Consider the following 57,671-nt stretch of genomic DNA (forward strand, 5'->3'; position numbering starts at 1 on the left):
GTGGCGCGTCCGAAAGGCGCGGCGCGCCGAGGAGAGCGAGCGCCGCGCCTTTCGGACGCGGTGGAGGGCGTGACGGGCGCGATCGCGCACCGCGGCCGCACCTGAGCCGGCTCAGAGCCCGAGCCGCCGCAGCGCGACGCGCGCCGGCTCGGGCAGGCTGGCGCCAACGACGATCTTCCACAGCGTACGGCTGCGCCAGAGCCCCCTCCGCATCGCGGATCGCGCGAGCTCCACGGCGCGCGCCGTGTCGCCCGCCGCGTAGCTCGCCATCGCGGATCGCTTCTCGCCGTGGGCCAGGAACAGCGCCCGCCGCCTCGGATCCGCGAAGAACCGGGGATGCCGCGCGACGATGATCTCGTGCGTCTCGTGGTAACGAAGCGCGTAGCTGCTCGATACGTTTGTCTCGTGACCCATCCGGTAGAGGATGGCGACGCCGCCGAAGTGCACGCCGCGCACCCCTAGCTCGGCGAGCCCAATGTGGAAATCGTAGTCGCCGTTGCCGCGCGCGAGCTCCGGCGCGAACCCGCCGAGCTGCTCCCAGAGCGCCTTCTTGTAGACGCTGCCGCCGCCGGGGAGCGTCTGCTTCGACACGAAGTCCTCCGGCTCGACCACCGCGGGGTAGCGCCACAGCCGGCGCCGCGCGCCGAAGAGCTGGAGATCGCCGTAGACGAGCCCCACCCCCGGGTGCTCTGCGATGGTCCGGTTCGCCCTCTCGATGGCGTCGGGGGGGAGCTTGTCGTCTCCGTCGAGGTAGAAGTGGTAGGGCGTCTCGGTCAGCTCGAAGGCGCGGTTGCGCGTCGGGTAAGGGCCCATGTTCACGGGCATGCGGGCCTTGCGCAGCCTCGGGTGCTCGATCGACGCGAAGACCTCCTGGGTGCGCCGGTGCTCGGTCCCGTCCATGACGAGCACCGCCTCCCAGCGATCATCGGTCTGGGCCAGCAGGCTCTCCCAGCACTCGAGCAGCCAATCGCCCTCTGCGTAGCAGGTGATGCCGACCGTGATGAGGGGCCTTGTCATGGGCGGTCACAGGGTGGCGCGGCCGGGCGCGCCCAGCGAGCAGGCCATCTCCCGAGCTCGCGCCGTAAGCGCACCGCCCCGTCGAGCGACCTTTGCCGCTCGAACGTCGCGAGGTCCACGCCCCAGAGCACGATCTCGCAAGGGACGGCGCGGGCGCGCTCGCCCATGCGCGCCCGCGCCCTCGCCAGCAGGGGCACGCTGTCAGCGCTGACGGCCGAGGCGTGGGACAGCACGTGGTCGACCCTGCGGACCGTTCGCCGCGACTTGCGGATCACCGCGGGGTTGATGTCAGAGCCCCACGCCGTGGCGACGATCGGCGGGCCCCCGCGCATCCTCGACCAGAGGTCGTGCCACGGGCGCAGGAAGTTCGGGTGCACCACGTCGACGCCGAGCTCGCGCACACGCTGTCGCGCCCAGAGGCGCGGGAGCGCCTGGGGGATCAGGGAGGAGACGGGCCTCAGCTCCTCGCAGTAATGCCGGTTGATCGCCTCGAGATCCCGCTCGAAGCCGCTGTCGTCGGCCATCCGCCCGCCTCCCTCTCCCGCGCGCGCCCCGCCGGCCTGCGCCGTCACGGCTGCCCCACCGCCCACGCCGGCAAGCGCAGGATCCCCCAGCGCACCGCCTTGAGCAGCCCGAGCGCCACCGTCTGCTCCGCCGTGCGCGGGCGCTGCGGCTTCCGCCGCGCGAGGTAGGCGTCGAGGTAGCGCAGGAACTCCGGATCCGGCTCCAAGGCGCCCACCTCGCGCCGGATGCCCCGGTACTTGCGCGTCTTCCTGATGAAGTTTTCCCAGCTGTCGAAGTAGTCGTGCCGCATCAGGAGCTCCGGCACGTAGACGACCCGCATGTCGGGGAGCGCCCTGGCGATCCGGTAGACTAGGTAGACGCCCTCGGCGCCGTAGAACTGGTCCGGAAAGCCCCCGGTCTCCAGGTAGATGCCGCGCCGGATCGCCATGTGGCCCTCGGTCGCGAGGACGTCGTCGATCATGTCGTCGCCGCGGTCGTAGTGCCCCGCAAGCGTGCAGAAGTAGGGGTGCTCCTTGGGGATGATCCGGCCGCGCATCGCGGCGATGCGCGGGTCCTGGAAGACGCGGCAGACGACCTCGACGAACGTCGGCGCGATCAGGCCGTCGTCGTCGATGAAGGCGACGTACTCGCCCCGCGCCCAGGCGATGGCCGCGTTGCGCGCGGCGTTCAGCGGGATGCCGTCGGTCAGGCGGAGCTCGACGTCGACGAGCGGGGCGGAGCGCGGCCGCAGGTGCTCGATGCCGCCGCTGTCGGCGAGCAGGATCTCGAACGGCACGTCGAGCGCAGCCGTCTGGCCGCGCGCGTGCTGGAGGCACTCGATCAGGTAGTCCTTCGCCTTGTAGGAGATGATGATCAGCGTGAGCTTCGGCGACGGGACCTCGCGCCGCACGATGAGCTCCTTCACCTCGGGCGCGTATTTCGCGCGCCACGCCTCCTGAAGGGCGCGCTCGCCCTCGGGGAGCCCCGCTCGATCCTTGGGAAGATGGTCAGGCATCGCGGGCTCGCATGCCACGGGGGCCGCCGCGCAGGCAAGGATGTTGAGCGCGTGTCGATCGGGATGAGGACGGCGCCGCGCGCCGCGTGCGCGGCGTCGCTCGAGAAAGGACGGCGCCGCGTGCGCTGGGTCAACCGCCGCCGCGCGCCGTGACGTCCTCGAAGAGGCGCGCGAGCGCGCCAGCGCGCCCGTCGTGGCGCGCTCGCTCAGGCCGGAGAGCGCTTCGTCGTCGGGCTCGACGAGCGGATGCCCGGCCGCGCGCGCGCGAGGAGGTAATCGTAGAGCTTGCCTGGCAGCAGGTACGGCTCGTCGCCGAAGCCGGTCAGCAGCGCGAGGCGAGCGTGCGCTCGCCGTAGCAATTGCCGAAGTGCACGAGCGTCACTGCCCCGTCGCGCCGCGGCGCGACCGCGCTGGTGTCCCGGAGTGGGGCAAAATTCCCCACCGGGGTGAAAGGCCCCCCGCGATTCCAGGGTGCGAGATAGCCGGAATGCTGAACAGCCCGGGGATGCGCTGGCATGGGACGTGCCGACAACGCCGCAGTCGCGTGCGAACCACGTGACACGAAGCTGCCATCGCCGGTGAGCGCAGCGCGCACAGCGCGGCTGCCACCGCAGGAGATGACTCCATGTCCCAACGCGTCCTCCCCCCGTCGGCCGCGATCGCCTGGCACAGCCTGCCTGTCCCCGATGTGCTCTCCAAAATCGAGAGCGCCGAGGCTGGCCTCGCGGGCGACGAGGCCGCTCGGCGGCTCAAGGACGTCGGGCCCAACGTGATCCAGCGCGCGAAGGGCGACGGTCCGCTCAAGCTGCTCTTCCGTCAGATCAACGACCCGCTCATCTACGTGCTGCTCGCGTCGGCGGCCCTCGCGATGGCCATGGGCGAGGCGATCGACGGCGCGGTCGTGCTGGCGGTCGTGGTGCTCAACACGGCGATCGGCTTCGTCCAGGAGCTCCGCGCGGGCAAGGCGATCGAGGCGCTCGTCGACATGGTGCCGCAGACGGCCACGGTCGTGCGCGGCGGCCAGCGGAGCGTGATCCCCGCCGCCGAGGTGGTCCCCGGCGACGTGGTGGTGCTCGACGCCGGCGACAAGGTCCCCGCTGACGCCCGGCTGCTCTCGGTGAAGAACCTCCACGTGGACGAGTCGGCGCTCACCGGGGAGTCGGTGCCGTCGGACAAACACGTCGCGGCGGTCCCCGAGGACGCCGGCGTCGGCGATCGCAAGAACCTCGCCTTCGGCGGGACGCTCGTGACCAGCGGCGCGGCCACCGCGGTGGTCGTCGCCACGGGCGCCGCGACCGAGCTCGGCCGCATCTCCTCGATGCTCCACGAGGCGACCGAGATCGAGACGCCGCTCACGCGCTCGATGGCCAAGGTCGGCCGCGTGCTGACCGTCGCGATCGTCGCGGTCGCGCTGCTCATCGTCGGGGTCGCGCTGCTCCGGGGCTACCCGCCGGTCGACGCGATGCTCGCGGGCATCTCGCTCGCGGTCGCCGCGATCCCGGAGGGGCTGCCCGCGATCATCACCATCTCGCTCGCCATCGGCGTGCAGCGGATGGCGCGGCGCCGCGCGGTGATCCGGAAGCTGCCCGCGGTCGAGACGCTGGGCAGCACGGGCGTCATCTGCTCGGACAAGACCGGGACGCTGACGCGGAACGAGATGACGGTCCGGGCCCTGTGGACGCCCGCCGCCGGCGCGCAAGGGGAGGCGGCGCTCGAGCAGGCCGGAGCCGCGCTCGAGGTGACCGGCGTCGGCTACGCGCCCGAAGGCGAGCTCCGCCGCGACGGCGCGCCGGTCGGCGAGGTGCCCGAGGCGGTGCGCGCGCTGCTCCGCGCGGGGCTGCTCTGCAACGACGCCCGCATGACGCGCGAGGGGGACGCCTGCGGCATCCAGGGCGATCCGACCGAGGGCGCGCTCGTCGTCGCGGCCCAGAAGCTCGGCGTGGACGTCGAGGGGACGCGGCGGGAGCACCGCCGCGTGGATGTCGTCCCGTTCTCGTCGGAGCGGCAGCTCATGGCGACGCTCCACGAGGCCCCCGGCGGAGACCGGGTGATCTTCATGAAGGGGGCGCCCGAGGCGGTGCTCGGCCGCGCCGCGATCGGCGAGGCGGGGCGGGCCCAGGTGATGGCGCAGGTCGAGCAGATGGCGGCGCAGGGCATGCGTGTGCTCGCCGTGGCCTCGCGGCCGGCGGGCCGCGACGTGGCCTCGCTCGATGAGGAGCACCTCCCGGAGGGGTTCGAGCTCCTCGGCCTGGAGGGGATGATCGACCCGCCGCGGCCCGAGGCGATCGACGCGATCAAGGCGTGCCACGCGGCCGGGATCACCGTGAAGATGATCACGGGCGACCACCTGGCGACCGCGCGGGCGATCGGCGGGCAGCTCGGGCTCGTGCCGGACGGGGCGCGCGCGATGAACGGCACGGAGCTCTCGCGGCTCTCGGAGGGCGAGCTGCGCGCGGCGGCGACGTCCACGCACGTGTTCGCGCGCGTCGCGCCGGAGCACAAGCTCCGCCTGGTGAAGGCGCTGCAGGCCGAGGGGAAGGTCGTCGCGATGACCGGCGACGGCGTGAACGACGCGCCGGCGCTCAAGCAGGCGGACATCGGCGTGGCCATGGGGATCACGGGGACCGCGGTGTCGAAGGAGTCCGCCGACGTCGTGCTGACGGACGACAACTTCGCGAGCATCCGGGCGGCGGTCGAGGAGGGGCGCCGCGTCTATGACAACCTGGTCAAGGCGCTCGCGTTCGTGCTGCCGACGAACCTGGGCGAGGCGCTGATCCTGCTCGTGGCGGTGATGAGCTTCCCGATCGTCGGGGGCGCGCCGCTCATGCCGATCACGGCCGTCCAGATCCTCTGGGTCAACCTGGTCGCCACGGTGGCGCTCTCCCTGCCGCTCGCGTTCGAGGCGATGGAGAAGGACGTGATGAGCCGCCCGCCCCGGGATCCGGGCGAGCCGATCCTGAGCCGGTTCGTGCTCGTGCGCACGGCGATCGTCGCGGTCCTCATGACGGCCGGGGCGATCGGGCTGTTCTTTTACGAGTACTTCACGGAGCTGCGCGGCGGCGTCGTCTCGGAGATCGCCTACCGCGAGGCCCAGACCGCGGCGGTCACGACGGTCGTGCTGTTCCAGATCTTCTACGTGCTCAACTGCCGGTCGCTGCGCGATTCGATGCTGAAGATCGGGCTGTTCTCGAATCCCTGGGTCTACGTCGGGATCGGCGCGCTGCTCGCGCTGCAGCTCTGCTTCGTCTATGCGCCGTTCATGCACACGCTGTTCGGCTCGGCGCCGCTGTCGCTCGACGCGTGGGTGAAGTCGACGCTGGTGGCGATGTCGATCTTGCCCGTGATGAGCGCCGAGCGGTGGTGGCGCACACGCCGGGCGCGGCGCTCGGCGGAGCGCGAGCGCAGGTCCGACCCGTCCGACGTGGGCGGCGTCGCGAGCGCGATGGCGAACCGCGGCGCGTAGGTGTCGTGGAATCGCAGGTGACAGCGACGATATCGAGCGCCGGCCGCGCCCGCGGCTCCGTCAAAACGCTGGTGCTGCGCCGGGTACCACGGCATCATCCTCGGTCGAGATGATCTACCTCGTCGCCGCGACGCGCCCGAACTTCATGAAGCTCGCCCCCATCTGCCGCGCCCTCAAGGCGCGCCGCCTACCGATGCGGCTGCTCCACACGGGGCAGCACTTCGACACGACGATGAGCGATGTGTTCTTCCGGGATCTCGGCCTGCCGACGCCGGATCACACGCTCAAGGCGGGCGGCGGCTCGCACGCCCAGCAGACGGCGGCGGTCCTCGTCGGCGCCGAGGCCGACATGATCGAGCACCGGCCCAAGGTGGTTGTCGTCGTCGGGGACGTCACGAGCACGCTCGCGGGCGCGCTCGCGGCGTCCAAGCTCGGAATTCCCGTCGTCCACGTGGAGTCCGGGCTGCGCTCGCGCGACTGGACGATGCCCGAGGAGATCAACCGCGTCCTCACCGACCAGCTCTCCGATCTCCTGCTCACCCCCTCTCACGACGCCCACCCCAACCTGCTCGCGGAGGGCATCCCGCCCGAGCGAATCCGGTTCGTCGGCAACGTGATGATCGACTCGGTCCACTACGCCCTCAAGCGCCAGACGGACGCGCTCTCGCGCTTCGGGCTCGAGCCGAAGAAGTACGCGATCGCGACGCTCCACCGCCCGGCCAACGTCGACAGCGCCGAGCGGCTCGCCGAGACGCTCGACGCGCTCGAGGCGATCGCGCAGCGCCTGCCGACCGTGTTCCCCGTCCACCCGCGCACCGTCGCCCGCGCCGAGTCCTTCGGGCTGTCGGCGCGCCTCCGCGAGACGAAGGGGCTCCGGATCATGGAGCCGCTCGGATACGACGATTTCGTGACCGTGATGGGCAATGCGCTGCTTGTCGCCACCGACTCCGGCGGCATCCAGGAAGAGACGACCGCGCTCGGGATCCCGTGCCTCACGATGCGTCAGGGCACCGAGCGGCCCATCACCGTGACGCAGGGCACGAACATCGTCGTCGGGCTCGACGCCGCGCTCATCGCGCGCGAGGTCGACGCCATCCTCGACGGCCGCGCCAAGCGAGGCTCCGTGCCTGAGGGATGGGACGGCAAGACCGGCGAGCGCATCGCAGACGCGCTCGAAGCGTTCCTCGCGGGGGATCCGCCGCCCAAGACCGCTGGCCCGCGCGCCTGAGCTCACCGCCCCCCTCGCTCGCCGCGGTGCCGGAGCGACGGGCGCGACCGACGCGACCGACGCGACCGACGCGACCGACGCGACCGACGCGACGCCGAGCGCAGGATGCACCACGCGCGCTCACCGCGCCGCCAACTCGCTTCTTTCGTGGCCTACGTGGGCGTCGCGCGGGCCACACGACCACACTCCCCACAACCCCCGACCAAACAGCGCTCCATGGCCCAGAGCGCCCTGGGTTGTGCTTGTTTATCGATGAACAGCCCCGGTATATAGTTGTATCGTGGCAAGAAATTTTCGACCTGGCGTGGCGTGGGCGGCTCGGGGGCGAGGTCAACGAGGTTTCTCGCTCGTCGAGGTGATGGTCGCGGGCGGGGTCGTGGCGATCCTGGCCGCCCTGGGGACCCAGGGGGTGTCCAGGTACCTCGTGTTCGCCAAATCGGCCGAGGCCAAGCAGACGATCGGCGGCATCGCCAGGGCCGTCGTCGGTTCGGCCGAGCGCCTCCAGGCGATGTCGGGCACCGCGGCGGTCCAGCCGCTGTGCAGCGATGCGGTCACCGTGCCCAACGCGTTCTATCGTGTCCAGGGGCAGAAATATCAGCCCGATCCCAGGCCGGGTGTGGACTACAACACCGGGAGTACGACCGTCGGCTGGAAGTGCCTTGCGTTCTCGGTCAGCCACCCTCAGTCGTACCAGTATCGATATCGACTCGGTGGCTCTCCCATGCCTGTCTCCGTCAACCATTTCCCGGAGGACGTGCCGGTGGATCGCAGGTGGGCCGCCTATGCGCGAGGCGACCTCGACGGGGACAATACGCACGCGTGGTTCGCGCTGGACGGCTACATGAAGGACGGGCAGGTGGTGTTCGCGAGCACGATCGGCACCATCGACCCGGACGAGTAGGCGGCGCCGCCATGGACACCGCAGCTCTCCACACGCTCTTCGGTGCCCTCTCGTCGCGCCGCGGCGGCGAGAGCACCGCCATCGAGCTCCCGGGCGCGGACCTCGCGGCCGCGCACCTGCGCTGCGCCGACCTCCAGGGCGCGAACCTCGCGGGCGCGCGCCTCGACGGGGCCAAGCTCACCGGCGCGAACCTCGGGGGGGCGCGGCTCGACGCCGCGTCGCTCGTCAACGCCGACCTCACCGGGGCCGACCTGCGCTGGGCCGATCTCTCGGGGGCGCTGCTCGGCGGGGCGCTGCTCGCGGCCGCGGATCTGCGCGGGGCCAAGCTCCCGCGCTCGTTCTCCTCGGCGGGCTCGCTCGTGGGCGCGCGCGTCGATCCGTCGGCGTGCGCGCGCTCCGGCTTCGACGAGGAGGCCATCCTGGCGCTGGCGAGCGCGGGCGCGTCGTTCGACGACATCGCGTCGTTCCCTTCGCCGCTGCGCGACGCCCTCGCGAGCGCCGACGCGGTCCCCGAGAGCGCAGCGCGGAGCCGTCGCCCCGCGGCGCCGGACTCGCGGCGGATGGAGGCGGCGCCGGACTCGCGGCGGATGGAGGCGGCGCCGGACTCGCGGCGGATGGAGGCAGCGCCGGACTCGCGACGGATGGAGGCAGCGCCGGACTCGCGGCGGATGGAGGCAGCGCCGGCCTCGCGGCGGATGGAAGCGGCGTGGTCATCGCAACGGATCTCGGCGCCACCCGAGTCGCAGCGGATACCCGAGTCGCAGCGGATGCCCCCCGCGACCGACGTTCCTCGCCAGAGCGTGGCGACCAGCGCCCCTCGCCGCGCTGCCGGTGAGCGCGAGCCTCCGGCGGTCCGCCGCGCCGCCGTGTCCGGTGGCCCTCGGAGGGCGCCGGACGCGCCCGAGCTCGCGCGGTCGACCGAGCTGCGCCTCGCGCTCGCCGGCGGCGCATTGCTCCTCGTCCTCGCGGCCGCCGTCGCCCTGGCGAAGATCCCTCCGCGCGGCCTCCTCCTGGCAGCGCACGCCGGCAGCGCGCTGGGCGCGGCGCTCTTGACCTTCGCGCTGCCTCTTGTCGGCGCCGAACGCAACGCCCTGCGCTCCCTGGGCGCCCGTCTCGTGCTCGCCGCGTTCGCCGCGACGCTCGTCTACGGCCTCGATCCGTCGCGCCTCGCGGTCTTCCGGCTGCGCGCCACGCTCGCCTCGGGCGACGCCGCGCAACGGTCCACCGCCGTACGCCTCCTCGCGAGGAGCGGTCACCGCAGCTTCGACGGGCTGGATCTGTCGGGGCTCGATCTCTCCCGAGCCGATCTCGGCCAGAGCAGCTTCCGGAACGCGCGCCTCGCCGGGGCGGACCTCTCGGGCGCCGCGCTGATGGAGTCGACCTTCGGGGCCGCCGATCTGACCGCCGCCAACCTCCGAGGTGCCGACCTCACCGGGACCGACGCCGAACAGGCGACCGGCTGGGAGCTCGCGGCGTGCGACGCGGCGACGGAGCTGCCAGACGAAGGCGCGTGCGTGCTGGGACACCCGGTGCGGGCAAATCAGCCCTCGAGCGACACCACCGCGCGCTCCGCGCACGAGGGCGCCGCGCCGGCGGGGGCGCTGTAGCGAGCGGCGATCGGCGGTCGCGGGCCGGATCGCTCGGGAGGTCGGGCGCCGGACTGGCCAGACGTCTGGCGGTCCCTGGCCAGGCGTGGCCGCTCCGTCACGGCACCGACGTCAGCCCGGACGTCGCGCCGCCGCGCGGGCTGCGCGGGCCGCCGCCGCGTCGTCGACCGCGAGCGCCGCCTCGGCGATGGCGGAGAGATCGGCGAACGAGGCGCCGGCGAGCGCGTCCTCCACCGCGTCGAACGCGGAGGCGCACATGCTGAGGCGCGTGATCCCGAGCCCGACGAGCAGCGGCGCGACGCCGGGATCGCCGGCGGCCTCGCCGCACACCGAGACGGGCCGCTTCGCGGCGTGCCCTGCCTCCACCACCCCGCGCACGAGCCGCAGCACGGCCGGGTGCGCCGGATCCGCGAGCGCGTGCAGCCGCGGGTGACCGCGCTCGGCCGCCAGCGTGTGCTGCGTCAGATCGTTGGTCCCGATGCTGAAGAAGTCGGCCTGGCGCGCGAGGCGCTCCGCCATGAGCGCCGCCGACGGCACCTCGACCATGATGCCCGTGGCCACGGGCCAGCGGTGCGCCGCGCCCATGGCCGCGAGCGCCTCGTGCGCGCGCTCCAGCGCGGCGCGCACGGCGCTCACCTCCGCGGCGATCGAGACCATCGGGACCAGCACCCGGATGTCATGGCCGCGCCCCGCGACCAGGATCGCGCGGAGCTGCGCCTCGAGCAGCGCCGGCCGCGCGAGGGAGAGGCGGACGCCGCGGACGCCCAGGCTGGGGTTCGTCTCGGCGTCGAGCTCGAGGTACGGCAGCGCCTTGTCCCCGCCGGCGTCGAGCGTGCGGACCACGATCGGAGCGCCGGCGAACGCCGCGAAGATCTCCGCGAGCAGCTCCGCCTGCTCGTCCTCGCCAGGCTCGTCCACGCGGTCCAGGAACAGCATCTCGGTGCGCAGGAGCCCGATCCCGAGGGCGCCAGCCTCGCGCGCTGCGCGCGCGTCCGAGGGGCCAGCCACGTTCGCCCAGAGCTCGACCTCGCGGCCGCAGGCGAGGCGCAACCGGCCGTCCCGGGCGCCTGGCGGCCGCCGTGACGCGCGGAGGGCCGCCTGCCGCCGCTGGAGCTCGATCGTGGTCTCGGGATCCGGGTCGAGCCACACCTCGCCGGTCGCGCCGTCGAGGCCGGCGCGCGCGCCGCCCGCGTCCGGCACCAGCGCCGCGGCCCCGGCGACCGCGGGGATGCCGGCGCTCCGCAGCAGGATGGCCGCGTGCGAGGTCGGACCTCCGCGCCGGTCGATGACGCCGAGCACCCGCCCCGCATCGAGCCGCGCGGCCTCCGACGGCGTGAGGTCCTCGGTCACGACGACGGCCGGCGGTCCGTCGGGCAGCACCGCCGCGGCGCCGCCGAGCAGGGCGCGCACCACGGCGTCGCCCACGTCGTGAACGTCGGCCTCGCGCGCCCGCAGGTACGGGTCGTCGAGCTGCCGGTAGATCGCGGCCGCGGCGTCGATCGCCTGGCGGAAGGCCCAGGCGGCGTTGCAGCGCTCCCGCTCGATGCGGGAGATGGCCTCGTCGACGAGCGCCGGGTCGCAGAGCAGCGCCTGATGGGCGTCGAGGATGTCGGTGCCGCGCAGCGCGCTGCCGAGGTCCTGCGCTGCCAGATCGAGCGCCCGCCGCAGCCGCTCGGCCTCGGCCGCAGGATCGTCGACCGTGGTCTCGGGGACCTCCGGGATCGACCGCACCAGCCGGACCATGGGGCCGAGCGCGACGCCGGGCGCGACCGGGATGGCGTGGCACGACGCGGGGGGCGCCGCAGGGGCGGCCGCCGGTGCGTCGCGCTGCAGGAGCGCAGCGAGCGCCTCGACCGCCTCGACAGCCTGCCGCCCGGTCGCGCGCAAGCGCAGCACGTCGCCCCGGCGCGCCCCGAGGGAGGCGAGCGCGATCAGGCTCGAGGCCGGCACCGGACCGCGCGCGGCCGTCACGTTCTCCAGGGTGATCGCCGCGTCGAAGGCCACAGCGCGCGTGATGAGCCGCGCGGCAGGGCGGGCGTGCAGGCCGCCCGGATCGGCGATCGCGAGCTCGACCGTCGCGGCCGGCGCGCCCGCGGAGGTCGCGGCCACCGCCGCCGCGGCGCCCGCATCGGTCGCGGCCACCGCCGCCGACGCGGGGCGCTCCGCCTCGCCGAGCTGCTCGGCCTTCGGAGCGAGCGCCTGCCGCGCCTCCGCGGCGACCTGATCGAGCGTGCCGCCCGCCGCGGCCCGCACGGCGGCCGCGACCGCCCCTTCCACGATCGGCCCGCCGGTGAGGCGCGTGCGCGCGGCGATGGCCGGATCGATGAGCTCGAGCGCCGTCTCGGCGCTCAGGATCGCGCCGCCGATGTCCATCAGCACGACGGCGCCGGCCGGCCCGCAGACGCGCTCGATCGCCGCGGCGATCGCGGTCGCGTCGGTGCCGAGATCCGCGCCGCCATCGCCCGCGCCCGCCGCGCACGCGATGGCGACCGCCTCGCCGGTCATCTGACGGGCCAGCGCCCTGGTGGCCTCGGCCAGCTGCCGGCTGTGCGAGACCAGGACGAGCCCGACGCGGCCCGCCGCCCCGCTCATACGCCTGCCGTCGCGGCCAGGCTCCGCAGCAAGAGCGAACACGACGTGGCGCCGGGGTCCTGATGCCCGGCGCTGCGCTCACCGAGGTAGCTCGCCCGGCCCTTGCGAGCGATGAGCGGCACGGTCGCGAGCGCGCCGGCCTGCGCCGCCTCGGCGGCGCGAGCGAGCCCGTCCATGAGCGAGGAGCGCGCCGGGTCGCCCGTGGGCGCCGGCGCGCTCAGCGCGGCCTTGAGCGCGTCGACCGCAGGGGAGAGCGCGTCGACCATCGTCTTGTCGCCGGGCGACGCCTTGCCTCGCCGCTTCACGCCGTCGAGGCCCGCCTCGAGGCACCCGGCCAGGGCCGCGAGATCGAGCGCCGCGGCGCCGGCCGCCCGCTGGCCCGCCTCGCGGAACAGCGTGCCGTAGAGCGGCCCGCTCGCCCCGCCGACGGTCGACAGCAAGATCATCCCGACGCCCTTCAGCAGCGCGCCGACGTCGCCGTGATCGAGGCCGCCGAGCCGGACGCGCACGGCCGTGAAGCCGCGCGCCATGTTGGTGCCGTGGTCGCTGTCGCCGATCGCCGCGTCGAGCTCGGTCAGGAGCACCTTCTCGCGCTCCATGACGTCGGCCGCGCGCTCGATCCACGCCGCGATGTGCGCGCCGTTCAAGGCCTCCATGGCTCAGGTCCCCCAGCGCAGCGCCGGCGTGTGCACCGGCGCGTCCCACCAGCGGAGCATCTCGTCGTCGAGCTTGAGCAGGGTCGCCGACGCGCCGGCCATCTCGAGCGACGTGACGTACGACCCCACGAGGCTGCGCGCGACCTTGAGGCCGCGGCCCTGCGCGATCGCGCGCGCCTTGCGGTACACGACGTAGAGCTCGAGGAGCGGCGTCCCGCCCATGCCGTTGACGAACAGCAGCACGTCGTCGCCCGGCTCGAACGGCAGGTCGTCGAGGATCGGCTGCATCAGGATCTCGGCCACCCGGTCGGCCGGCTCCAGCTTGGCCCGCCGCCGGCCGGGCTCACCGTGGATGCCGATGCCGACCTCCATCTCGCCCGGGCCGAGCTCGAACGACGGCTTGCCGGCGTGCGGCACCGTGCAGGCGGAGAGCGCGACCCCCATGCTGCGGCCGCGCGCGTTGACCCGCCGGCCGAGCGCCGCCACCTCCTCGAGCGGGCGGCCCGCCTCGGCGGCGCCGCCGCAGATCTTCTCGACGAGGACGGTCGTCCCCACGCCGCGCCGTCCGGCCGTGTACAGGCTGTCCTCGACCGCCACGTCGTCGTTCACGAGCACGCCCTCCACCGGGATTCCCGCCTCGCGCGCGAGCTCGGCGGCCATCTCGAAGTTCATCACGTCACCGGTGTAGTTCTTGATGATGTGGAGCACGCCGGCGTCGCCGTCGACTGCCCGCGTCGCTTCGAAGATCTGGTCGGGCGTCGGGCTCGTGAACACGGCGCCGGGGCAGGCGGCGTCGAGCATGCCGCGCCCGACGAACCCGGCGTGCAGCGGCTCGTGCCCGCTGCCGCCGCCGGAGAGGAGCGCGACCTTGCCCTTGCCCTTCGCCTCCGCGCGCGTGACGAAGCGCGGCGCGGCGTTCACCCGGAGGAGCTCGGCGTGCGCGAGCCCCATCCCCTCGAGCGCCTCATCGACGAGATCGTCCGGCGCATTGATGAGCTTCTTCATCCTGCCTCCGCTCCGTACCCGTTCGGCCCGCGCGCAGGATATCCCCATGCCATTGCCCGCCGCGAGAGGAGATCTTTTGACCGCGCCGTCCTATGCTGAGGTCGCCGTGGATCGAATCGCCCCCACGCTCCGCCCCCCTGGCCGCCCGGCGGGCTTCCAGCGCTGGAGAGAGCTGCTCTTCCTGCACTGGGAGACGCCGATCGCCGCGCTGCGCGCCGTCGTGCCGCCCGCGCTCGAACTCGACACCTTCGAGGGGAGGGCCTACGTCGGCGTCGTCGCCTTCACCATGCGCGACGTCAGCCCCTGGTGGTCGCCGAGCGTGCCCGGGATCTCGAACTTCCACGAGCTCAACGTCCGCACCTACGTCCACCACGAGGGGCGAGCGCCGGGCGTCTGGTTCTTCAGCCTGGACGCGGCCAAGGCGATCGCGGTCGTCGCGGCCCGGGTCGGCTGGCACCTGCCCTATCACCACGCCTCGATGGATCTCGACTCGAGGGACGGGGAGATCCGTTACCGCAGCGAGCGGCGCTGGCCGGGCCCCGTGCCTGCGCGCTTCGAGGCGCGCTATCGCGTCGGCGCGGCGATCGACGGCGGCGCCGCGGCGCCGGGGACCTTCGAGCACTTCCTGGCCGAGCGTTACCTGCTGTTCGCCGCGAGCGGCGGCGCGCTCAAGATCGGGCAGGTGCACCACGCGCCCTATCCGCTCCACCGGGCCGAGGTGACCCACGTCGAGGAGAGCGTCGTCGCCGCGGCCGGCCTGCCCGCCCCGGCGGGGGCGCCGCACGTGCTCTATAGCCCGGGCGTGGACGTCGACGTCTATGCGCTGACGCCCGCCGCGCCGCGCGGGTGACGCCGCCGCGCCGCGGCCGCGTGGTGATCCGATCGCGCTCCCGCGCCCCGGGGAGCCCGAGCCAGAGCGCCGCGGGCACGGCCGGGCCTGCGCCCGCGGGTCAGTGCCCCGTGAGCCAGTGGATGACCTGGGACTCGAGGCCCGGCGCCGCCCCGAACCCGAGGCTCAGCGTCCGCGGGAAGCCCACGTGCCCGCCGTGCCGGAGCCACTGCACGTCGAGCAGCGGCGAGCGCGGGTGGGCCTCGATCGCCGGCCGCACCGTGTCGAGCGGCACCATCGGGTCGGCCTCCGCCGCGACGATCAGCGACGGGACGGCGATGTCGCGGAGGCGCGGGGCGGCGCTCTCGCTCGCGTAGTAGGCCTCCGCGCTCTGGTAGCCGAAGCGTCGCGTCATGATGCGCCGGTCCCACTCGCGGATCGTGCGAATGGCGAGCGCCTCGTCGAGGGGCACGGGCACGGCGCGGCGCGAGGCGACGGCGGTGTACATCTCCTTCAGCCCGGACATCACATGCCTGCGGTAAACCCACCGTTCGGGCTGATCGATGGCGGCGACGGCCCGCTCGAGGTCGAGCGGCGGGCAGACGGCCGCCACGGCGTGGACGCGCCCGTCGAGCGAGCCCGACGCCGCGTAACGGAGGGCGATATGCCCGCCCAGCGAGTAGCCGAGGACGAGCACGCGCTCGTACCGGTCGAGCTCGGGGGAGGTGATGGCGGCGTGGAGATCGGAGAACAGGCCAGCGTGGTAGATGTCGTCTCCGTCGCCCCCGGCGCCGCGCAGGTTGATGCGCAGGCAGGCGAGCCCCGCGCGCTCGGCCCTCAGGGCGGCCTCGACCACATAATAACTCTCGCTCGTACCGCCGAGCCCGTGGACGACGACGAGGATCGAGCCCGCGTCTTCTCGGTGGCGGATCCTGCCGAGCAGCCGGACGGGCCCGGCAGGAGTGTCATCGACGTGGACCGAGAAGGGGGAAGACGGAGCGAGCCGCGGAGCGCGAATCTGATGCTTGAGCCAGGGAGCGACCGTCCAGAAGTGGCCGTGGAGGATGCGCTGCATCATCCCGTTCGTAACACGGGCGACGCAGCGTTTCTATTTCACCCGCTCGCTCAGCGACACACGACCTCCGACGAGCCGCTGCAATCGTTCCGGCACACGTCGCAGTGGGCGCACTGGAGCATCGCTTCGTAGAGGGCCGCGCTGGCCGGGTCTACCGTCCTGCAGGCCTCCTTGCAGGCGGCCGTGTCGCACGTACGGAAGCAGCTCACGTACTCCATGCACGGGATGCTTTCCACGCACGCCGAGAGCTCGTCGGCGCAGCTGGTCTCGAGCGCGCACCGGGTGCACCCCGAGCTGCCGTCGCCGCAGGTGCCCGAGCCGTCGCATACCGGCGGCGGGACGGCCCGCTTCACGTTGAGCGTGAACGCGCCGTCGCTGGTGTCGGTCGAGCCGTCCACCACGACCACGACGGTCTGACCCGCCGCGAGCGTCACCGTGACCTCCGACTGCTCGACGTCCGTGTCGTCGTTGCACGCGAGCTGAGCCCCCCTGCAGGTCGCGTCGTGCACGTGGAGCATCGTGTCGAACGCCGATCCGAACGTATCGAAGGTGTAGTCGCCGGCGACCGGCGCCGTGAACGCGTATCCCGCGTCGGGGCTGCTCGATTGGCGGCAGGCCGTCGTCACGGTCGGCCGCACGCTGTTGGGTCGGCCGACCGTGCTGCCGGTGATCGTCTGCGGCACCGACGAGGCGAGGGTCCCCGCAGGGCAGCTCGGCGCGCTCGCCCGCGTCACGCTCAGCTCGAAGGTGCCCGCCTCGCCCTCCGCGCCGTCGACCACGACGTAGACGGTCTGGCCCATCGCCAGGTCGGCCGTGATGACCGCGCTCGGGTCGGCGCTGCACGCGATCTCGGAGCACCCCGTCGCGTCGAGGAGGGCGAGGACGACGCTGTAGCCGGAGTTCGTGCTGTCGAACGAGTAGACGCCCGCGGTCGCGGCGGTGAACGAGTAGATGCGCTCGCCCGAGCTCGTGGCGGAGCACGTCGGGGAATACGTGTTCGCCTGGCCCGCGGTCGTGCCGTTGACGATCTGCGGCACGGCGCTGCCGAGATCGTTGCCCGGGCTCACCGTGCACGCGCACGCCCCGGCCTGGCAGACCTGCGAGTCGTTGCACGCGGCGCCGCACTCGCCGCAATGATCGGCGTTGGTCTGGAGGTCGACGCAGACCTCGACGCCGTTGCAGGCCGTGAGCCCGGAGCCGCAGCCGTCCTCGCATTCGCCGGCGACGCACGTCTGGTCGTCCGTGCACGCGGTGCCGCACTCGCCGCAATGCCCGGCGTCGTTCTGGAGGTTGACGCAGGCGCCGTCGCAGTCGGTGAGCCCCGCCGAGCACTCGCCTTCCTGGCACTCGCCGGACTCGCAGGTCTGTCCGTCCGTGCACGCGGCGCCGCACTCGCCGCAGTTGCTCGGATCGGACGCGACGTCGACGCACGTGCCGCCGCAGTCGGTGCGCCCCGCGGGGCAGCCGCCCTCGTCCTGGCACGCGCCGGCCTCGCAGGTCTGCCCCTCCTCGCAGGCGTTGTTACAGCGGCCGCAGTTCGCCTCGTCGCTCTGCGTGTCGACGCAGCTGTCGCCGCACGACGCGAGGCCGTCGTCGCACGCGGCCACGGCCACGCACTCGCCGTCGCGGCAGGTCTCGTCGCTGTCGCACGCCGCGCCGCACGCGCCGCAGTGGCTCGTGCTCGTGCCCGTGTTGATACAGATGCCGTCGCACTCCGTCTCCGGCGCGACGCACGCGCTCGTGGTGGGGCCGCCGTCCGAACACGATGCCACGGCGGCGAGCGCCGCCGCAGCGAGCCAGAGCAGGGTATACGTCGGCGCGAGCCTGAAGCGCGATTTGAGCTTTTCCATGAACCTTCCCTCGGCAGAGTCGCCGACGACGGGGGTCGTAACGCGGAGCTACCGGGAGGATACGACGATGGCCTTCCAGGATGTCAATCCTTGCAGCCTGAATCCCGCGCGCAGATCGTCGATCGTCGTCTGCGCCGGCGCGCGCGCCGTTTTGCCACCGTCGCACACCTTGACCACAGGGTGGGATGAAGAACATCTCAACGTCTTCATGATCAACACCATGTTGATCCACGAGCGCGTGGCGAAGGCCAATTACCACCCGTGCGCGGCGTCCACCTCACGGCGCTCGGCCGGCATGGCGATCACGGGCAACCTGATCACCGCCGGCGTCGCCGCGCTCAATGTGTTCACGGGCGCGCTTCAATACCTCTTCTCTTCGCGGCGCTCATCCCGATCGCGGCCGTCGTCTTCGGCCTCCTCGCCCGGCGCTGCGTGGTGGTCGACCACTTCCAGCGGAGGCCCCCGGGCGCGTCCGTCCCTGTGTCCTGACGCGTCGCGCCGGTTCAGCCCTCACCGCGCCGCTCCTCGTCCTCGGGCTCGCTCGCATGCGCGGGCGGGATGCGGACCCGCACCGTGCGGATCTGCCGCGGGCTCGCGTCCACGATGTGGAGCTCCGCCCCGTCCGGGGTCGTCACGACGTCGCCGGGCGCGGGGATGCGCCGGGCGAGCCCCAGGCAGAGCCCCGCGACCGTGGACCAGCGGACGTCGTCCGGCAGCGCGATCGCGAGCTGCCGGCTGACCTCGTGGACCGGCATGTCGCCGGGCACGAGCGCCGACCCGTCCGGCTCGCGCCGGATCGTCTCTGCGTGGGGCGGGTGCGCCTCGTTCTCGGCGAAGATCTCGCCGACGAGCTCCTCCACGAGGTCCTCCATCGTGACGATGCCGATCATGCCGCCCTGCTCGTCCACGACGACGGCGAGCTGGAGCCGGCGCCGCTTCAGCTCGGCGAGGAGCTCGACGGCCGGCATCGACCCGACGACGAAGTACGCCGGGCGCAGGATGCTCTCCAGCGAGAACTGCCCGTCGCCCCACAGGAGCGCGAGCACCTCCGGCATCGTGACGTAGCCGATCACGTTGTCGTTCGACCCCTCGTAGACCGGCATCCGCGTGTGGCCGTGCTCCAGCACGGCGCGCTGCACCTCCGGGGCGGCCGCGTCGCGCGGGAGCGCCACGACGCGGCCGCGGGGGAGCATCACCTGGAGCGCGGTGAGCCAGGCGAAATCGATGGCGCGGGACGCGATCTCGCCGGCGCGCTTGTCGACCGAGCCCGCCTCGGCGGCCTCGTCGACGATCTGCTGGATCTCCTCGGGGGAGAGGCGCGCCTCGACGAAGTTCGTGCGGTCGCCGAAGAGCCTCAGCACCAGGTTGGAGCTGGCGGTGAGCAGCCAGACGAGCGGGCGGGCGAGCGACGACAGCCCGCGGAGCGGCGGGCCGACGAGCATCGCGTACCGCTCGGAGGCGCGGAGCGCGAGCGACTTCGGGACGAGCTCGCCGAGGACGAGCGACAGGAAGGAGACGAGCGCGACCACCGCGGCGAACGCGAGCTCGTCCGCCGCGTCCCCGACCCACGGCACCGCGCGGAGGACCGGCGCGAGGTCCTTCGCGAGGGTCGACCCGCCGAAGGCGCTCGCGGTCGCGCCGACGACGGTGATGCCGATCTGCACGGTGGCGAGGAAGCGCTCCGGGTTGCCCCGCAAGCGCTTCACCGCCCACGCCCGGCGGCTCCCCGACTGGACGAGCTGGTCGAGCCGCGTCTTGCGGACCGTGACGATCGCGATCTCGGCGCCCGAGAAGACGCCGTTCACGAGCACGAGGGCCAGGATGATGAGGATTTCCGAGAGAATGGCGGCTCCCTCCGCGGCGTTCCCGGGTGCAGGCATAGCGTGTCGCTCGCCCGGACGGCAGCGGCGCCGGGCCCGCGACGCACGAAACCCAGGCGGCCGTGGCTGCAGCGTGCCGCGGGTCGTGGATTGCGCTCAAGATGAAATTTTCTGAAGGGAACCGCCACGCGCGGCGGTCGGTGTGTCGCCAGGCGCTGCGGCCGCCGTGGCGTCACGCACGGCCGCAGGCGCTGCGCGGTGGGTTCACGCCGCCTTGCTGGCGCGCCGGTCCCGCACGGCCGCAGGCGCTGCGCGGTGGGTTCACGCCGCCTTGCTGGCGCGCCGGTCCCGCACCGCCTGCGCGAGCAGCTCGAGCACCGGAACGGTGTCGTTCCAGCCGAGGCAGGCGTCGGTGATGCTCTGGCCGTAGGTGGGGAGCTTGCCCGGCGCGAGATCCTGTCGGCCTCCCACGAGGTGGCTCTCGATCATCACGCCGAGGATGTCCCGCGAGCCCGAGCGCAGCTGGTCGGCCAGGCTCTCGGCCACGATCCTCTGGCGCGCCGGATCCTTCTGGCTGTTGCCGTGGCTGCAGTCGACCATCAGCCGGCGCGGCAGGCCCGCCTTGGTCAGGCGGTCGGCGGCCTCGCGGACGTGCTCGGCCGCGTAGTTGGGCCCGCGCTGCGAGCCGCGCAGGATCACGTGACACGACGCGTTGCCGCGCGTCGCCACGATCGCCGAGATCCCCTGCTTCGTCACGGAGAGGAAATGGTGCGCCTCGCGCGCGGCCCGCACGGCGTCGACCGCGATCTGGACGTCGCCCTCGGTGCTGTTCTTGAAGCCCACGGGGCACGAGAGCCCGGAGGCGAGCTCGCGGTGGATCTGGCTCTCGGTCGTGCGGGCGCCGATCGCGCCCCAGGAGATGAAATCGGCGATGAACTGCGGCGAGATCGTGTCCAGGAACTCGCTCGCGCTCGCGAGGCCGAGCTCGGCGATGTCGCGGAGCAGCCCGCGGGCGACGCGGAGCCCCTTGTTGATCGAGAAGCTCCCGTCGAGGTCGGGATCGTTGATCAGCCCCTTCCAGCCGACCGTGGTGCGCGGCTTCTCGAAGTACACGCGCATGATCACGAGCAGATCGTCGCTCAGCCGGTCGCGCGCCTCCCGGAGCTGCGCGGCGTACTCCAGGGCGGCCTTGGGGTCGTGGATGGAGCAGGGGCCCACCACCACGATGATCCGGTCGTCGTCGCCCGAGATCACGCGCTCGGCGGCCTTGCGCGTGAAGGCCACGGTCTCGGAGGCCGCGGGGCTGACGGGGATCTCTTCGATAAGGATGGCGGGGGGGATCAAGGGCCTGAGCCCTGCAATACGAAGGTCGTCGGTCGAGTAGTACATCGTTGAGGCTCCAGCATAGCGCGACGACATACGCCCCGACTACCCGCGCGTGGGCCGGAGGCGCTTTCTGGCCGCTGTACGGCGCCCCGTACCCCCGTATCCCGTACGCCCCGCGATCGGCCTGAAGATTTGTCTCGCGGGCGCGGGCGGGCCATCGGGCCATGGGGGGCCGTCGGATCCGGGCTCACGCTGGCGTTCGCGCGAGCGCTGGCCCGACCGCGCTGGCGGCCTCCGCCGGTCACAGGCGCGCTGGCGAGTGCGCCCGCTCCCCGCCCGGTCGCCGCAGGAACGGGGCGCCCTTCGGCTGTGTGCGGCAGGGCGCCGCCGGCCGCTTCGTGCCCGCCGTGGGCGAGCGGGCGGGTCGCTCTGCCAGCGCCGTCCGACGTGGGGTGTTCGCCGAGCGCGTGGCGCTCGCCGAGCGCGCCGCCTCGGTGACGTCGCTCACGGTCGGCCGCGGCGGTCGTCGCTGCCTGCGCTCTGCGCGGGGCTCCTCGAGCAGCGCGCGCAGGGACGCGAGCGCGCGCGTGCGCCATTTGTACGCCGTCGACAGCGGGATCCCGTGTTGTTCGGCGACCGTCGCCATCGGCACGCCTTCGAGGTCGTGCGCGATGAGGATCTGCTGCTCCTCGGCCTGCAGCGACCTGAGCCGCGAGAGGATGAGGGAGCGCGTCTGCTCTACGTCGATCTGCTCCTCGGCGTTCGGGCGCTCGTCGGCGACGCGGCGCGGGGCGTGGCCGGAGGACAGCTCTTCGCGCCGGTGGTGCGCGCGGTCGCGGTAGTGGGCGGCCACGTGGACCGTGATCCTGTTGAGCCACCGCTCCGGTCGGGCGCGGAGCGGATCGTAGGATGGGAAGCTCTGGTATCCGGCGAGGAACACATCCTGGAGGATGTCTCGCCGATCACGGCGTGGGACCCCGAGCCGCCTAAGCCAATTCCATACGGAGTCGTAGGTCTTCCCCCGAAAGAGCCGGGCGAAGGCACGCTGTCTATCCAGCGGCATCGACGGTGCGAGAGTGCGATGCGGTTGTCCCATGCTCGCTTAATTAGGAGGAGCTGATCTCCCATCTCAAAAAAAAGCCATCGGCTCTGAAAAATGATCTCCTGTGCGGGAGAGCAGTAGTCGGCGGCGGTCGGGAGGGAGCGTATCCTGCGCGGGAGAGCAGTAGTCGGCGGCGGTCGGGAGGGAGCGTCTCCTGTGCGGGAGAGCAGTAGTCGGCGGCAGTCGGGAGGGAGCGTCTCCTGTACGGGTGACCGTTGCTTTAGAGGAGCGGGCGGGGCCCGGCGGCTGCCGTCCTCGTGCGGAGCGCGCGCAGCGCCGCGTTCCTCTCGGCCGTGAGGCGGCCAGCTGGGAACCTCATCCGGTGCTCGATCAGGCGGCGCTTCGCCTCCGCATAACGACCGCGCGACAACGCCGTGATCGCGCCGTCGATGAGGGTGCGCTCCGCGGCGATCTCCTGATCGTTCGACGCCCCAGGCGGTCCCGCGGAGGGCAAGGTCGCTCCGCCCGACGGACGGAGCGCGGCCTTCTGCGCGGGCAGCGCCGCGCTGGTCGCTCGCGGGTTCCCGGCGGCCGCGATCCGGCCGCCCTGCGGAGCGTCCGCCGCTGCAGCTGCGCCGGGCGGCGGCAGCACGGCCGGGGACCGCGGCAGCGCGGCCGGGGAAGGCAGCGACGGTGCGGCCGGGGACGGCGGCGGCAGCGCGGGCGGGGGCGGCGGCGTCCGGGCGACCGCCATGGCGAGCCCGGTCGCGGCGCGCGTTCCGGCGGCGGCCGGCGTCGAGGCGGCGCGCAGCGCGCCGAGCGTGAGCGCGATGACGGCGGCGGCGCTCGCCAGCGGGACTGCGATGCTCGCTGCGAGATGGAGCGAGCCTGCCCGCGTCGGCGCGCCGCCCTCGATCGGGAGCTTCCATGGCCACGGAGAGAACACCCCGCGGACCCTGCGGTACAGCCTCGTGAGCCACGTCGGCGCGCCCTCGCCTCCCGTGCGCGCCTCCTCGACGAGCGCGCCGGCGCTGAAGGGGACGAGCGCGAGCCCGCGGCCGCGCTGCCGCGCCTGCCAGCGACGCATCGCCGCCTCGATGTCGACCCAGGCGAGCCGGTGCCGGCTCCAAGCGGTGCTCAGGGGGATCGACAGCTGCTGGGCGATCTCGGCCATGTCGATCTCCTCGAGCTCATGGGCGACGAACACGCAGCGGCGCTCCATGGGCATCTCCTGGAGCAGCTTGTCGAGCACGCAGCGCCGGTCCCTCGCGATGGCGTGCTGCTCGGAGTCGGGGGTGACGTCGGGCAGCGCCGCGAGATCGTCGAACGGCCGGAGGCGCTCGTGGCGGCGGTGGGCCCGCCGGAAATGGTTCGATGCCTGGTGGGTCGCGATGCCCATGAGCCACGACCGCACGGTGCCCCGGCTGGGATCGAACCGCGGCAGCGCACGGTAGGCGCCGGCGAGGACCTCCTGAGCGACGTCCTCGATGTCCTGCGCGCGAACCCCGAGGCGGGCGAGGTAGCGGGCGATGAACGAGAAGTGCTCGTCGGCGATCTCCGCCATGCGGGCGTGGGAAGGCTCTGCGGATGTGTTTTTGCGTGACTGTGACCGCATCTCTGTTCCCCCTCGAGCGTGGCGACGGCGTCGTCGCGAAGCTTGTCAATGCGCCGCCTCGGCACCCCGAGGGAGGGCAGCGCGACGCGCGGGCGCCTCGCTCCGCGGATCGAGATTCACGTCCAGGCGGAGGCCCACGAGCCCGCCGTAGGCGGGCGGGGTCCAGAGCACACCTTCCTGGCTCTCGACGCGGAACTCCGAGAGGCGCAGCACGATGTCGCCATAGAACTGGATGGCGAGCCGATCGGAGATCGGGATCTCGATGCCTGCGCGCGGCCCTGTGGCGAGCCAGAGCGACGAGGTGTCGATGATCCTGGCGTCGGTGCTGGAGGTGGTCACGACCCCGACCGACGCGACGGCACAAGCGAAGAGGTGACGGCGCTGCGAACACGGCATCACGTTCGCCGCCGCGAGCCAGGTCGAGATGCTCGTCGCCTCGTCGAGCTGAATCGTGACCGGCAATTGAACGTGGCCTTCCATGCCGAGGGTGAAGGATGGATAACGAAGCGCGACATGGAGCGCCGTCCCGGCGGTCGTCTCCTGCAGGGTTCCGAACACCGCGGACCCCGCAAGGCCGACCCTGATGTCGGGCCACGCCCGCTGCGCGGGCGCGGCGGAGAGGGCGTCGGGCGGGGGCGGGGCAGGGGAGGGCGGCGGCGGGGGCGGGGCGGGCGGCACGTGGAGGCTCGGATCGAGCGCGATGCGGAGCGAGAGCGCCATGTTCATGACAAGCTCTTTGCAGTCGTCGTGATAGACGACCAGGTGCCGAGACCATGCGATGGATCCATCCGCGTCGTAGAGATCCATGGTGGCGTGTATCTCCCTCCCTGGACCGCGGAAGACAAGGGCTTTGGCCTGCGCGGCCGCCTCGGGCTCCACCGGGTCATAACCGAGCTGCCTGGCCATCTCCTCGCGCAGGAGCCCCTCGCCCGGGCAGCGCTCGGCCCCTGGCGCGCGCCGGTACTCGAGCTGCACCGCGGCGCGGGGCGGCGCGGCGCCGGCGCGCCAGGGCGACAGCAGGGCCGCGGCCGCAGCGACGAGCCACCACGGCGCTCGGACGCCGGTCCCGCCCGCCCGAAGTCCGGCCAGGGATCGCCGACGCGCGGAGCTGGGTCGGTCCTGCGCTGCCGCGTCCGCCCCGGTGTCTCTTGCTGATGCTGCTGACATGGTGCTCATCGCGGCGTGGTGACCGCTTGTTCAGGCCAGGTGTCATCGGCCGCATTCCCGTCCAGGGAGCGGCCGGGGTGACTCGCTCAGAAGGCATCCACGGGGAGCACGAGCCCCACGCCGACCACGCCGGAGAGCGGAGGGACCCGCCATACCTCTCTGTTGTTGACCCAGAGGGACGGACGGCTGTGGTTCGTGTGCAGCTCGGCGAACCCGCGCAGGAGCAGCTGCTCGGAGAAGCGCCAATCGCCCGCGACCCGCAGGCCGACCGAGCTGACCCACGGCTGGCGCGCTTGAATGCTGACGCCGGGGTCGCTCGTGATCCGCAGCTCGCCGGCGTCGAAGACGGCGCACACCGACAGGACCCCGCGATGACCGCAGATGTCGAGCGTCGGCATCGCAAGGCTCGCGTGGACCAGGACGCCGTCCGCGAACGTGTCCGCCAGGGAGGTGAACATCCGCGCCTCGACGCCGATCGACAGGCTGGGCCAGCGGAACGCCGTGGCGAAAGATGCCCCCCCGCCGAGCGCGGGCAGGAGGCCCACCGCGAGCAGCGGTGACGCGGAGATCTCGCCGCGGAACATGTGGTCGTCCTCCTGAGTCTCCCGTCCCGATTCAGACCGAGGCGTATCCGCGTGCACCGGGGTCGTCGCCATCAGGACAACGAGCACGGCGGCACAACCGGCGCGTCGCATCGGCGTCCCGGCTAGGGCGGGATCGGTGCGGTACGGAGCGGAGTGGACACCTCGACCCGATGCACGCCGCTGTCTCCCGTCCGGCCGCAACACCCCGCCATGTGGCCCCCCTCTTCAACGTCTCCGGCGCCCGTAGGACAGTGCACCTCTGCCGCGTGACGGAGGCCGGCTCGACGTCGCCGCTCCCACGTCGTGATCCTGTAGATACTGACTTTGGAGCGCACGTAAAGGCTTTTGTGTGCGCTCTCGAGCGCGCGGATCGCATTGCATTTTGGCTCGTCGATTTCTCCCGATCGAGAGATTTTCCCGTCATGCCCACGGATCCATCTACTTGGCGTGTTTGCCTGACATCACAGGTTCCGATCAAGCCCGACCGTGGTTCAGGAGAAGCCCGAATCGTGTGGCTCGGGCGGCGCTGCGCCGCCCTTCGCGGCGCGTGACCGTCACCCGTTCTCGCCTGGACGTGTCTGGCAGCAAAACGTGCTCGGACCGGTGAGGACGATCTCGCCTCGCAGCTCTCCGCCGCTCGGCTCGCAGCTTCCGGGCTGGTTGACCTGCCAGATAGCTTTCATGCTCTTGGGCGTTTCCCCGGGCTTGGCGGCGACGCAGCCCGGGGCATCGCTCGAAGCTGCACCGGCGGTGATCAGCTCGCCGCACGCGCCGTCCCGGAAGGAAAGGAGCGCCAGGGAACACTCGCTGCCTGTCGGAGGGCCGCACTCACACGGCGTGCAGTGGCGTTCGTCCCTCATGCCGTCGTAGAGGACGACGTCCTCCGGGTAATCTTCCGGGCAGGTCACCTCGCCCTCGCCGAGGTACATGATGCACCGAGCGAAGCCGTGTTCCTGATCGGGCGACACGCACGTCGTCGACGGAGAGGCGCACGTGGGTTCCCGGGGGGGGCCTCCGCACGCCACGCCGGAGCGATACCACCGCAAGGTGAACTGTGGCACCGGGGGGGGCTCGACGCTGGCTTCGCAAGGCGTCACCCGGGTCGCGCCGAGGACGAGCGATTGATGATCGTTCACCAGGGCGCCGCTGGGCACCACGCAGGTGCCGTTCAGCATGTCCCGGGGCTCATGCACCGAGACCGGCGTGCCACCGCAGTTCAGCGAGGCGGCCGTCCTGAGATCGGCGGGCAAGGCGCAGGCTGGCTCGCCGCACCGACATGGGCTGCACTCGAAGGGGAAGTCAGCGGTCTCGTACCCCCTGTACACCCTGGTCGGGGCGCTGCCGGGGCAGTTCGGCTCGTCCACCGTTCTGCCGACCCAGAGCAGCGCCGGGCCATAGAAGCCCTCCGGAGCCGGCTCGACACACTGGTCGCCGCTGCACGGGTCGTCGCATGCCGAGATGCACGCGTCGCGGTCAGGCTGGTTTCTACACACTTTCGCGCATGTCCGACATTCCGCTATGCAATCCCAGCGTTCGGTCCCGTAGGGCTCGCTTTCGCATTGATCCACGCACGTCCCGCATTCCGCTAGACACGCGTCCTGGTTGGGCACGTTCTCACACTCGGTGTCGCATGTTTCGTAAGTTATTTCGGTGTAGAAGCAGCCTGGGATGCACGCGGTGAACAGCAGCGCAAGGGCGAGAGAGGTAGTCTTCATAGACCTCCTGTCGGGAAGAGCTCGCAGCCCGCTTTACTACAGACGCGCCCGTTTCAAGCGAAGATGGGCCGGGATACGCCAGGAATGACCCCTCTCGACGCATTGCGATCAGCGCCGCGGAATTCCAAGAGAACGCCAACGGCGGCGATTTTTGTCAGCGCAGCCCGGGCTTGAGCGGCGCGAGGCACCTCGTGAAATGAAGACGCGCTGGGCCACGTAAGCGCTCGGTGTCGGAGTGCACCCTCGACCCAACTCCTGGGTGACCGAGCGCGCTCCTGCGCACCCCTGCGCGACCGAGCGCAGGCCGCGGCGCTCAGGCGCGAGCCAAGGCGACCGGGCGCACCGCGTCGGAGGGGGTCGGGTCGGTTGGGCTCGGATGCGCTCGGATGCGCCCGCGCCCGATCGCAGGAAGGCGAGCCGCGTGTCTCCAGGGGGCGTACTGGGACCGGGCTCAGACGCGTGAATCACGCGGCGCACGCGACGCGCGCGCCGCACGCGTCGAAAGCGCTCGCGGGGCGTGCGCTTGCTGCGTTAGGCTCCGATCCTGATGAGTGGGGATCCACCCGATAGCGAGCGCGGGCTGCATCAGGCCGGGCTCCGTCCTCAGGAAGAGGTGGGCTCGCGGGGGGCGGCGAGCGGCGCGCCGGCACCCTCGGCGACCGTCTCGCTCTCCTCCGGGCGGCGCTACGAGATGGAGGTGACGTCGGCGGGCGATCGGCTCGTCGTCCGCGGAAGGACGGGTGAGATCATCCTGCAGATGGAGATCACCGACGCCGGTCCGGTGCTGTCGTTCGCGGCGCCCGACGGCGAGCGCGCCGGCTCACGGCGAGGCGGCCGGGGGAGCGCCTCCTCCGCGCCGCCGCGGCGCGCGGCCTCGCCGCCGCAGTCCGTGATCGTCCCCTCGTCGAGCGGAAAACGCCCCCCCTCGGAGGGCGAGGCCGACGAGACCGTCGCGGTGCCGCGGGCCCTGCCGCTGCCCTCGATCAAGCTCCCGCCGGAGGCCGAGCCGCTGGAGCTCGATGGCGGCAACGCGCGGTCGGGGGTCACCCTCCGGCGATCTCCCGGCGAGCTCGACGCGAGCGGCGCCGTGCCGGCCGCGTCGGCGCAGGCGGCGCCGAGCGGTGCGGCCCCTGCGCCCGCCTCGCGGAGCGACCTTCCGGGCGCGCGGAGCGCGCTGCCCTCGCTCAGCCTTCAGCAGTACGCGGTCCTCTGCGCCGAGTCGTCGATCGGAGCGGCCGCGTCGTTCGACCAGGCGCTCCTGCGCCACGGCATCGCCGATCGCGACCTGTGGAAGGCCGTCGATCGCAGCTGGCAGGATCGGCTCGAGCGCGAGCCGATCCTCACGTTGCGCTGGATGGAGCTCACGACGCGCTACCGTGAGCACCTGACGCGCCGGTGAAGCTCGCGGCGTGATGCCCCGCGGATACCTGCTACAGCAGCGCCCCGCTCATGCCGGGCAAGCTCCCGGAATCTGGAAGACGAGGCAGCGGAACAGGCGGAACGAGCGGAACAAGACGAAGAAGACGACTGAACCTCTTTCCGTCATCTTCATCTTTCTGTGAACATCCCAAGAGGTGGCGCTGGTCCCGGGAGAGCGCGCGAGCTCCCGCGGCCAGCCGTCGGTGTCTGGAGTCTCAGTGCAGGGTCTTCTCGAAGCCATCAGGAAAGCCTGTCTTCCGGGCCTCTGGTCCCAGGGCGTCAAGCTCGCCCGTGAGGGCGCTGCCTTCGGACGGGAGGATCGCGGCGACGCCATCGTGGTCCGCGTCAAGGCGGCCGGGCAGCCCGTTGCGCCAACCGTCACCCTCTACCCAGCGGACGCCGAGTGGACGTGCGACTGCGGTGGAAAAATCGATCCCTGCGCGCACGCTGTCGCGGCGACGCTGTCGCTCTCGCAACCGGTCGCGCAGGGCCAGCCGGCGGCGCAGGGCCAGCCGGCGGCGCAGGGCCAGCCGGCGGCGCAGGGCCAGCCGGCCGCGCAAGGGCAGCCGGCCGCGCAAGGCGGCGCGACCGCCGCGGCTACGCCGCCGGCGCGGCTGCGGTACCGGCTCCGGCGCAAGGGGCTCGTGCTCGCGCTCGAGCGGATGATCGTGCACGCGAGCGGCGCCGAGGAGCCGCTCCGGGTCTCGCTCGCCAGCCTCGCTGGCCGCGCCGTGCGGGCTCCAGCGAGCCCGGAGCGGCCGGGGCCGAGGCTGCCCGAGCTCTACCCGACGCACGAGGACCTGGCGATCGACCGCCTCGTGGGCACGAAGCAGCACGGCTACTTCCCCTCGGATCGCCAGCCCGAGCTCTTCGCGGCGCTGGCGGGCGTCGCCGACGTGGAGCTCGACGGCGCGCCCGTGCGCGTCTCCAGCGAGGCGATCGGCCCTCGCGCGGCGGTGCGCGATCACGACGATGGCGCGGCGCTCGTCGTGGAGCGGGACCCGCGCGTCGACGAGGTGATCGCGTCGGGCGTCGTGCGGTGCGGCGGCACGCTGCACCTGCTCCGGGAGATGGACCTCACGGGGCCGAAGCTCGAGCGGCTGCCGCTCCGTCGGGTGTTCCCGCGGGGGGACCTCGGCAAGCTGGTGACCGACGTCCTGCCGGAGCTGACCAAGCGCGTCCCGGTCACGATCCAGAGCCAGCGCCTGCCCCGCGCGGGCGGCGCGTCCCGGCCGCGGATCCTCCTGGAGCTCAGCCAGAAGGAGCACACGCTCTCCGTCGTGCCCAGCCTCGTCTACGGCGACCCGCCGGAGGCGCGCATCGAGAACGGCCGGCTCGTGCACCTGTCCGGCGCCGTGCCCGTCCGCGACGAGCCCGCGGAGCGCATGTTGCTGATCCGGCTGCGCGACGAGCTCCACCTCATCCCGGGCCGCCGGGTCGACTTCGATGGCGTCGAGGCGATCCGCTTCGCCTCGCGCCTCGAGTCGTGGGACGCCCGCGCCTTCGCCGACGCGCGCGGCGACATCTTCGGCAAGGCCGCGCTCGTGCCGCGCTTCGTCATCCAGGACCGGGCCTTCGACGTCGAGTTCGAGCTCTCGGCGGGGCGCGACGACGGCGCGGGCGACGAAGGCGACGGCGCCGGCGCGCCCCCGAAGCGCGCGGACGCGACGGCCGTGATCCGCGCGTGGCAGGACGGCCTGCCGCTCGTGCCGCTCCTCGGCGGCGGGTGGGCGCCGCTGCCCTCGGAGTGGCTCGACAAGTACGGCGCGCGCGTCGCCGATCTGCTCGCGGCGCGGCGCGAAGACAAGGAGGTGCCGCCCGCGGCGCTCCCGGCGCTGGCCGCGCTGTGCGACGAGATCGAGTACCCGCGCCCGTCGGGCTTCGACAAGCTCATGCCGCTGCTCGACGGCTTCGCGTCGCTCCCGGAGGCGCCGCTGCCCTCCGACCTGACCGCGACGCTGCGCCCCTACCAGCGGCGCGGCGTCGACTGGCTGTCGTTCCTGCGCGACGCGGGCCTCGGCGCGGTGCTCGCCGACGACATGGGGCTCGGCAAGACGCTGCAGACGCTCTGCTCGCTGCGCGGGCGGACGCTCGTCGTGTGCCCGCGCAGCGTCGTCCACAACTGGGCCGACGAGATCCGGCGCTTCCGCCCGGGCCTCCGGTTCGCGATCTACCACGGCACGCGGCGCGCCCTCGATCCTGCGGCCGACGTCACGCTGACGACCTACGCCGTGCTCCGCAACGACGCCGAGCTGCTCGCGGCGCAGGCCTGGGAGGCCGTGGTGCTCGACGAGGCGCAGGCGATCAAGAACCCCGACAGCCAGGCGGCGCGGGCGGCGTTCGCGCTCCGCGCCGAGCTGCGCGTGGCGCTGAGCGGCACGCCGGTCGAGAACCGGCTCGAGGAGCTCTGGAGCCTGCTCCACTTCACGAACCGCGGCCTCCTCGGCGGGCGGAGCGCCTTCCAGGAGCGCTACGGCCGGCCGATCGCCGAGGGCGTGCAGGGCGCCGCCGCCGAGCTGCGGCAGAAGATCCGCCCCTTCGTGCTGCGGCGGCTGAAGGGCGAGGTGGCGCCGGAGCTGCCGCCGCGATCGGAGATGGTGCTCTACTGCGAGCTCGAGGAGGCAGAGCGCGAGCTCTACGATGCGGTGCGCGCGGCCACCCGCAAGGACGTGGTGGAGAAGCTCGCGGAGGGGGCGAGCGTCATGGCGGCGCTGGAGGCGCTGCTCCGCCTGCGCCAGGCGGCCTGCCATCCGGCGCTGATCCCGGGATCGAGCGCCGGCGGCGCGGCGCCGGCGGCGCGGAGCGCGCCCTCCTCCAAGGTGACGCGGCTGATCGAGGCGCTCGAGGAGTGCGTCGCGGACGGCCACAAGGCGCTCGTGTTCTCGCAGTGGACCTCGCTGCTCGACCTCGTCGAGCCGCACCTCGGCGCGGCGGGGATCCCGTGGAGCCGCCTCGACGGCGGGACGCGCGACCGCGCCGGGGTGGTCAACGAGTTCCAGTCGCCGGGCGGCCCGCCGGTGATGCTCATCTCGCTCAAGGCGGGCGGCACCGGCCTGAACCTGACCGCGGCGGATCACGTCTTCCTGCTCGATCCCTGGTGGAACCCGGCGGTCGAAGATCAGGCGGCCGATCGAGCCCACCGTATCGGACAGCACCGGCCGGTGATGGTCCACCGGCTCGTCGCCAAGGACACGGTGGAGGAGGGGATCCTCGCGCTGCAGGAGCGGAAGCGCGCGATCGCGGGCGCCGCGCTGGGCGAGGCGGACAGGGCGGCCTCGCTGACGCGGGAGGATCTGCTCGCGCTGCTGGGGTAGCGCACGTCGCTCGCGGCCTTCCGCGCGGCGCTCCCCGTCGTGTCGCTCGCGGGGCGGGCGCATCGCCGCGGCCTCCGGCGGTGCACGCGTTGCGCGCGTTGAGGCGCCATGGGATGAGCGGGTGTGATGCGAACGTTCATCCTCCCCCTCGCCGCGCTGCTGGCGCCGCTCGCCGCGTGCACCGTCAACGGTCCGCGCGAGCCGGCGCCCGAGCCGTCATCACCCGTGGAGCCCCCGGAGCCGGTGTCCACCGCGGCGCCGAGCGCGCCCGCGCCGCAGGCGTCTGCCACGGTCACCGCGACGACCCAGGCGCCGGCCACGACAGCGCGGACCGCGACCACCGCGCCCGGCGAGGAAGCGCTGTTCGGCACATGGAGCTCCGCCGCGTGCGGTCCGCGCAAGTACGAGCGCCGGCTCTCCCTCGCGAAGGACGGCAGCTTCGTCGCCGAGGATCGCGTCTCTCCCTGCCCGCCGAACGTGGCGTGCGTCTGGTCGGGCATCGTCCATCGCAAGGGGGCGTTCAAGCGCGCAGACAGCACGCTCCTGCTCTCGGTCTCCGAAGGGTCGCAGGGGCCTGGAGCTCACCCGTTCCCGACCACGCTCACCCTCGATCCTTCGACGGGCGCCCTCGCCGAGACCGGAGAAGGCGGCGCTTTCTGCCCCTACGCGCCCGCCGGCAAGTAGCGTCCTCTCTGCGCGAGCGCGCCGCTCTCAGCACCCGCACGCCTTCTGGACCGCTCCAAGGAGCGCCTCGTAGCGGATCGGCTTCCTGAGCAAGGGTGTTCCGGGCGGCGGGGACGTGATCGACGCGGCCGACAGGACGACGACCGGGATGCCCGCGAACCGCGCGTCGCGCCGCATCCGGTCGATCAACTCCACACCGTCCATGACGGGCATCAACAGGTCGACGAGCATCATATTCGGCCGCTCGCCGCGCTCGAGCAGCGCGAGCGCCTCCGCGCCGTTTCCAGCCGTCATGACGCTGTAAGCACCGTCTTCCTCCAGCGCATCGCGGAGCGAGATCTGAATATCCTCGTTGTCCTCCACCAACAGGATGTGCTTCATCGTGTCAGCTTAAGGAGATTTGGTCTCGGTGTCATCGAGGTTCCCACGTTGTCGAGGCAACTCCACAGTAAAGGTCGACCCGACGTCAGGTTCACTCGCGACGGACACCGTCCCACCCATGGCCCCGACGACCTGCCGCACGATCCACAGCCCGAGCCCGAGCCCGCCGTAGTGCCGCTCCGAGACCGCGCGCTCGAACTGGTTGAAGATGATGGCTTGCTGCTCGGGCGCGATGCCGATGCCCTGGTCCGCGATCGTGAGCCACGCGCGGACATCGCTTGACCACACGGTGATCGTGATCGGACGCCCGCGGCCGTATTTGAGCGCATTGGTGAGGAGGTTGTTCACCACCTGGTCGAGGCGCCTGCGATCCCAGCCGCCCGTGGCGTCGGCGGCGAGCTGGAGCGACATCGAGTTCTTGGCGAGGTCGTATTTGTGCTGCTCGACCACCTCGCACACGACCTCCGCGAGGTCGACCTCCTGTATCTGAAGCTCGATCCGTCCAGCGGCGATGCGCGAGACGTCGAGCAGGTCGGAGACCAGCCGTTCCAGGCGATCGATCTGCCGCTCCACCACCGATAGCTTGATGACCAGGCGCTCGGGCGTGAGGCGGTCCGCGCGCGCGGCGCGCGCCGCGCGCAGCACGCTCTCCACCTCGGCGCGCAGCGGCGTGATCGGCGTCTTGAGCTCATGGGCCGCGACGGCGAGGAAGATCTCTCGCGCCCTCACGGCCTCTCGCGCCTGCTGGAGCATCACCTCGCGCTCCTCGGCCGCGATCTTCTGCTCCTGGATGTCGGTGCAGGTGCCGAACCACTTCACGATCCGCCGGGTCGTGTCGTGCAGGGGCAACCCGCGCACGAGGAACCAGCGGTAGACCCCGTCGCTGCGCCGAATTCGGTACTCGATCTCGTAGGCGTCTCCGCTGGCGAAGCTCTCCTTCCAGCGCGCCACGACCCGCGCCGCGTCCTCGGGGTGGATGGCGGCCGTCCAGGCCGCGCCGCTGGGCAGACGCTCGCCGACGTACTCCGCGAAGCGCCGGTTGACGTAGTCGAACTCCCCGTCCGGCGTCGCGGTCCATACGAGCTGGGGAATGGCCTCCGCGAGCGCCTCCCGCGTGCTCTCGTAGAGCGCCGAGAGCTGGCGGTTCAGCTCCTCCCGGCGGAGCTCGTCCTCGCGTGTGATGCGCGCCGCGCCCGCCAGCGCGACCACCTTGGGGAGCAGCGGAAAGAGCAGGATCGCGGTGCCGACGGAGGCGATCGCCGTGATGGCCCGGAGGGCCCCATCCAGCCAGTACAACGGCTGCCAGATGACCCACACATCCATGAAGTGCGTGAACCCACAGGCAACGATGAAGGTGCCGAACGCGAGGTACACCCACTGGAAGGGGATGTCCCGGATGCGCCGGACCAGGTGGACGAGGGTCAGGGAGATCGAGAGATAGGCGAAGCCGATCGCCAGGTTGGTGACGACCTGCAGCCAGACCATGCCCGGCTGCCAGAAGTAGCAATGGCCATGGGGCATGAATTCCGTCGCGAACAGACTGTGTGGCGACTCGAGCATGAGATCCTCTGCTGGCGTTTCCGAGGGCCCAGGGTGATGTGCGGGCGTAGTGTACAATCGTCAGCCGGCGAACAGGACGCGGCTCGCGCGACTCGCCACGGGGCTCTGGGCGCGGAGCGGCGCGATACGGGTAGAAGCGTGCCGGCAGGACCCGAGGCGCCGCCGCGGTTCGCGCGCGGTCCCCCGCGTGCTATGCACGCACGCTTCGATGAGTCCCGACCGCGAAGCCGCCGGCGCAGGCCGGCCGTTCACTGCCGCCGATCTCGACGCCTGCCTCAAGGTGCTGGAGGCCCTGGCCCTCGATCGCGCGCAGCTCGCCGCCATCAGCTCCGAGGACCGCCGCCGGCTCCTCCTGGCCGCCGGTCGCGTCTCGCGCCCCGAGCGCGCCGAGCAGCGAGAGCTCGCCAGGGCGTTCCGCAAGCGCGACCGGCACGCGCAGAGGTCCGCCGACGCCGCCCTGCTCGATGCGGTCGGCATCCGCGTCGCCCGTCGAGAGCCGGTGTTCCGCACGCCGGACGCGCTCGCCCCGGCCGCGCCCCCGCTGTCGTGGGCCGACCCCGCCGAGGAGCCCGCGTCGCCGCCCGAGGCCACCGAGGGGCCCGGGCCGACGGCCGAGCCGGGCGCGCCGGAGCTCGCGCGGCCGCGCAAGTGTTACGTCTGCAAGGCCGAGTTCCGCAAAGTCCACTTCTTCTACGACGCGATGTGCGCCGCGTGCGGCGACTTCAACTACCGCAAACGCAGCCAGACCGCGCCGCTCGACGGCCGCGTCGCGCTCGTCACGGGCGCGCGCGTCAAGATCGGTTATCAGGCGGCGATCATGCTCCTCCGCGCCGGCGCGCGGGTCATCGTCACGACCCGCTTTCCGCACGACGCCGCCCGCCGCTTCTCGGCGGAGCGCGACTTCGACGCCTGGGGATCACGGGTCGCGATCTACGGCCTCGATCTCCGGCACACGCCGAGCGTCGAGCTCTTCACGCGCCACCTCCTCCACACGCTCGACCGGCTCGATTTCATCATCAACAACGCCTGCCAGACCGTGCGGCGACCGCCGGGCTTCTACGGCCACCTCATCGAGGGCGAGACCGCGCCGGTCCGCTCCCTCCCGCAGGGCGCTCAACCCCCGCTCCGCGAGTACGACGCGCTCCGCGCGAGCGGCACGCTCCCCCTCGTCGCCGGCGCCGACCCCGGCGCGGGCCTGCGCGAGCCCGCCTTGCTCTCCCAGATCCCGGCTCCGGGCGATGAGCGCCTCGACGAGCTGCTCTTCCCCCAGGGGCGCTACGACGCCGATCTCCAGCAGGTCGATCTCCGGACGCTGAACAGCTGGCGGCTCACCCTCGCCGAGGTCCCGACCGTCGAGATGCTCGAGGTGCAGCTCGTCAACGCGGTCGCCCCCTTCGTCCTGAACTCCCGGCTGAAGCCGCTCATGATGCGACGGCCCACGTTCGACAGGCACATCGTCAACGTCTCGGCGATGGAGGGGCAGTTCTACCGCCGTTACAAGACGGACAGGCACCCTCACACCAACATGGCGAAAGCCGCGCTCAACATGATGACGCGCACGTCCGCGCCCGATTATGTGAAGGACGGCATCTTCATGAACAGCGTCGATACCGGGTGGGTCACCGACGAGGACCCCGCGGCGCTCGCCGCGCGCAAGCTCGAGGAGCACGGCTTTCATCCGCCGCTCGATATCGTCGACGGCGCCGCCCGCATCTGCGACCCCATCTTCTCCGGGCTGCTCAGCGGCCAGCACGCGTACGGCCAGTTCTTCAAAGACTACATGCCCACCGATTGGTAGCCGCCGCCGCGCCCGCCAGGGCGCGCTCCTCCGCTCGACAACCGCCCGCGAGAGGCACCCGGCGGCGAGCTGGTCCGGGTGGGCGCGCGCGCCCGCTCGCGCGGTGCACCTGCTCGCTCGCTCGGACTGCCTGACGCGCCGTCTGCGCGCCTCCGACGTCCTGTTCAGGCCGTTTGACGCTGCGCATCCCTTTCTTGACAGTCGAGACAGCCCGCTGATAAGCGATAACTTAACACTTACCACCAGGAGGGAGCGCTCGGCATGGAGATCCTGATCCACAACCCGCTGAGCCGCTTCCTCATCCAGGCGTTCTTGATCATCGCCTGCTCGCGGCTCGTGGGCCTGGTGGCTCGCCGGATGGAGCAGCCGATGGTCATCGCCGAGGTCACGGCGGGCATCCTGCTCGGCCCGTCGCTGTTCGGCTGGCTCTTCCCCGATACGTCGGCGGCCCTGTTCGCAAGCGATTCGCTGCCGCTCCTGAAGCTGGTGAGCGAGGTCGGCCTCATCGTCTTCATGTTCCTCATCGGGCTGGAGCTCGATCCGAAGCTCTTGCGCGGGCGCGGTCACGCCTCGGTCATCATCAGCCACACGAGCATCGTCGTGCCGTTCGGGCTGGGCGGGCTCCTCGCGCTCTACCTGTATCCGCGGCTCTCCGACAGCTCCGTCCCGTTCTCGTCGTTCACGCTGTTCATGGGCGTGGCCATGAGCATCACGGCGTTCCCGGTGCTCGCGCGCATCCTCACCGAGCGGCGCCTGCTGCGCACGAAGGTCGGCGCTCTCACCATCACGTGCGCCGCCGTCGACGACGTGACCGCCTGGTGCATCCTCGCGTTCGTCGTCTCGATCGCGCGCGCCACGGGGCTCGTGGGCGCCGTCTGGACCACCGTCTTCGCCGTCGCCTACATCGCCGGCATGCTGTTCGTGGTCCGCCCCTTCCTCGTCCGGCTCGGCGAGCGCGGCTCCAGCAAGGAAGGGCTCTCGCAGGACCTCGTCGCCGTCACGCTCCTCCTGCTCATCGTGTCGAGCTGGATGACCGAGATGATCGGCATCCACCCGCTGTTCGGGGCCTTCATGCTCGGCGCGATCATGCCGAAGGGCACCGGCTTCGCGCAGAGCCTCGCCGAGAAGCTCGAGGACTTCGCCGTGGTCTTCCTGCTCCCGCTGTTCTTCGCCTACAGCGGCCTGCGCACGCACATCGGGCTGCTCAACTCGGCCGACGGCTGGATGATGTGCGGCCTCATCATCCTGGTCGCCTGCCTCGGCAAGTTCGGCGGTAGCACCGTGGCCGCCCGCCTCACCGGCCAGGGCTGGCGGGAGGCCAGCGCGCTCGGCATCCTCATGAACACCCGCGGCCTGATGGAGCTCATCGTCCTGAACCTCGGGCTCGATCTGGGCATCATCTCGCCCAAGCTGTTCACGATGATGGTGCTCATGGCGCTGGTCACCACCTTCATGACCACGCCGCTCCTGCGCTGGATCTACCCGCCGGAGGAGCTCGCCAAGGAGCTCGCCGACGTGCCGGAGCGGACGCCTCTGCCCACGGCGGCAGAGGTGTTCACCGTGCTCATGTGCGTCTCCTACGAGCGCTCCGGCCCTGGCATGGTGACGCTCGCGAGCGCCCTCGCCGGCACCGGCCCCGAGGCGAGGCGCCTCTACGCGCTGCGCCTCATCCCGCCGACCGATCGCGGCTCGTTCTACCTCGACCAGGGGCCCGAGCGGCAGGGGGCGGCCGCGCTCACGCCGCTCCTGTCGCGGGCCAAGGAGCTGGGCGCCGAGGTCCGGCCGCTCTCCTTCGTCTCGCCCAAGCCGAGCCACGACATCTGCAACGTCGCCGACGTGAAGCAGGCCGACCTCGTGCTGCTCGGCTGGCACAAGCCGATCCTCAGCCAGACCGTGCTCGGCGGCACCGTCTACGAGGTCATGCGCGGCGCTCACACGGACGTCGGCGTGCTCATCGACCGCGGGCTCGCCGCGGTCCGGAAGCTGCTCGTGCCCTTCCACGGCACGTTGCACGACAGGGCGGCGCTCGCGCTGGCCCGCCGGCTCGCGCAGCAGGTCGGCGCCGACGTCACCATCCTCCACGTGGTCAAGCCGAAGCGCGGGTCCGACGACACGCTCGGCGCGCAGCGGACGGTCGACGAGGTGTTCGAGGGCGAGGAGGGCGGCGCGCTGCAGAAGTCCAAGGTGCTCCTCAAGGTGGTGGAGCACGACTCCCCCGCGGACGCGGCCCTCGAGGAGGCGAAGCGCGGCTACGATCTCGTCCTCGTCGGCGTCGGGCCCGAGTGGGGCCTCGCGCAGCGCCGGTTCGGCATCCGCGCCGAGCATGTCATCCAGGGGTGCCCGACCTCGCTGCTCGTCGTGCGCCACCACGAGCCCGCCGCCGTGTCCGCCCGGGCCACGGCGCCCGTCCCGAAAGTCCTCCCGACCCCCCTCGCGGTCGAGCCCGATCGCTCCTGAACCCCATGCCAGCGATGTCCGACGCTGACGGCGCCGCGCGCGCCCGCGCGGTCGCCGAGTTCGGGGCCACGCTGCGGCTCCTCCGCGTCGAGGCGGGCCTGAGCCTGCGCGCGCTCGCGCACCGCATCGGCGTCTCCAGCGCCTACCTGAGCCGCGTCGAGCATGGGCACGACGCCATCCCCACGCCCGACCGGCTCACGGCGATCGCGGGCGCGCTCGATCTCCCGCCGGCGGTGCTCCTCGAGCTCGGCCATCAGGTCGAGCCGCTCGTCTCGCGCTACCTCGAGCGCGTCCCGTCGGCGAAGGCGCTCTGCGTGGAGCTCGCGCGGCGCAACCTCAGCGGCCCGCAACTCGCGCGCGTCAAGGCGTTCATCGACGCCGAGTTCCCGGCGAGCGCGGCCTTCGGGGGGCGGCCCGCGCGGCGGCTCTGCGAGCTGCTCACGCCCGAGCGCGTCGTGCTGCACCTCTCGTGCGCGGACATCGAGGACGTCATCGACGTCGCGGCGTCCCGGCTGGCGCCCCCCGGCAGCGTGCTCGCGGCGAGCACGCTCGCCCAGGAGATCCTGCGGCGTGAGCGCGAGTCGCCCACGGCGCTCGGCAACGGCGTCGCGGTCCCGCACGCGATCGTCCCCGGCGCGTGCCTGGCGGCCGTGCTCGCGACGCTGGCCGAGCCGCTCGCGGTGCCGACGCCGGGCGGGGCGCCGCTCCGGTTGTTCGTCGTCCTCGTCTGCGCCGAGGGGGGCCGCGCGCACCTGGAGCTGCTCGCCCAGGCGGCCAGGCTCGCCAGGCTCGGGGCCGCCGACGCGCTGTGCGCCGCGCGCGACCCCGCGCAGCTCATCGAACAGCTCGCGCAGATCGAAGCGGGCTGCGGCTGATCGCTGCGGCCCCCGCCGCGGCGGGCCGCGGGGCCGCCGTCACTCGACGCGGATGCGGCGCTGCACCACGGACGAGCCGCCGCGCGCGTCGCGCAGGACCGCGGTGATCGTGGCGACGCCCGGCTCGGCAGGCGGGATCCACGCCACGGCGTGATCGCCGATGTACCCCTCCTTCGCGTCGCTCACGAGCTTGATGCCCCCGTCGAGATCGCCCAGATCGGCGAAGTAGTCGACCCAGACGATCTCCTTTAGCTTCTGGTGCTGCGCGCTGGGATCGCTCTCCGCCACCGTGTCGGGGTCGACGATCGCGTCGAGCTCGTAGGCGTCGCACTCGACGAACGGATCCTCCGCGCTGCAGCCGGCCTCGCGCCGCGCCTCCGCGCTCACGCGGCAGCGCTGGACGGTGGGGATGTCGGCGAAGTCCTCTGGCAGGGGCTCGCCGTCGAGCGTGAGCCCCTGCACCTCCGGGTTCGCGTTCTCGAGATCCCCCTCGAAGGCGTAGATCTGCGTGTAGCCGGGCACGAAGCTGTCCGGGCCGAGCCGGCGCCCGCCGCTGAAACAGGCGACGGGGAACGTCCCGGCGCGGCCGGTGCCCTGGTCCTCCACGAGACCGAGCTCCCCGGTGCAGGCGACGAAGAAGACGAACGCGCTCCCGAAGGCCGGACCCCCGGTGGCGGGCGGCTTGCGGCCGGCGAGGATGTCGTCGCTGATCGTGATCGTGTAGGTGTCCCCGAAGCCGGGGCGCACCCCGTTGAGGTCGGGCAGCGGGACGGTCGGGTCGCCTCGCTCCACCCACGCCTCGATCTCGGAGGCGATGCCCTCGAGCTGCGCGTAGCAGCCGTAGTAGTCGTCCCCGACGGGGTTCTCGCACCCGCCGAACCAGTAGACCGAGACAGGGCGCGACCCGTCCTCGGGGCCGCCCAGCCCGTCCTGGTAGTGGATCCGGAAGGTGACTTGGTCTCCGCGTTTGGCGTACGGCTTGTCGGCGACCACCGCGAAGACGCGGAGCCCGCTCACGAGGCTCGGCGGATCGAAGCCCGCGACGCACCCCGAGGCGATCGCCGGCGACGCGATCGCCGCGAGCGCGAGCGTCCCCAGCACCGCGCGCCGCCACCGGCGCCCGCGGCGCTCGGGACGCTCGCGCTTCACCGCGCCGTTCATCGCCTGCGCCCCGCGCATCTCAGAACTCTCCTCGCATCCCGAAGCTCGGCAGGATGGGCAGCCCGGTGACGTACTGTCGGGCTGTATAGTTGTAATTGTACTGAATCGCTTCGCTGTTCGCGTTGTTGTAGACGTTCTGCACGTCGAGGTAGGCCGAGAGCCGCCAGGTCTTGAACTTCCACGTCTTGTCCAGGCGCAGATCGAGCTGGTGGAACGCCGGGAGCCGCTCGCTGTTCGGGCCGGAGAACGGGATGGGCGTGTACGTCCCGGTGGGCGCGTAGAAGAGCGCGTTGGTGCGGTACGGGTCGCAGCTCTGCTCGTTGACGTTGCACACGTTGGGCGTGACCAGGTTGCCGGAGACGAGCCGGAACCGGGCGCCGAACTCCCAGCCGTCGCCCAGGCGGTAGCTGCCGAGCACCGTCAGGATGTGGGTCTGATCGAAGGAGACGAGCCGCTCCGGCTCGCCGGGCTCCGGCACCCGCGTGCTGCGGGACAGCGTGTACGCGGCCCAGCCGAAGAAGCGATCGTCGGGCTTGTACTTGAGCAGGAACTCGCCGCCGATGACCCTGCCCGAGCCGACGTTCTGGTAGTCGAGCTGGATCGACCCGGGCCGGTTCACGCCGACGACGAGCTCGTCGAGCTGCTTGTAGAACCCCTCCGCCGACGCCTCGATGTGCCGGGTCAGCTCCTGCTCGACGCCGGCCGCGTAGTGCAGCGCCCGGGTCGACTTCAGGCCGGGGTTGCCGAGCGGCGGGATCACCTCCTGGAACTGCGGCGGCTGATGGAACACCCCGAGGCCGCCCTTCACCGTGGTCCGCGGGAACCCGGGGACGACGTCGAAGCGCCCGTTCACGCGCGGGCTCACGGTGACCTGCTGGTTCAGGTCCTGGTAGTCGAGGCGCAGGCCCGGGACGATCTTCGCCCGAGGGGTCGGGGCGAGCTCGAGCTCGGCGTACGCCGCGGGGTAGAAGAACTCGCCGTCACGCGAGACCTCCTGGAGGGTGCGCGTCGAGAACGGCTGGTTCGGCGGCTCGCCGGGGCGGTTCGGCCCGGGGGCGCGGAGGTTCACGGCGTAGAGGCCGGCGAAGACGTCGAGCCCCGCGTTGAAGACCGTGCCCTTCGAGATGCGCCGCGCGTACTCGAGGCGGCCGGAGATCGTCTTGAGATCGAGCTGGAAGTAGATCGGCCCGATCCCGAAATCGGCGTCGTCGCGCGCGATCGCGAGCACGCCGTCGAGCCGGTCCTTGTCGGTCAGCTCGTGATCGTAGCGCAGCTGGAGCCGCTGAAACGCCGTGTGCAGCCCGACGTTGCCGGAGAGGGCCGGCTCGTTGGGCGCCGGGTCGCTGAGCAGCAGCTCGAGGGCGTCGTCGGAGCCGAAGAACGTGAGGCGGAGCCGCGCGGAGGGCGTGGGCTCGGTCTCGAGGAGGACCTGGTAGTCGTAATAGACCGGCGCCTGCGTGACGCCTGCGCCCGCGGCCTCGAGCACGGGGCCGAACGACTCGCCGATGTAGCTCCGCCGTCCTGCCACCATGAAGCGGGTGTTCTCGAGGAACGGCACGGGGCCCTCGAGCAGGACGCGCGCGTCGATGAGGTCCATCTGCGCGAGGCCGTGGAGCTTGCCGTCCTCCTTGGGGGAGCGGAGGGCGACGTCGACGATGCCGCCCTGCACCCGGCCGTACTTGGCGCTGAAGTTGCCAGGGTAGAAGTCGATCCGATCCAGCATCTCGGTCGGCACGACCGAGGAGAGGCCGCCGAAGTGGTAGATGAGCGGCACCTGCGTGCCGTCGACGAAGGTCTGCGTGTCCTGCGGGCCGGAGCCGCGGACGATGAGCAGCCCCGCGATGCTGGGCGGGCGGGCGACGCCCGGCAGGTTCTGCAGCGAGCGCAGGGCGTCGCCGTTCGTGCCGGGGATGCGGTTGATCTCGCGCTGCTCGATCGTGCGCTTCGTGACCTCGCGCGGCGGCCGCTTGCCGCGGACCGTGACCTCGAGGCCGTCGCCTTGCGGCAGGAGCCGGTACTTCACCTCGAGCTGCTCCCCGGGGGCGAGCGCCTCCTCGACGGAGAGCGGCTCGAAGCCGGGCGCCGCGATGGTGACCTGGTAGCGCCCCGGCGGCAGCGCGGCGAAGGCGAAGGCGCCGCCCTCGTCGGTCGTGAGCTCTGGCGGCGCGGCGGGCGTCGCTGCGCCCGCGCCCGCGACGCGCGCGACCGAGACGGTGGCGCCGGCGAGCGGGACGTCGCCTCCGCTGGCGAGCACGGTGCCGCGCAGGCTCTCGGCGGACCTCGCGGGCTCGCCGGCGGCCGGCGGCGGCGAGGCCGTCTTCAGGGTGAACGAGTAGCGGTACAGGATGCGGGCCGGGGCGGGGGTCCCGTCCGCGCGGCGGGCGGGCTCGAACTCGAGCTTCTGGGCCGCGGCCAGCGCCGACTCATCGAACCCGTGTCCCGCGCTCTCGACGACGACGGCGTGCTTCACGCGCCCGTCGCGGTCGATGTCGAGCTGCAGGGTGACCGACGCTTCGCGCCCCTGCTTCTCGGCCTCCGGCGGGTACTCCGGGGGCGTGTAGTTGAGCGCCCGCGGCGGCGTCGCCTTCACCGCCGGCGCGGCCGTGGGAGCAGGCGGCGTGACGATCGCGCCGCCCGGGCCTCGGGGCACGGCCGCCCCGCCCTCGGGCGCCTGCGGCGCCGCCTGCCCGTCCTGGCGTTGCTGTTGCGCCCGCGCCTGGGAGGGCCAGAGGGCGGCGAGCAGCGAGAGGAGCACCGCGGCGGCCGGCCTGCGAGCGCCGCGCGCGCGCCGGTCATCGATGCGGATGGAAGCGGCGGGCTCCTGCGTGGTCACGACGTCACACCGGGTCGCGCCGCTTCAGCACCGCGCAGAGCGTGACGAGGATGATGAACGTCATGCCGGCGAGCACCGCATAGGGCATCCAGGTCTGATCGTACGTGGTGAAGCCCCACGCGCCCGCGTAGTTGTCGGCCGCCATCTGCGCGATGGCGCACTTGAACTTGCCGCCCTCGATGAAGTCCGCGGCGCTCGTGTCGGTGCGGTGCAGATCGATGACCCACGCTGGATCCTCCGCGGTCGCGAGCCGCTCCGGCGCGATCGCGCCCTCGAAGCCCCAGCGGGCCGGGATGATGTACATGAGCGGCCGGAGGTGCGGCACGGTCGTCATCGGCACCATGAGCCCCCCGAGGACGACCTGGGGGATGAGCGCGATCGGCGTGAGCGCCATCGCCGCCTCGGACGAGGCGACCACCGTGGAGAGGAGGAGCCCCAGCGCGACGGCGCTGAGCGAGGTGGCGGTCAGCGCGGCGAGCTGCATGCCGAACGCCTGCATGCCGCCGTGGAAGCCCAGGGCGAAGAACACGATCGCGAGCAGGACGGTGCACTGGACGAGGCAGAAGCCGGCGAGCAGCAGGTACTTGGAGAGCACGTAGTTGACGAGCCCCAGGTTGACCATGCGCTCGCGGAGGTAGATTGCCCGCTCGCTGACGATCTCGCGGGCCGCGTTCGAGGTCCCGAACCAGACCGCGGCGACGACGAGGAAGAAGATCGCCGCGGTGTGGTCGGTGGTGACCTCCATGCCCTTGATGACGTCGGTGCTCTGGTCCGCGCCGCCGGCGCGGCGCCCGAGCTCCTGGAGCGCGCCGAGGCACCACGCCGGGATCGCCTTCTCCTGCCCGCCGAAGACGATCGCGAGCAGGATGCCGATGATCGGGGCCTGGAGGAGCATGATCAGGGTGCCGCCGATGTCGCGCTTCTTCACCTTGAAGTAGCGCGACAGGAGCAGGCCGAGCTGCCCCTTGGTCGTGGCGCGCCCGGCCGGGATGCCGCGCTGCCCCTGACCGGTGCCGATCTCGCGCCGGCCGGAGTACATCCGGCGGTACGTCGGGTTGCCGTCGCTGAAGAACTCCTTGCGCCACTCGATGGCGGCGAGCTTCCTGGCGTCGCCGCGCGACGCGTTCGGGTTCCGCGCGCGGAGCTGATCGAAGATGGGCCGCTCGCGGAGCGCGAGCATCTCGAACATGTCGCGCGGGTTGTCGACGTCGTTCTGCTGGCCGTGCCGCTCCTTCCAGCTGCCGAAGAAGCGGTACGCGTCGGGCCGGGTCGGCCCGAAGAACATCGGGATGCCGCCGTAGCCCAGGATGAGCGCGTGGCTGAACTTCTCGAACTCGTCCTTCGCCGGCTGGTGGATCGTCATGATGATCGTCTTGCCGGTGGCCTTCGTGAGGTCATGCAGCAGGCTGATCAGCGCGGTCGTGTCGTCGGCGGCGAGGCCCGAGGTCGGCTCGTCGAGGAAGAGGATGACCGGATCGGTGACGAGCTCGAGCGCGATGTTGACGCGCTTGCGCTGCCCGCCCGAGAGGATCTTGTTCTCGGGCTTGCCGATCTGGAGGTTCTTGACGCCCTCGAGGCCGAGATCCTTGATCGTCTGCTCGACGCGGGCGTCGATCTCGGCCTCGGTGTAGTCGGGCGGGAGGCGGAACTTCGCGCTGTAGCGGACGGCCTCGAAGACGGTGAGCTCCGGGTGGACGAGATCGTCCTGCGGCACGTAGCCGATGGAGCCGCGGAGCGTGTCGTAGATGTTGTAGAGGTCCTCGCCGTTGATGCGGACGACGCCGCTCGTCGGCGGCAGGTAGCCGTTCAGCGTGAGCAGCAGCGTCGTCTTGCCGGCGCCCGACGGCCCCATGAGCGCGATCATGTCGCCCGGCAGCGCCTTGAACGACACGTTGTCGAGCAGGGTCTTCTGCTCGTTCGGGTTGTCCCGGTCGGGGACCTGGAGGGCGAGGCTCCACGCCTCGATCTCGTAGAGCGGGCGCCCTGCCCACCGATCGGCGGAGTACTCCTCCTGGACGACCTCGACGGCGCCCGCGCCCCCCATCTCGATCTGGAGGGGCATGGGCCCGATGTAGATCTTCTCGCCGCTCTGGACGGCGATCTTCTGGCCGGGCGCGATGCGGTTGCCGCGGACGTAGGTCCCGTTCGCGCTGCCGCGATCCTCGACGTAGAGCTGCCCGTTGATCGAGTGCAGGAGCGCGTGGTGGCTCGACACCTGGGGGTGGGCGAGCACGATGTCGTTGTCGGGCGTGCGGCCGATCTTCTTGACGTTCGATCCGCCGCCGGAGAAGTCGAGCTGGCCGAGGACCGTCTTGTTCTTCCTCCCGGGCGCGCCGGCGGCGGGCACCGAGGACGCCGCGTGCGCGGGCTGCTGCGGCGGCGCGTAACCGCCGGCGACGCCTGGCGGCGCGTAACCCCCGGCGCCGGGCTGCTGCGGCGGCGCGTAGCCGGAAGCGGCAGGCTGCGGCGGCAGGACGCTCGCCGCGTGCGGGGCGCCGGAGGCGGCCGGCAGCGCGGATTGCCGGGCGGCCTGCGCGAGCTGGACGAGCAGGCTGATCTGGACCGGGACGGGCCCGAAGGCGACGGCGCCTTGCGGATCGATGGGCGTCGGCGAGCCAGCGGCGATGCGCTGCGCGCCCACGTACGTGCCGCTCGTCGAGTTGTGGTCGATGACCATCATGCGATCGAGCGTGACGGTCGCGTGCTGGCTCGAGACGCTCGGGTGCTGGAGCACCAGGGAGGCGCGCCCGGGGTCTCGTCCGATCACGACCTGGCCGGGCGCGGGCGCGAGGCTCCCGGGCGACGCCAGCATCAGCGTGATGGCCGGATGGTTCAGCGGGACCGGCGTCTGCGCGACCACGAACTGGGTGCGGAAGTCGAACGGGACCTGCTCTCCCGGCGAGAGGGGCCGCCCGTTCGCCGACGCCGGCCCTTGCCCGCAGGAGAAGAGCAGCTTGCCACCCCCGTGGTTGACGATGCGCGCGTGCTCGGGCAGGACGCCGGGAGCGACGAGCACCACATCGCAGGTGGGGGCGCTGCCGATCGTGATGCTTTGTTTGCCTAGCCCCGGGATCATGCGGGCCGCGTTTCACCACAGGCCGTCGGGGAGGGCAAGGGAAGAGGCGCGTCCCGTGCGCCGCCTCTCGCCACGCTGGCGCGGCGCCGCTCGCGGGAGAGGAGCGCGCTTCTGCACGCGCGCGGCGATGGCGCCGTTCGGCGGGAGGCTCTCGCCCGCTCGACGAACGGAGTGTCGGCGCGGAGCGTCGTGACTTCCGGGAACAGGTCGTTCAGCGGGTCACAGATCGAGCAGCATGAAGCCGGCGCGGGCCTCCTCGAGAGAGGGTGCACGGGTCGACTCCGGCACCTCTTCTTCCAGATCCTCGGGCGCGCCGTCCATGTCGTCGCCGTGCTCGATCTCTTGGTCGCCAGGCATGGAGGGACCTCCAGAAAGTTAGGCTAATCCGGAATCTGACCCTTCTTCAATCGCATTCCGCGAGCGGGGCCGTTGCGCGGTGGTCGCCTGACTCGAGCGAGCCGAGCTCGGTCCTCGTTCTCGTCTCCGTCGCGGTTTCCGCTCATCCGTGCGGGGCGGCATTTCCGCGTCTTTCCACGTGTTTCCGCGCCTTTCCGCGCTTTTCCGCTCCGCGCTCAGCTGCCGAGGAGCTTCCAGAGCAGGAAGACGAACAGCACGAGGAGCACGGCCGAGGCCGACGCGATGAGGGCGATGTAGACGCCGCGCGGGGCGCGCACGGTGCTCGGCACGCTCGATGCTCCGGAGGACGAGACGGGTCCGGAGAAGCTCGGTGCTGGCGCGGGGCGCGGGCCGGTCGCGGCGTACGCGTGAGCGTGCAGCGGCGCGGGCGCGATGTGGTGGGGCGGGGCGGCGGCGAGCGGGGGACCACCGGGCGCTGCTGGGTTGTGCCCCGGGAAGGCCACCGAAGGCGGCGGAACATCCTGCTCGGTGGCGTGAAGAGGCGCTCCATAGGCGGCGCCGACGTGAGGCGATGCACCGTACGCGGCGCCAGGAGGGGGCGGCGTGCCGTAGGGGACGCCAGGGGGGGGCGGCGCGCCGTAGGCGGCGCCAGGAGGGGGCGGTGCGCCGTAGGGAACGGCGGGGTGGGGCGGAGCGCCGTAAGCGGCGCCTGGGTGAGGCGGCGCTCCGAACGAACCAGGCTGAGGGGCCGCGGCGCGGCCCATGGGCGGCGGCGCGGGAGCGCTCAGGGGGAGGGGAGACAGCACGGCGGGCGCGTCGGGCGCGTTCGGGTAAGCCACCGGGGGATGGGCGCCTGGCACGGTCGGAGGCAGCGCCAGCGCGGAGTCCATCGGCGTGGGCGTCATGGCCGACCCGCCGTCGGCCGCCGTGGGGCTCACGGCCTTCGCGCTGGGGGCAGCGGCCGGAGCCACGGGAGGCAGCTCGTCGGTGGCCGTGGGGCTCACGGCCGGCGCGCTGTCGACGGTGGTGGGGCTCACGGCCGGCGCGCCATGGGAAGCGCCCGGCGCGACGGCCGGCACGTTGTCGGTGGCTGTCGGCGCGACGGCCGGCACGTTCTCGGAGCCCGCCGAGGCCGCGGTCGCCGCGGAGCGGGGGGACGCTGGACGCAGCCCCGGCGCGCCGGTGGAGCCTGCCGGGACCACGGTGACGGCGTCGCTCGTGGACGCAGGGCGCGGCGTGTCGGGGGAGCCCGTCGGGACCACGGTGATCGCGTTGTTGATGGACGCCGGGTACGGCGCCGGCGCGTCTCCTGCGGCCGCCATGCCCGCCGCCGCGCCGCTCGCGGCGGCAGGAGCGCCATGGCCGTGGGGGAGCGGCGTGCTCGTGGCGTGCAGCTGGCCGATCGCCGCCGCATCGGACCGGGTCATCGCGACGGTCTCCTGAGGGCGTGAAGCGCGCGCAGGATTGACGCCGTCGCCCGGGCCAGCCGCCCCTGGTGGCCCGTGCGCGATGGTCAGCGAGCGGCTGCCCGTCTCGAGCACCCGGACCATCTGGACGGTGATGTTGTCGTGACCGCCGCGGTGGTTCGCGAGCTGCACGAGCATCCGGCACGCGTGATCGACCGCGCCCGACGCGAGCGCTTGCCGCGTGCACCCGAGGATGTCGCCGGGGAGCACGAGATCGGTGAGCCCGTCGCTCGACTGGATCAGCACGTCTCCCGGGTAGAGCTCCATCGGCTCGGGTCGAACCTCGACCTCCACCTCCGGCCTCATCCCGAGCGCGCGCGTGATCTTGTTCGCGTCGGGGTGGCCGATCGCCTGCGCCTCCGTGAGCATGCCCGCGTCGATCATCCCCTGCACCATCGAGTGGTCGCGCGTGAGGGGGTAGATCTGGTGGCTCCGGATCACGTACGCGCGGCTGTCGCCGACGTGCGCGACATCGACGCCGCGCTCGTGGAGGACCATCGCGACGACGGTCGAGCCGGGCCGGACGCGGTTCTCCGGCGGCCCGCCCAGCTGGTAGACGCGGCGCCCCGCTTCCTCGATCGCGGCCTTGAGCGCCCCGCTCGGATCCACGGTGGCCGGCGTGCGCTCGATCATCTCGAAGATGGTCTGGATGGCGGTGCGGCTCGCCTCGCTGCCGCCATAGTGTCCGCCCATGCCGTCGCACAGGACGCACAGGTAACCGAACTTGGTCTCGGCGTAGCCGCAGGCATCCTCGTTGACCTGCTTGTTCGGGTCCCGGCCAGCATCGCTGGCCTGGGCGAACTCGATCTTGAGGTGCGGGGAGGACTCGGTCGGGGGCATCATGGGGGGGCGTCGCTCGGGGCGCGAGAACGGGCCCCGGACACGCTACTCCAAACGGACGCTGAACTCGACGGGGCCGAACCGCAACGACGCGCCGGGTGGCACGAGCGTCCACACGGCCGCAGCGATGCGCTGGCCGTTCACGTAGGTCCCGTTGTTGGAGTTCTCGTCCCGCACGAACAGCTGGCCGGCCTCGAGCTTCACGCTCGCATGGGTGCCGGAGACGCGCGGCTCCGACAGCGCGATCAGGCACGAGGCGCCGTCGCGCCCGGCGCGCACCTCGGCGCCGGGGTGCACGGTGAAGATGCCCGCCGGGCCCGAGAGCGTCGCCCGGCTGGCCCCGCCCATGGGAGCGCCCATCATCGGCCCGCCGCCATAGCCGAAGTCGCCCGGAGGCGGCGGCGCGGGCGCGTAGGGCGGAGGCGGCCCGCTCCCGGCCACGATGGGCCTCGGGGGCGCGGCCGCCACCGTGCCGCCGCGCCGCTTCCCGCCGCCGCGGAAGATGGAGACGAGGAGCAGCACGATGACGACGCCGCCGAAGGTCACGCCGCCGATGAGCAGGTACGGCAGCGGCGCCTCCTTCGCCTTCAGCGTGAGGATCTTGTCGGCCGTGACCGCGCTCGTGCGCCGCGCCTGGTTGTCGTAGATGATGAGGCGCGCCGTCATCTGGTCGCCCTTGCCGACGAGGAACTTGTCGGTGTCCGGGAGCTCGAACTCGACGACGCTGTCGCCGGCCGAGACCGCCTTGCCGCGCATCCCGCCCTCGATCAGCGTCCGCTGGGCCTTCTTCGCGTCCTCGAGGTTCCCGCCCTGCAGCGACTGCGGCGCGGCCTGGTTCTTCGGGACCATGTAGATCTCGGCCCGCTGCGCGTTGCCACCCCAGCAGAAGTTGCCGAAGATCTTGACCGTGCCGCCGGGATAGATCGGCGTCTTCTTCGCCGCGCGGTCGGTCGCGTCGCGGTCGACGTCGAGCGGCCACGCGGTCGGATCGATGCCGACGGGGACGTTCTGGAAGGTAGCGTCGCCCGCGATCGGCGGATCCGTGTTGATGAAGGCGAGCTTGAACGTCTGCGTGATGCTCGGCGCGACGCACGAGACCCGCCACTTCACGATGTGCATCTTGTTGAAGCGGGTGCGGATCGCGTTGACGATGTTGGCCGCGCGCCGCTGCTGGCCGTCGCGCACCACGCTGAAGAAGCCGCCGATCTCGGTGTTCGCCATCCCCTCCATGAACTCGCGGGCGTTCGCCGTGAACTCCTCGACGAGCTGGCTCGGGAACCAGATCGAGATGACGGGCACCGGCGTCTTCGGCAGGACGTCGTTGTTCTCGGGGAACCGCCCCTTCGTCAGGTAATCGCGGAGGAGGTTCGACGCGGCGGCGGTCGAGCTGGGATCCGCGCCGGCGGAGCCGTTCGAGAGGACCACCATCGCCTGGTGCATCGGCACCTGGACGCCCTGACCTGCGTTGCCGAGCTCCTTGAACGCGTCGGTGGCGGCGTTCTTGATGATCGTGAAGAGCGGGCGCGTGCGGCCCTGCGTCGGGTAGGTGCGCGCGACGCCGGCGATCGCCTGCGCGGCCGCCTGCTTGTTGCTCACCCACTTCGAGTCCTCGACGACGCCGCGATCGTTGAAGAACATCACGTCGACGATGTCGTTCGGCTGCATCGCGTTGACGAACGCGCTCGCGACCGCCTTCGCCTCGTCGAAGCGGTTGCCCATGCTCGACGCGGCGTCGATCAGGATGAGCCACGCCGTCCCGACGCCCGGCTGACCGGCGCTGTCGCCCCACCGCGCCTTCGACTCGAACTTCGCCGGAAGATCCGTGCCGTCGACCGTGACGGAGAGGATCGCGTTCTTGTCCGGGAAGTCGAACGACGAGTAGAGCGCCGACGGCTGCTCGATCGCGTCGGCGACGCAGTCGAGGTTCGCGTTGCCGGTGAGCGCGGCGCAGTTGCGGGTGAGGTCGCTGAGGCGCTTGTTCTGCACGACCTCGAGCACGGTCGTGAGCACGGGCGAGCCGTCCACGGTGCTCGCGCGCGGGTCGATGCGGAGCACGTGCGCCTCGGGCGCGGCCTCGGCGCGGCGCTGTCCGGCGAGGAGCGCGAGGACAGCGGCCGCGAGCGCGAGGAGCCTCGCGCAGCGCAGGGCCTTGCCCTCGCGCCTGCCGCGACGGGCGGAGCTCATGGAGTGGATCGGGCGAGTCTCATGAGAGGGAGTCATGCGTGGGGATCTCCAGCGGGCGCGGGGGAGCCGAGGAGCGCTCCCTGCGCGAGCGGGGCGGCCGCCGCGCGCTGGCGGCGGCTATCCGGTTGGTTTTCACGCGGCCTGGCCGGGGCGCCAGGTGCCAGTCGAACGTCGCGGGGGAAGGGGGCCAGGCTCGGCAACGCCTCTCCTCGTGCGATGGGCCCGTCAGGCCCGCGCGGCCACGCTGAGCAGGATGACGCTGAACCCGCCGAAGCGGATCTTGTCGCCATCGCGCAGCTCGCGTCGGCCCTGGAAGCCGATCGCCTCCTCGTTGTGGAATGTCCCGTTGGTGGAGCCGAGGTCGGCGAGGACGATCCGACCGCCGTCGATTTCGAGCGTCGCGTGATGTGTCGACGTCGTCCCGTGCGCTATCTCGATGTCGACCTTCTGCCCTGTCTCGGCGCGGCCGACGATGTTCTTGCCTTGCCAGAGCGGCCAGAACCTGCCGAGCGCGTCGTCCTGGAAGCTGACGAGGAAGCCGGCGAGGGTGCGGCGGCTCTCCTGCCCCGCGGCCCTCGGCGGCGCCGGCGTCGGCGGGCGCACCGCGGGAGGAGGCGGGATGTACGCGGGCGGCGGGCCCGGCGGGGCGAGGTTCTGCTGCGGCTGCGGCGGCTCGCCGTAGGCTCCGCTGCCGCTCGCCTGCGGCATCGGCGGCGGCGCGGATGCCCCTTGCTGGTTGGGCGCATAGGCCGTCTGGTTGAAGGGATCGCCGCTCATCTGGATGCCGTCGAGGGCGATCGGGTGGCCACCTTCCATGCAGAACGAGCCGCCCGCCGGGATCGCGTGCCCCTGCACGCAGCGCGCGCCCTGCGGCTGCGGGGGCGGGCCGAAGCCGGGCTGCGGGGGCGGGCCGAAGCCGGGCCGCGGGGGCGGAGGGCCGGGATAGCTGCCCTGCTGCTCCGGGAAGCTCGGGGCCGAGCCGTAGCCGCCGCCCGGCGCGCCGTAGATCGGCGGCTCCGGCGGGAACGGCGGCGGCTTCAGCGGTACCGGAGGCGGCGGCTGGGGCGCCCCGAAACCACCAGGCTGCGGCCCGAAGGGCGGAGGCGGACCGAAGCCGGCCGGGCCGCCCTCGGGCGCCGGCGGGAACCCGGGAGGCGGGCCTGGAGGAGCCCCGAAAGGCGCCGGCGGGGGCGGACCAAAACCGCCGCTCGGCGAGCCATAGTTCGGGGGAGGCTCGGGGGGCGCACCGAAGCCCGGAGCAGGAAACGGCGGAGGAGGCGGCGGCGGAGGAGGAGCCCCGAACGCTCCAGGCCCGGACGGGGTGAGCGGCGAGGCGCACACAGCGCAGAATTTATCGGCGGGGGTCGCGGGCGCACCGCAACGCGGACAGAGCATGGTGATCCTTCTCGGGTTTCGCGGCGCTGGGGCACCGCCGCCGCGAGCATACCGTGGCCGCTCGGCCGAGGATCAAGGAAGAAGTATGCGGGAACCCTTGCTACAGGCCGGCAACGCGGTGCGTGCGCGCGCATGCACGCGTCACCGCCCAGCGCACAGCTGCTTCCGCGCTGTGCCATGGATGCTTGCGCACGATCGAGCCAGGGAGCCGGCTGTCCCCCTGGCCATCTGCTCTGCGGGAGCGCTCTCCTCGCGGCCGGGGTGCCGGCCGGCGGGATCAATCCTTCGCGTCGCGGACGCGAGCGGCCTTGCCTGCCAGGTTGCGCAGGTAGAAGAGCCGCGAACGGCGGACCACGCCGCGCGAGACGATCTCGACCTTGTCGATGCGGGGGCTGTGGAGGAGGAACATGCGCTCGACGCCGACCGTGAAGCTCACCTTGCGCACGGTGAAGGTGCTCCGGACCCCGGCGCGGTGGCGCTTCAGAACGACACCCTGGAACACCTGGATGCGCTCCTTCTCGCCCTCGACGATCCGGTAGTGGACGCGCACCGTATCGCCGACCCGGAAATCCGGGATCCCCTCGCGGAACAGGGGAGCTTCGATCTTCGCGAGGATGTTCGAGGTCTGCATGGTCGGTCAATCCTTCAAAGGGTCGGGGATCCGTCTTCGCGGTCCCGTGCCCGTGCTCAAGGGGGCTGGGCCGCCGCCGTTCGGGGACTGCGTCCGGCGGAGCGGGGGCCGCGCGCGGCCCTCGTGCTTCACGCGATGAACGCAGATGGAACCCGGTTGCGGTTCCGGGAGAACATGGGCGCGAGCGCGTGCCCGCGCACCTCCCCGGGGGGTACCGGAGAGGTGCGGCATTATGCATGCGGGCGATCCGGTGTCAACGCCGGCAGCGGCGCAGTCGCGCAGTCGCTCTTGATGCGCGCGCTTGGTGCGCGTCGGGTGCGTGTTGGGTGCGCGCTTCGTGCCGGGCCTTCAGCCTCAGCGGCGGACGGGGATGATTTGCACGCGGCGGGCCTCGCCCTCGCCGTCGCTCTTGGTGACGACGCCCGGGAACTTCGCCAGCGCCAGGTGGACGACGCGGCGGTCCTGCGGGTTCATCGGCTCGAAGGTGATGATCTTGCCTTCTTCGACCGCCTGCTTGCCCAGCCTGCGCGCCATGGAAGAGAGCGTGTCCTCGCGCCGCTGCCGGTAGCCCTCGGCGTCGATGATCACATGACGCCGCTTCTTGCCCGGCCGGTTGATCACGCGGTTGGCGAGGAACTGCAGCGCCGAGAGCGTCTGCCCCTTCTTGCCGATCACGCGGCCCGCGTCCTTCCCCTCGATCTCGAGCCGGATCTCCTCGGGCGGATCCTCCTCCTCGTTCTCGAGGAGGTCGACGGTGCAGTCCATGCCCATCGCCGCGAGCACATCGATGACGAAGTCGAGCGCGACGTCGGCGCGCCCGTCCTCCTCGAACTCGGCCGCGTCGCCAGCGCCCTGCGCCTCGGCATCGACATCGACGTCCGCTGCGTCGATTCCCCTTTCGGCAACTTCACTATCCACGGACACGTGCTTTTCCCTTTCCGAGAGCAGGGGCCGACTTGTCGTCGTCGCCCGGAGTCTTCTTCATCGCGGATTGGGGCTCCGCGCTCGCGATCTCTCGCACCTGGATGCCGCCGGCTCGTTCGTTCTTCGCCTTCAGGTAGCGCTCGACGAGCACCTGCTGCCCGATGCCGAGCCAGGTGTTCGTCAACATGTAAACGCCGAGGCCGGCCGGGAGGAAGAGCATCATCGCGGTGAAGATGCCGGGCATCAGGTACAGCATCATCTTCTGCTGCGCCGGATCGCCCTGCGGGGGCATGAGCTTCTGCTGGATGAAGCTCGAGCCGCCGAGGACGATGGGAATGATGTAGTACCTTCCCGGGGCCGACAGGTCCGGAATCACGGGGCCGAACGGGGTGTGGTAGAGCTCCACCGCGGTCTGGAGCGCGGTGTAGAGGGCGAACCATACCGGCATCTGGAGCAGCATCGGGAAGCAGCCGACGACCGGGTTCGCGACCTTGTTCTTGCGCCAGAGCTCCTGCATCGCGAGGCCGCGCTGGGCGGCGTCGTCCTTGTACCTCGCGTTGATCTCATCCATCTCCGGCTTGAGCTTGCGCATCGCCGCGGCGCTCTTGATCTGCTGGATGCTCAGCGGGAAGAGCAGGAGCCGGACCGTGATGGTGAGCAGGACGATCGCCCACCCCCAGCTGCCCACGGCGCCGTAGAGGACATAGAGGTACGAGACGAGGAGCTTCGCGATCGGCGAGAACCAGCCGAGGTTGATGACCTCGCTCACCCCGTGGTCGACGGCGGCGAGCAGATCGCGCTCCTTCGGGCCGGTGAAGGACAGGAGCTTGTAGGTCACCGCGCCGCCGGGCGCGAGCTCGTGCTCCGGATAGGCGAGCCGTGCGCGATAGACGTGCCCGAAGTTCGGGTCCTTGCTTTTGTCCTGAAACTTCGATGATTCCCAAATGTCTTCGATCTGCGTCTCGGCTGTCGGCTGCCCTGGCCCTTCCAGCGGGATCGCGATCTTGCTGAAGTAGCTGCTCGAGACCGCGGCGAACCGCGCGTTGCCCGGGGTGCGCCGCCAGCGCTCGGCGGTGAACTCCGGGTCCTTGAAGTCGCCGGGCTCGAAGGCGTCGGGGAGCTGGCGCTCGGTCTTCTGGTCGGTCGCGGCGACCGTCTCGGTGATCCACTCCGAGATCATGCCGAGATGGCCTTCCGTCTCCTTCTGGGTTCGCCACGATGTCTGCTCGACGGCGAGCCGGTGCTTTCGCGGCTCCTGCGCGAGGTTCTCGACCGTCATCTGCACCGAGAGCTCGAAGGGACGCCCCGTGGCCGCGACGACCTTGGTGAGCCTCGTCGAGTCGTCGACGTAGGTGAACGTGCAGCTCTTGCCGTCCTGCGCCGAGAGCTTCCAGTCGAGGTCGTCGAACGGCACCTGCTGCGCGCTGCCGCCAGGCAGGTGCAGGTCCGTCCTGAGAGGCATCCGCGACTCGAGCGAGGTCGTGACCAGGTCCATCGGCCTGCGCTCGCCGTCCCCCGTCGTGTATTTCGGGTCCGTCATCCAGAGGTGCCGGAGCGACCCGCCGTGCGTCGACAGCTCAGCCTTGAAGCGATCTCCGTCGATGACGCACATCTCCGGGGGAGCGCGCTCGGCGGGGGCCGTGCTGTCGTTGACGTCGAGCGGCTGCAGCTGCGGCGCGCTCTCACCGAAGAGGAGCGGCTTGCCGAACTGGAAGAACAGGATGATGGCGAGGCCGAGGAACAGCCATTTGGCGATGTTGCTGCGTTCCATGAAGTCCTTCGTCGATCCCAGGATCTCGAGCCGCGCCCTTCGCTGCGGGCGTCTCGTGACACCTCACGAGGCCGCCCAGGGTCGCTCCGTGCGGGCTTCGCTCCGCGGCGTGTCGGGCGCCGTGCCGTAGGGGGCCTTGTCGATGGCCGAGCGGGATTAGTCCATGAGGGTGACCCGGCCGCTGAAGCCCGCTCGACAAGGGGATGAGGCGTGCGAGGCGAGCTCCGCGCCAGTAGACGAACAGCGTGTCGTATCCCGCGGGTCAGCGTCCCGTTGACGCGGCATCCGGGCAGCCGCGGCACGGTGAAGACGAGGTGGTGGCGGAGGGTCGAACCCGCCTGGATGAAACGGGTGACACCTACACAGTCGCTTCAGCGAAAGCAAGCTCCCCCGGAGCGCCCCGTGGTCCACGATGCAGGCGGCGGCGTAGCGCGAGCAGGAGGGCTCGAACCGACAGACCGGGCCCATCAACGCCACGATGAGCCTGGAGAGCGTCATCTGGTAGGCGCGGATCAGCGCGAGGAGGAGCGTCGCCAGCATGCGGTGAGCCGTGAGAGAGCGAGGAGCTTGGGGCCCAGCGCACCACGGCGCAAGGTATGCCGCGCCATCTTCTAGCTGCCGGCTGGGTCGGTTGGGTCGGTCGGGTCAGTCTGGTCTGGCGCGGGCGCCGGCGGATCGCCTGCGCTGCGCTCGGCCACGACCTCCGTTCGCGCGCGCGACGCGGCGGTGAGCGCCTCCTTCGCCCGGCGGCGGAGCACCGGAACCACGCCCCGAAGCTCCGCGAGGACGTCATCGAGGCCGAGCGAGCCGGCGCCAGTGCGGAGGATCACCACGATGTCGACGCGCTCCGGGAAGAGCTCCGGGAATCTCCGGAACGCCTCCCTGAGCAGGCGCTTCGCGCGGTTGCGCGCCACAGCGCCGCCCACCTTGCGCGAGGCGACGAGGCCCAGGCGAGGCGCCCCGGAGGGGACAGGCGCGGCAGCGCTCTTCGTGCCGCGGCGGGCCCCGCCGTGAGCAGCGCCCTCGGTGGGGGCCGCGACGAGGAACAGCAGGTGGCGGGTGCTGACGCGATGACCACCGTTCTGGATGCGGACGAATTCTGCCCGCCTGCGAATGCGGCGCTCGCGTGGGAACGTGGAGGAGGGCGCCGACGAGCGCGGGGGCGCTGGCGCCATCACCGCCGCGTTACTTCTTGTAGATGGTGGGCGCGAGCCGGGCGCGGCCCTTGCGGCGGCGGTTGTTGATGACCTTGCGACCGCCGGCGGTCGCCATACGCGCACGGAAGCCGTGGGTCCGGGCGCGGCGGGTGTTATGGGGCTGGTAGGTGCGCTTCATGGCTGGTGGTCCCTCGGTCTGGACCGCGAACGGCGGCATCCTGGCCGCACGTCAAGCGGGCGCGCAAGAAAGCACGGCATTTGGCCCAGGTCAACACCAGACGACGTGGTGACGCGCGGTTACGCACGGTTACGCACGGTCCGCACGGTCACGCGCGCGGTCGCGCCCACGGTTACGCGCACGGTCGCGCCCACGGTTA

44 protein-coding genes (1 of these 44 only partly in view) are annotated in these 57,671 nt (G+C 72.0%); 12 read left to right on the plus strand and 32 right to left on the minus strand.

The window, feature by feature from the left end:
- Positions 1 to 73, plus strand: the end of a protein-coding gene (locus WMF34_RS12860) for a hypothetical protein (protein ID WP_437993463.1). 206 nt of this gene lie to the left of the window's left edge; the window shows 73 of its 279 coding nt (coding positions 207-279); its start codon lies off the left edge, out of view; its stop codon occupies positions 71 to 73.
- A 38-nt stretch (positions 74 to 111) separates the two neighbouring features.
- Here the strand turns inward: WMF34_RS12860 and WMF34_RS12865 are convergent, their stop codons facing one another.
- The 4 genes from WMF34_RS12865 to WMF34_RS12880 all read right to left on the minus strand — a co-directional run bounded on the left by WMF34_RS12865 (position 112) and on the right by WMF34_RS12880 (position 2,895).
- Entirely contained in the window at positions 112 to 1,017 is a 906-nt protein-coding gene (locus tag WMF34_RS12865) for a glycosyltransferase family 2 protein (protein WP_012235114.1), read from the minus strand.
- On the minus strand, positions 1,014 to 1,541 hold the full coding sequence (locus tag WMF34_RS12870; RefSeq protein WP_437993464.1) for a hypothetical protein: 528 nt from the start codon (positions 1,539 to 1,541) through the stop codon (positions 1,014 to 1,016). The genes WMF34_RS12865 and WMF34_RS12870 overlap by 4 nt, the downstream gene beginning before the upstream one ends.
- 44 nt (positions 1,542 to 1,585) lie before the next feature.
- Complete coding sequence (locus WMF34_RS12875; RefSeq protein WP_012235116.1) at positions 1,586 to 2,536, minus strand: glycosyltransferase family 2 protein; 951 nt, start codon at positions 2,534 to 2,536, stop codon at positions 1,586 to 1,588.
- Positions 2,537 to 2,742: 206 nt separating this feature from the next.
- On the minus strand, positions 2,743 to 2,895 hold the full coding sequence (locus tag WMF34_RS12880; RefSeq protein WP_437993465.1) for a hypothetical protein: 153 nt from the start codon (positions 2,893 to 2,895) through the stop codon (positions 2,743 to 2,745).
- Positions 2,896 to 3,161: 266 nt separating this feature from the next.
- Here WMF34_RS12880 and WMF34_RS12885 point away from each other — a divergent pair, with 266 nt between their 5' ends.
- From WMF34_RS12885 to WMF34_RS12900, 4 genes are all read left to right on the plus strand, one after another.
- The gene (locus tag WMF34_RS12885; RefSeq protein WP_437993466.1) at positions 3,162 to 5,999 is read left to right on the plus strand and encodes a cation-translocating P-type ATPase; all 2,838 of its coding nucleotides are present in this window, start codon (positions 3,162 to 3,164) and stop codon (positions 5,997 to 5,999) included.
- A gap of 109 nt (positions 6,000 to 6,108) precedes the next feature.
- On the plus strand, positions 6,109 to 7,227 hold the full coding sequence (wecB, locus tag WMF34_RS12890; protein ID WP_012235118.1) for a non-hydrolyzing UDP-N-acetylglucosamine 2-epimerase: 1,119 nt from the start codon (positions 6,109 to 6,111) through the stop codon (positions 7,225 to 7,227).
- A gap of 304 nt (positions 7,228 to 7,531) precedes the next feature.
- On the plus strand, positions 7,532 to 8,128 hold the full coding sequence (locus WMF34_RS12895; protein WP_437993467.1) for a pilin: 597 nt from the start codon (positions 7,532 to 7,534) through the stop codon (positions 8,126 to 8,128).
- 11 nt (positions 8,129 to 8,139) lie between these two features.
- Positions 8,140 to 9,735 carry a pentapeptide repeat-containing protein gene (locus tag WMF34_RS12900; RefSeq protein WP_012235120.1) on the plus strand — a complete coding sequence of 532 codons (1,596 nt, stop codon included), beginning with the start codon at positions 8,140 to 8,142 and terminating at the stop codon, positions 9,733 to 9,735.
- A 111-nt stretch (positions 9,736 to 9,846) separates the two neighbouring features.
- Here the strand turns inward: WMF34_RS12900 and ptsP are convergent, their stop codons facing one another.
- The 3 genes from ptsP to dhaK are packed head-to-tail and all read right to left on the minus strand — an operon-like array spanning position 9,847 to position 13,988.
- Complete coding sequence (gene ptsP / locus WMF34_RS12905) at positions 9,847 to 12,327, minus strand: phosphoenolpyruvate--protein phosphotransferase (protein ID WP_437993468.1); 2,481 nt, start codon at positions 12,325 to 12,327, stop codon at positions 9,847 to 9,849.
- Positions 12,324 to 12,983 (minus strand): dihydroxyacetone kinase subunit DhaL, encoded by a 660-nt coding sequence (gene dhaL / locus WMF34_RS12910; RefSeq protein ID WP_437993469.1) that lies wholly within the window; start codon positions 12,981 to 12,983, stop codon positions 12,324 to 12,326. Before dhaL ends, ptsP begins: the two co-directional genes overlap by 4 nt.
- 3 nt (positions 12,984 to 12,986) lie before the next feature.
- Positions 12,987 to 13,988 carry a dihydroxyacetone kinase subunit DhaK gene (gene dhaK, locus WMF34_RS12915; RefSeq protein WP_437993470.1) on the minus strand — a complete coding sequence of 334 codons (1,002 nt, stop codon included), beginning with the start codon at positions 13,986 to 13,988 and terminating at the stop codon, positions 12,987 to 12,989.
- 106 nt (positions 13,989 to 14,094) lie between these two features.
- Here dhaK and WMF34_RS12920 point away from each other — a divergent pair, with 106 nt between their 5' ends.
- Positions 14,095 to 14,838, plus strand: coding sequence for a YqjF family protein (locus WMF34_RS12920; RefSeq protein ID WP_231864813.1), 744 nt, complete (start codon positions 14,095 to 14,097; stop codon positions 14,836 to 14,838).
- Positions 14,839 to 14,938: 100 nt separating this feature from the next.
- Here WMF34_RS12920 and WMF34_RS12925 read toward each other — a convergent pair whose 3' ends face one another.
- From WMF34_RS12925 to WMF34_RS12970, 10 genes are all read right to left on the minus strand, one after another.
- A complete protein-coding gene (locus tag WMF34_RS12925; RefSeq protein ID WP_012235125.1) occupies positions 14,939 to 15,895 on the minus strand; it encodes a YheT family hydrolase in 957 nt (318 codons plus the stop codon).
- 47 nt (positions 15,896 to 15,942) lie between these two features.
- Entirely contained in the window at positions 15,943 to 17,742 is a 1,800-nt protein-coding gene (locus WMF34_RS12930; RefSeq protein WP_437993471.1) for an MXAN_6577-like cysteine-rich protein, read from the minus strand.
- A 48-nt stretch (positions 17,743 to 17,790) separates the two neighbouring features.
- The gene (locus WMF34_RS12935; protein ID WP_437993472.1) at positions 17,791 to 17,952 is read right to left on the minus strand and encodes a hypothetical protein; all 162 of its coding nucleotides are present in this window, start codon (positions 17,950 to 17,952) and stop codon (positions 17,791 to 17,793) included.
- 293 nt (positions 17,953 to 18,245) lie between these two features.
- A complete protein-coding gene (locus WMF34_RS12940) occupies positions 18,246 to 19,622 on the minus strand; it encodes a hemolysin family protein (RefSeq protein WP_437993473.1) in 1,377 nt (458 codons plus the stop codon).
- 261 nt (positions 19,623 to 19,883) lie between these two features.
- Positions 19,884 to 20,951: a 3-deoxy-7-phosphoheptulonate synthase gene (locus tag WMF34_RS12945; protein WP_012235128.1), complete on the minus strand. Its 1,068-nt coding sequence runs from the start codon at positions 20,949 to 20,951 to the stop codon at positions 19,884 to 19,886.
- A gap of 238 nt (positions 20,952 to 21,189) precedes the next feature.
- Positions 21,190 to 21,984, minus strand: coding sequence for an RNA polymerase sigma factor (locus WMF34_RS12950; RefSeq protein ID WP_012235129.1), 795 nt, complete (start codon positions 21,982 to 21,984; stop codon positions 21,190 to 21,192).
- A 226-nt stretch (positions 21,985 to 22,210) separates the two neighbouring features.
- The gene (locus WMF34_RS12955) at positions 22,211 to 23,494 is read right to left on the minus strand and encodes an RNA polymerase sigma factor (protein ID WP_437993474.1); all 1,284 of its coding nucleotides are present in this window, start codon (positions 23,492 to 23,494) and stop codon (positions 22,211 to 22,213) included.
- Positions 23,495 to 23,590: 96 nt separating this feature from the next.
- Positions 23,591 to 24,712 carry a hypothetical protein gene (locus tag WMF34_RS12960; protein WP_437993475.1) on the minus strand — a complete coding sequence of 374 codons (1,122 nt, stop codon included), beginning with the start codon at positions 24,710 to 24,712 and terminating at the stop codon, positions 23,591 to 23,593.
- A gap of 86 nt (positions 24,713 to 24,798) precedes the next feature.
- A complete protein-coding gene (locus WMF34_RS12965; protein ID WP_231864815.1) occupies positions 24,799 to 25,296 on the minus strand; it encodes a hypothetical protein in 498 nt (165 codons plus the stop codon).
- A gap of 554 nt (positions 25,297 to 25,850) precedes the next feature.
- On the minus strand, positions 25,851 to 26,789 hold the full coding sequence (locus WMF34_RS12970; RefSeq protein WP_437993476.1) for a hypothetical protein: 939 nt from the start codon (positions 26,787 to 26,789) through the stop codon (positions 25,851 to 25,853).
- 769 nt (positions 26,790 to 27,558) lie between these two features.
- Between WMF34_RS12970 and WMF34_RS12975 the strand changes: the two genes are divergently transcribed.
- From WMF34_RS12975 to WMF34_RS12985, 3 genes are all read left to right on the plus strand, one after another.
- Entirely contained in the window at positions 27,559 to 28,410 is an 852-nt protein-coding gene (locus WMF34_RS12975; protein WP_157906643.1) for a hypothetical protein, read from the plus strand.
- Positions 28,411 to 28,648: 238 nt separating this feature from the next.
- Complete coding sequence (locus WMF34_RS12980) at positions 28,649 to 31,744, plus strand: SNF2-related protein (RefSeq protein WP_437993477.1); 3,096 nt, start codon at positions 28,649 to 28,651, stop codon at positions 31,742 to 31,744.
- 126 nt (positions 31,745 to 31,870) lie between these two features.
- On the plus strand, positions 31,871 to 32,428 hold the full coding sequence (locus WMF34_RS12985) for a hypothetical protein (protein WP_437993478.1): 558 nt from the start codon (positions 31,871 to 31,873) through the stop codon (positions 32,426 to 32,428).
- A gap of 27 nt (positions 32,429 to 32,455) precedes the next feature.
- Here the strand turns inward: WMF34_RS12985 and WMF34_RS12990 are convergent, their stop codons facing one another.
- Both WMF34_RS12990 and WMF34_RS12995 read right to left on the minus strand, forming a co-directional pair.
- Entirely contained in the window at positions 32,456 to 32,809 is a 354-nt protein-coding gene (locus WMF34_RS12990) for a response regulator (protein WP_012235137.1), read from the minus strand.
- A 9-nt stretch (positions 32,810 to 32,818) separates the two neighbouring features.
- Positions 32,819 to 34,330, minus strand: a complete 1,512-nt coding sequence (locus WMF34_RS12995; protein ID WP_437993479.1) for a PAS domain-containing sensor histidine kinase — start codon at positions 34,328 to 34,330, stop codon at positions 32,819 to 32,821.
- A 247-nt stretch (positions 34,331 to 34,577) separates the two neighbouring features.
- On the opposite strand from WMF34_RS12995, the gene WMF34_RS13000 reads away from it, so the two are divergent.
- The 3 genes from WMF34_RS13000 (at position 34,578) to WMF34_RS13010 (ending at position 39,499) form a co-directional block, all read left to right on the plus strand.
- Positions 34,578 to 36,167 (plus strand): SDR family NAD(P)-dependent oxidoreductase, encoded by a 1,590-nt coding sequence (locus tag WMF34_RS13000; RefSeq protein ID WP_044964751.1) that lies wholly within the window; start codon positions 34,578 to 34,580, stop codon positions 36,165 to 36,167.
- Positions 36,168 to 36,428: 261 nt separating this feature from the next.
- A complete protein-coding gene (locus WMF34_RS13005) occupies positions 36,429 to 38,624 on the plus strand; it encodes a cation:proton antiporter domain-containing protein (protein ID WP_437993480.1) in 2,196 nt (731 codons plus the stop codon).
- Between the two features lie 5 nt (positions 38,625 to 38,629).
- Entirely contained in the window at positions 38,630 to 39,499 is an 870-nt protein-coding gene (locus WMF34_RS13010; protein ID WP_012235141.1) for a PTS sugar transporter subunit IIA, read from the plus strand.
- A gap of 39 nt (positions 39,500 to 39,538) precedes the next feature.
- Here WMF34_RS13010 and WMF34_RS13015 read toward each other — a convergent pair whose 3' ends face one another.
- The 13 genes from WMF34_RS13015 to rpmH form a co-directional block, all read right to left on the minus strand.
- Positions 39,539 to 40,678 carry a hypothetical protein gene (locus WMF34_RS13015; RefSeq protein WP_437993481.1) on the minus strand — a complete coding sequence of 380 codons (1,140 nt, stop codon included), beginning with the start codon at positions 40,676 to 40,678 and terminating at the stop codon, positions 39,539 to 39,541.
- A gap of 1 nt (position 40,679) precedes the next feature.
- Positions 40,680 to 43,493: a TonB-dependent receptor domain-containing protein gene (locus WMF34_RS13020; protein WP_437993482.1), complete on the minus strand. Its 2,814-nt coding sequence runs from the start codon at positions 43,491 to 43,493 to the stop codon at positions 40,680 to 40,682.
- Between the two features lie 4 nt (positions 43,494 to 43,497).
- A complete protein-coding gene (locus tag WMF34_RS13025; protein WP_437993483.1) occupies positions 43,498 to 46,569 on the minus strand; it encodes an FHA domain-containing protein in 3,072 nt (1,023 codons plus the stop codon).
- A gap of 219 nt (positions 46,570 to 46,788) precedes the next feature.
- Positions 46,789 to 46,926 carry a hypothetical protein gene (locus tag WMF34_RS13030; protein WP_157906644.1) on the minus strand — a complete coding sequence of 46 codons (138 nt, stop codon included), beginning with the start codon at positions 46,924 to 46,926 and terminating at the stop codon, positions 46,789 to 46,791.
- 215 nt (positions 46,927 to 47,141) lie between these two features.
- Entirely contained in the window at positions 47,142 to 49,235 is a 2,094-nt protein-coding gene (locus WMF34_RS13035) for a protein phosphatase 2C domain-containing protein (protein WP_437993484.1), read from the minus strand.
- Positions 49,236 to 49,277: 42 nt separating this feature from the next.
- The gene (locus WMF34_RS13040) at positions 49,278 to 51,416 is read right to left on the minus strand and encodes an FHA domain-containing protein (RefSeq protein WP_157906645.1); all 2,139 of its coding nucleotides are present in this window, start codon (positions 51,414 to 51,416) and stop codon (positions 49,278 to 49,280) included.
- Positions 51,417 to 51,641: 225 nt separating this feature from the next.
- Positions 51,642 to 52,811 carry an FHA domain-containing protein gene (locus tag WMF34_RS13045; RefSeq protein ID WP_012235148.1) on the minus strand — a complete coding sequence of 390 codons (1,170 nt, stop codon included), beginning with the start codon at positions 52,809 to 52,811 and terminating at the stop codon, positions 51,642 to 51,644.
- Between the two features lie 277 nt (positions 52,812 to 53,088).
- Positions 53,089 to 53,442 (minus strand): 50S ribosomal protein L19, encoded by a 354-nt coding sequence (gene rplS, locus WMF34_RS13050; protein WP_012235149.1) that lies wholly within the window; start codon positions 53,440 to 53,442, stop codon positions 53,089 to 53,091.
- A 354-nt stretch (positions 53,443 to 53,796) separates the two neighbouring features.
- The gene (locus WMF34_RS13055; protein WP_231864816.1) at positions 53,797 to 54,360 is read right to left on the minus strand and encodes a protein jag; all 564 of its coding nucleotides are present in this window, start codon (positions 54,358 to 54,360) and stop codon (positions 53,797 to 53,799) included.
- Positions 54,353 to 56,137, minus strand: a complete 1,785-nt coding sequence (gene yidC, locus WMF34_RS13060; protein ID WP_012235152.1) for a membrane protein insertase YidC — start codon at positions 56,135 to 56,137, stop codon at positions 54,353 to 54,355. Before yidC ends, WMF34_RS13055 begins: the two co-directional genes overlap by 8 nt.
- Positions 56,138 to 56,293: 156 nt before the next feature.
- Entirely contained in the window at positions 56,294 to 56,677 is a 384-nt protein-coding gene (gene yidD / locus WMF34_RS13065; RefSeq protein ID WP_012235153.1) for a membrane protein insertion efficiency factor YidD, read from the minus strand.
- A gap of 71 nt (positions 56,678 to 56,748) precedes the next feature.
- A complete protein-coding gene (gene rnpA, locus WMF34_RS13070) occupies positions 56,749 to 57,312 on the minus strand; it encodes a ribonuclease P protein component (protein WP_012235154.1) in 564 nt (187 codons plus the stop codon).
- Between the two features lie 10 nt (positions 57,313 to 57,322).
- Positions 57,323 to 57,472, minus strand: coding sequence for a 50S ribosomal protein L34 (gene rpmH / locus WMF34_RS13075; protein WP_012235155.1), 150 nt, complete (start codon positions 57,470 to 57,472; stop codon positions 57,323 to 57,325).
- Between the last annotated feature and the right edge of the window lie 199 nt (positions 57,473 to 57,671).

It is taken from the genome of Sorangium sp. So ce145 (assembly GCF_051525985.1).
GTDB classification, from domain to species: Bacteria; Myxococcota_A; Polyangia; order Polyangiales; family Polyangiaceae; genus Sorangium; species Sorangium cellulosum_B.

Excerpts from the sequence above, each read along its gene's own strand:
- WMF34_RS12865 (WP_012235114.1), bottom strand. The coding sequence starts at position 1,017 with ATGACAAGGCCCCTCATCACGGTCGGCATCACCTGCTACGCAGAGGGC.
- WMF34_RS12870 (WP_437993464.1), bottom strand. The coding sequence starts at position 1,541 with ATGGCCGACGACAGCGGCTTCGAGCGGGATCTCGAGGCGATCAACCGG.
- WMF34_RS12875 (WP_012235116.1), bottom strand. The coding sequence starts at position 2,536 with ATGCCTGACCATCTTCCCAAGGATCGAGCGGGGCTCCCCGAGGGCGAG.
- WMF34_RS12885 (WP_437993466.1), top strand. The coding sequence starts at position 3,162 with ATGTCCCAACGCGTCCTCCCCCCGTCGGCCGCGATCGCCTGGCACAGC.
- wecB (WP_012235118.1), top strand. The coding sequence starts at position 6,109 with ATGATCTACCTCGTCGCCGCGACGCGCCCGAACTTCATGAAGCTCGCC.
- WMF34_RS12900 (WP_012235120.1), top strand. The coding sequence starts at position 8,140 with ATGGACACCGCAGCTCTCCACACGCTCTTCGGTGCCCTCTCGTCGCGC.
- ptsP (WP_437993468.1), bottom strand. The coding sequence starts at position 12,327 with ATGAGCGGGGCGGCGGGCCGCGTCGGGCTCGTCCTGGTCTCGCACAGC.
- dhaL (WP_437993469.1), bottom strand. The coding sequence starts at position 12,983 with ATGGAGGCCTTGAACGGCGCGCACATCGCGGCGTGGATCGAGCGCGCG.
- dhaK (WP_437993470.1), bottom strand. The coding sequence starts at position 13,988 with ATGAAGAAGCTCATCAATGCGCCGGACGATCTCGTCGATGAGGCGCTC.
- WMF34_RS12925 (WP_012235125.1), bottom strand. The coding sequence starts at position 15,895 with ATGATGCAGCGCATCCTCCACGGCCACTTCTGGACGGTCGCTCCCTGG.
- WMF34_RS12930 (WP_437993471.1), bottom strand. The coding sequence starts at position 17,742 with ATGGAAAAGCTCAAATCGCGCTTCAGGCTCGCGCCGACGTATACCCTG.
- WMF34_RS12935 (WP_437993472.1), bottom strand. The coding sequence starts at position 17,952 with ATGAAGACGTTGAGATGTTCTTCATCCCACCCTGTGGTCAAGGTGTGC.
- WMF34_RS12940 (WP_437993473.1), bottom strand. The coding sequence starts at position 19,622 with ATGCCTGCACCCGGGAACGCCGCGGAGGGAGCCGCCATTCTCTCGGAA.
- WMF34_RS12945 (WP_012235128.1), bottom strand. The coding sequence starts at position 20,951 with ATGTACTACTCGACCGACGACCTTCGTATTGCAGGGCTCAGGCCCTTG.
- WMF34_RS12950 (WP_012235129.1), bottom strand. The coding sequence starts at position 21,984 with ATGGGACAACCGCATCGCACTCTCGCACCGTCGATGCCGCTGGATAGA.
- WMF34_RS12955 (WP_437993474.1), bottom strand. The coding sequence starts at position 23,494 with ATGGCGGAGATCGCCGACGAGCACTTCTCGTTCATCGCCCGCTACCTC.
- WMF34_RS12960 (WP_437993475.1), bottom strand. The coding sequence starts at position 24,712 with ATGTCAGCAGCATCAGCAAGAGACACCGGGGCGGACGCGGCAGCGCAG.
- WMF34_RS12965 (WP_231864815.1), bottom strand. The coding sequence starts at position 25,296 with ATGTTCCGCGGCGAGATCTCCGCGTCACCGCTGCTCGCGGTGGGCCTC.
- WMF34_RS12975 (WP_157906643.1), top strand. The coding sequence starts at position 27,559 with ATGAGTGGGGATCCACCCGATAGCGAGCGCGGGCTGCATCAGGCCGGG.
- WMF34_RS12985 (WP_437993478.1), top strand. The coding sequence starts at position 31,871 with ATGCGAACGTTCATCCTCCCCCTCGCCGCGCTGCTGGCGCCGCTCGCC.
- WMF34_RS12990 (WP_012235137.1), bottom strand. The coding sequence starts at position 32,809 with ATGAAGCACATCCTGTTGGTGGAGGACAACGAGGATATTCAGATCTCG.
- WMF34_RS12995 (WP_437993479.1), bottom strand. The coding sequence starts at position 34,330 with ATGCCCCATGGCCATTGCTACTTCTGGCAGCCGGGCATGGTCTGGCTG.
- WMF34_RS13000 (WP_044964751.1), top strand. The coding sequence starts at position 34,578 with ATGAGTCCCGACCGCGAAGCCGCCGGCGCAGGCCGGCCGTTCACTGCC.
- WMF34_RS13005 (WP_437993480.1), top strand. The coding sequence starts at position 36,429 with ATGGAGATCCTGATCCACAACCCGCTGAGCCGCTTCCTCATCCAGGCG.
- WMF34_RS13010 (WP_012235141.1), top strand. The coding sequence starts at position 38,630 with ATGCCAGCGATGTCCGACGCTGACGGCGCCGCGCGCGCCCGCGCGGTC.
- WMF34_RS13015 (WP_437993481.1), bottom strand. The coding sequence starts at position 40,678 with ATGCGCGGGGCGCAGGCGATGAACGGCGCGGTGAAGCGCGAGCGTCCC.
- WMF34_RS13025 (WP_437993483.1), bottom strand. The coding sequence starts at position 46,569 with ATGATCCCGGGGCTAGGCAAACAAAGCATCACGATCGGCAGCGCCCCC.
- WMF34_RS13030 (WP_157906644.1), bottom strand. The coding sequence starts at position 46,926 with ATGCCTGGCGACCAAGAGATCGAGCACGGCGACGACATGGACGGCGCG.
- WMF34_RS13035 (WP_437993484.1), bottom strand. The coding sequence starts at position 49,235 with ATGATGCCCCCGACCGAGTCCTCCCCGCACCTCAAGATCGAGTTCGCC.
- WMF34_RS13040 (WP_157906645.1), bottom strand. The coding sequence starts at position 51,416 with ATGAGCTCCGCCCGTCGCGGCAGGCGCGAGGGCAAGGCCCTGCGCTGC.
- WMF34_RS13045 (WP_012235148.1), bottom strand. The coding sequence starts at position 52,811 with ATGCTCTGTCCGCGTTGCGGTGCGCCCGCGACCCCCGCCGATAAATTC.
- rplS (WP_012235149.1), bottom strand. The coding sequence starts at position 53,442 with ATGCAGACCTCGAACATCCTCGCGAAGATCGAAGCTCCCCTGTTCCGC.
- yidC (WP_012235152.1), bottom strand. The coding sequence starts at position 56,137 with ATGGAACGCAGCAACATCGCCAAATGGCTGTTCCTCGGCCTCGCCATC.
- yidD (WP_012235153.1), bottom strand. The coding sequence starts at position 56,677 with ATGCTGGCGACGCTCCTCCTCGCGCTGATCCGCGCCTACCAGATGACG.
- rnpA (WP_012235154.1), bottom strand. The coding sequence starts at position 57,312 with ATGGCGCCAGCGCCCCCGCGCTCGTCGGCGCCCTCCTCCACGTTCCCA.
- rpmH (WP_012235155.1), bottom strand. The coding sequence starts at position 57,472 with ATGAAGCGCACCTACCAGCCCCATAACACCCGCCGCGCCCGGACCCAC.